Source organism: Paraburkholderia sp. 22099, assembly GCF_052045835.1.
In the GTDB taxonomy this organism is placed as follows: Bacteria; Pseudomonadota; Gammaproteobacteria; order Burkholderiales; family Burkholderiaceae; genus Paraburkholderia; species Paraburkholderia terricola.
In genome coordinates this window covers 1-41,463 of record NZ_JBQEPU010000048.1, presented here as the reverse complement: position 1 = coordinate 41,463, position 41,463 = coordinate 1, and the positions used below count along the sequence as shown (strand labels likewise).

At 64.9% G+C, this 41,463-nt stretch carries 34 protein-coding genes; 6 read left to right on the top strand and 28 right to left on the bottom strand.

Features of this window, described 5'->3' with window-relative positions; translation table 11 throughout:
* Window positions 1-48 precede the first annotated feature (48 nt).
* Window positions 49-360, bottom strand: coding sequence for a hypothetical protein (locus tag ACTJLC_RS29870; RefSeq protein WP_440846095.1), 312 nt, complete (start codon window positions 358-360; stop codon window positions 49-51).
* A gap of 19 nt (window positions 361-379) precedes the next feature.
* On the opposite strand from ACTJLC_RS29870, the gene dinB reads away from it, so the two are divergent.
* A complete protein-coding gene (dinB, locus tag ACTJLC_RS29865; RefSeq protein WP_083081123.1) occupies window positions 380-1,546 on the top strand; it encodes a DNA polymerase IV in 1,167 nt (388 codons plus the stop codon).
* On the opposite strand, the gene ACTJLC_RS29860 is transcribed toward dinB, so the two are convergent.
* The 6 genes from ACTJLC_RS29860 to ACTJLC_RS29835 all read right to left on the bottom strand — a co-directional run bounded on the left by ACTJLC_RS29860 (window position 1,513) and on the right by ACTJLC_RS29835 (window position 10,418).
* Window positions 1,513-2,967, bottom strand: a complete 1,455-nt coding sequence (locus ACTJLC_RS29860) for a heavy metal sensor histidine kinase (protein ID WP_310318474.1) — start codon at window positions 2,965-2,967, stop codon at window positions 1,513-1,515. The two genes, dinB and ACTJLC_RS29860, sit on opposite strands and share 34 nt — an antisense overlap.
* Window positions 2,964-3,650 carry a heavy metal response regulator transcription factor gene (locus tag ACTJLC_RS29855; RefSeq protein ID WP_310117985.1) on the bottom strand — a complete coding sequence of 229 codons (687 nt, stop codon included), beginning with the start codon at window positions 3,648-3,650 and terminating at the stop codon, window positions 2,964-2,966. Before ACTJLC_RS29855 ends, ACTJLC_RS29860 begins: the two co-directional genes overlap by 4 nt.
* 79 nt (window positions 3,651-3,729) lie before the next feature.
* Entirely contained in the window at window positions 3,730-5,268 is a 1,539-nt protein-coding gene (locus tag ACTJLC_RS29850) for an efflux transporter outer membrane subunit (RefSeq protein ID WP_310318471.1), read from the bottom strand.
* Window positions 5,265-6,488 carry an efflux RND transporter periplasmic adaptor subunit gene (locus tag ACTJLC_RS29845; protein WP_310318467.1) on the bottom strand — a complete coding sequence of 408 codons (1,224 nt, stop codon included), beginning with the start codon at window positions 6,486-6,488 and terminating at the stop codon, window positions 5,265-5,267. The genes ACTJLC_RS29850 and ACTJLC_RS29845 overlap by 4 nt, the downstream gene beginning before the upstream one ends.
* A 47-nt stretch (window positions 6,489-6,535) precedes the next feature.
* Complete coding sequence (locus tag ACTJLC_RS29840; protein ID WP_083081126.1) at window positions 6,536-9,757, bottom strand: efflux RND transporter permease subunit; 3,222 nt, start codon at window positions 9,755-9,757, stop codon at window positions 6,536-6,538.
* 226 nt (window positions 9,758-9,983) lie between these two features.
* Window positions 9,984-10,418 carry a VOC family protein gene (locus ACTJLC_RS29835; RefSeq protein WP_073427354.1) on the bottom strand — a complete coding sequence of 145 codons (435 nt, stop codon included), beginning with the start codon at window positions 10,416-10,418 and terminating at the stop codon, window positions 9,984-9,986.
* 110 nt (window positions 10,419-10,528) lie between these two features.
* On the opposite strand from ACTJLC_RS29835, the gene ACTJLC_RS29830 reads away from it, so the two are divergent.
* On the top strand, window positions 10,529-11,404 hold the full coding sequence (locus ACTJLC_RS29830; protein ID WP_310318461.1) for a LysR family transcriptional regulator: 876 nt from the start codon (window positions 10,529-10,531) through the stop codon (window positions 11,402-11,404).
* Between the two features lie 133 nt (window positions 11,405-11,537).
* Entirely contained in the window at window positions 11,538-12,185 is a 648-nt protein-coding gene (locus tag ACTJLC_RS29825) for a LysE family translocator (RefSeq protein ID WP_310318458.1), read from the top strand.
* Between the two features lie 75 nt (window positions 12,186-12,260).
* Here the strand turns inward: ACTJLC_RS29825 and ACTJLC_RS29820 are convergent, their stop codons facing one another.
* Window positions 12,261-13,973, bottom strand: a complete 1,713-nt coding sequence (locus ACTJLC_RS29820) for a SulP family inorganic anion transporter (RefSeq protein WP_440846089.1) — start codon at window positions 13,971-13,973, stop codon at window positions 12,261-12,263.
* A gap of 475 nt (window positions 13,974-14,448) precedes the next feature.
* Between ACTJLC_RS29820 and ACTJLC_RS29815 the strand changes: the two genes are divergently transcribed.
* The 3 genes from ACTJLC_RS29815 (at window position 14,449) to ACTJLC_RS29805 (ending at window position 17,102) form a co-directional block, all read left to right on the top strand.
* On the top strand, window positions 14,449-14,835 hold the full coding sequence (locus tag ACTJLC_RS29815; RefSeq protein ID WP_073427350.1) for a helix-turn-helix transcriptional regulator: 387 nt from the start codon (window positions 14,449-14,451) through the stop codon (window positions 14,833-14,835).
* Entirely contained in the window at window positions 14,822-16,078 is a 1,257-nt protein-coding gene (locus ACTJLC_RS29810; protein WP_310318453.1) for a type II toxin-antitoxin system HipA family toxin, read from the top strand. The genes ACTJLC_RS29815 and ACTJLC_RS29810 overlap by 14 nt, the downstream gene beginning before the upstream one ends.
* A gap of 166 nt (window positions 16,079-16,244) precedes the next feature.
* Window positions 16,245-17,102: a PA4780 family RIO1-like protein kinase gene (locus ACTJLC_RS29805; protein WP_073427348.1), complete on the top strand. Its 858-nt coding sequence runs from the start codon at window positions 16,245-16,247 to the stop codon at window positions 17,100-17,102.
* Window positions 17,103-17,167: 65 nt separating this feature from the next.
* On the opposite strand, the gene ACTJLC_RS29800 is transcribed toward ACTJLC_RS29805, so the two are convergent.
* From ACTJLC_RS29800 to ACTJLC_RS29705, 20 genes are all read right to left on the bottom strand, one after another.
* Window positions 17,168-18,229 carry a LacI family DNA-binding transcriptional regulator gene (locus tag ACTJLC_RS29800; protein WP_310318450.1) on the bottom strand — a complete coding sequence of 354 codons (1,062 nt, stop codon included), beginning with the start codon at window positions 18,227-18,229 and terminating at the stop codon, window positions 17,168-17,170.
* Between the two features lie 60 nt (window positions 18,230-18,289).
* Window positions 18,290-19,459, bottom strand: a complete 1,170-nt coding sequence (locus tag ACTJLC_RS29795) for an ABC transporter ATP-binding protein (protein WP_310118000.1) — start codon at window positions 19,457-19,459, stop codon at window positions 18,290-18,292.
* A 4-nt stretch (window positions 19,460-19,463) separates the two neighbouring features.
* Window positions 19,464-20,366: a carbohydrate ABC transporter permease gene (locus ACTJLC_RS29790; protein ID WP_310318447.1), complete on the bottom strand. Its 903-nt coding sequence runs from the start codon at window positions 20,364-20,366 to the stop codon at window positions 19,464-19,466.
* Entirely contained in the window at window positions 20,366-21,307 is a 942-nt protein-coding gene (locus ACTJLC_RS29785; protein ID WP_440846085.1) for a carbohydrate ABC transporter permease, read from the bottom strand. Before ACTJLC_RS29785 ends, ACTJLC_RS29790 begins: the two co-directional genes overlap by 1 nt.
* Before the next feature lie 9 nt (window positions 21,308-21,316).
* Entirely contained in the window at window positions 21,317-22,555 is a 1,239-nt protein-coding gene (locus tag ACTJLC_RS29780; protein WP_310118004.1) for an ABC transporter substrate-binding protein, read from the bottom strand.
* A gap of 74 nt (window positions 22,556-22,629) precedes the next feature.
* Window positions 22,630-24,045, bottom strand: a complete 1,416-nt coding sequence (locus ACTJLC_RS29775) for a GH1 family beta-glucosidase (RefSeq protein WP_310318445.1) — start codon at window positions 24,043-24,045, stop codon at window positions 22,630-22,632.
* A 233-nt stretch (window positions 24,046-24,278) separates the two neighbouring features.
* Window positions 24,279-25,493, bottom strand: a complete 1,215-nt coding sequence (locus tag ACTJLC_RS29770) for a DUF2252 domain-containing protein (protein ID WP_310318442.1) — start codon at window positions 25,491-25,493, stop codon at window positions 24,279-24,281.
* A gap of 225 nt (window positions 25,494-25,718) precedes the next feature.
* Window positions 25,719-26,684 (bottom strand): transcriptional regulator FtrA, encoded by a 966-nt coding sequence (ftrA, locus tag ACTJLC_RS29765; RefSeq protein ID WP_244745413.1) that lies wholly within the window; start codon window positions 26,682-26,684, stop codon window positions 25,719-25,721.
* Between the two features lie 116 nt (window positions 26,685-26,800).
* On the bottom strand, window positions 26,801-27,202 hold the full coding sequence (locus ACTJLC_RS29760) for a rhodanese-like domain-containing protein (RefSeq protein ID WP_310318438.1): 402 nt from the start codon (window positions 27,200-27,202) through the stop codon (window positions 26,801-26,803).
* Window positions 27,203-27,437: 235 nt separating this feature from the next.
* Entirely contained in the window at window positions 27,438-28,178 is a 741-nt protein-coding gene (locus ACTJLC_RS29755; RefSeq protein WP_073427340.1) for an SDR family NAD(P)-dependent oxidoreductase, read from the bottom strand.
* Window positions 28,179-28,213: 35 nt separating this feature from the next.
* Entirely contained in the window at window positions 28,214-30,304 is a 2,091-nt protein-coding gene (locus tag ACTJLC_RS29750; RefSeq protein WP_310318434.1) for a hypothetical protein, read from the bottom strand.
* A 102-nt stretch (window positions 30,305-30,406) separates the two neighbouring features.
* A complete protein-coding gene (locus ACTJLC_RS29745; RefSeq protein ID WP_440846080.1) occupies window positions 30,407-31,720 on the bottom strand; it encodes a hypothetical protein in 1,314 nt (437 codons plus the stop codon).
* A gap of 48 nt (window positions 31,721-31,768) precedes the next feature.
* On the bottom strand, window positions 31,769-33,547 hold the full coding sequence (locus ACTJLC_RS29740; protein ID WP_310318428.1) for a carbamoyltransferase family protein: 1,779 nt from the start codon (window positions 33,545-33,547) through the stop codon (window positions 31,769-31,771).
* Between the two features lie 51 nt (window positions 33,548-33,598).
* Window positions 33,599-35,005 (bottom strand): pyridoxal phosphate-dependent decarboxylase family protein, encoded by a 1,407-nt coding sequence (locus tag ACTJLC_RS29735; protein ID WP_083081165.1) that lies wholly within the window; start codon window positions 35,003-35,005, stop codon window positions 33,599-33,601.
* 49 nt (window positions 35,006-35,054) lie between these two features.
* Window positions 35,055-35,954, bottom strand: a complete 900-nt coding sequence (locus ACTJLC_RS29730; RefSeq protein ID WP_073427335.1) for an iron-containing redox enzyme family protein — start codon at window positions 35,952-35,954, stop codon at window positions 35,055-35,057.
* Window positions 35,955-36,012: 58 nt separating this feature from the next.
* On the bottom strand, window positions 36,013-37,299 hold the full coding sequence (locus ACTJLC_RS29725; protein ID WP_073427334.1) for an ATP-grasp domain-containing protein: 1,287 nt from the start codon (window positions 37,297-37,299) through the stop codon (window positions 36,013-36,015).
* An 11-nt stretch (window positions 37,300-37,310) separates the two neighbouring features.
* The gene (locus tag ACTJLC_RS29720; protein ID WP_154872593.1) at window positions 37,311-38,651 is read right to left on the bottom strand and encodes an ATP-grasp domain-containing protein; all 1,341 of its coding nucleotides are present in this window, start codon (window positions 38,649-38,651) and stop codon (window positions 37,311-37,313) included.
* Window positions 38,652-38,653: 2 nt separating this feature from the next.
* Complete coding sequence (locus ACTJLC_RS29715; RefSeq protein ID WP_310118025.1) at window positions 38,654-39,997, bottom strand: ATP-grasp domain-containing protein; 1,344 nt, start codon at window positions 39,995-39,997, stop codon at window positions 38,654-38,656.
* Window positions 39,998-40,018: 21 nt separating this feature from the next.
* The gene (locus ACTJLC_RS29710) at window positions 40,019-40,771 is read right to left on the bottom strand and encodes a hypothetical protein (protein ID WP_114164272.1); all 753 of its coding nucleotides are present in this window, start codon (window positions 40,769-40,771) and stop codon (window positions 40,019-40,021) included.
* Between the two features lie 62 nt (window positions 40,772-40,833).
* Window positions 40,834-41,115 carry a 2Fe-2S iron-sulfur cluster-binding protein gene (locus ACTJLC_RS29705; protein ID WP_310128229.1) on the bottom strand — a complete coding sequence of 94 codons (282 nt, stop codon included), beginning with the start codon at window positions 41,113-41,115 and terminating at the stop codon, window positions 40,834-40,836.
* Between the last annotated feature and the right edge of the window lie 348 nt (window positions 41,116-41,463).

Genomic DNA, 41,463 nt, shown 5'->3' with positions numbered 1-41,463 from the left:
CCGCGGATATCAGCGTGATTCACCGTCGACCTTACTGCTACGTCGCCCTCAGGAAATTCCTTTGCCTATGGAAAAACCGCAAACCTGGATATCGCGATTGACACGGAAAGTCATATCAGTCGGCATGGCAAGCCCTTGCGGCTTGCGTAAAACGGTCGCGGTGGCGGTGGCGGATCGCCCGCGCGGCACCTTGCCCAGGCGGAGCAAGGTACTATTACGGCTTGGCATCCGGCGCGCCGCGCGTTCATTGCGCGGCGCGTATCCAGACGCCCGACGCGGCGAGTCCACCTCACGGGCAGCACGGCAAGCGCATCGAATCAAACCGGGCCTGCCGCCCTTGCCGTCGTTTCTTGCCGTCATTCGTTTCCGCCATCCATCCATGAGTTCTGCAAGCCGCCGCATCGCGCACCTGGACATGGACGCGTTCTACGCGTCCGTCGAACTCCTGCGCTATCCCGAACTGCGCGGCAAGGCGGTGGTGATCGGCGGCGGCCGCAACGGCGCGCCGCAAACACTCGAGGACGGCAGCCGGCGCTTCGCGAAGCTGCGCGATTACGCGGGCCGCGGCGTCGTCACCACCTCCACTTATGAAGCCCGCGCGCTCGGCGTGTTCTCCGCGATGGGCATGATGAAGGCCGCCGTGCTCGCGCCCGACGCGGTTCTGCTGCCCACCGACTTCGACTCGTATCGGCACTACTCGCGCCTCTTCAAGTCGGCGGTCGCCACGTTTACCGATCGGATCGAGGACCGCGGCATCGACGAAATCTATATCGATCTGACCGAGGTGCCGGGCGAGCCGCGCGAGATCGCCGCGCGCATCAAGCAGGCGGTCAATCAGGCGACCGGCCTCACCTGCTCCATTTGCGTGGCGCCGAACAAGCTGCTCGCGAAAATCGGCTCGGAACTCGACAAGCCGGACGGCCTCACGATTCTCACGCCGGCGGACGTGCCGTTGCGCGTGTGGCCGTTGCCGGTGCGCAAGGTCAACGGCATCGGGCCGAAGGCGGCGGAAAAGCTGACGGCGCTCGGTCTCGCGACGGTCGGCGATCTGGCGGCGGCGGACGCGGGATTGTTGCAGGACCACTTCGGGCGCAGTTACTCCGCGTGGCTGATGCAGATCGCGCAAGGCCACGACGAGCGGCCGGTGGTGGTGGAATCGGAGCCCAAGTCGATCAGCCGCGAAACGACCTTCGAGCGCGATCTGCATCCGCGTCATGACCGGCCGGCGCTCTCCAGTTCGTTTACCGGCCTGTGCGTGCGGGTCGCGGAAGACCTCGTGCGCAAGGGCTACGTGGGCCGAACGATCGGCATCAAGCTGCGCTACGACGACTTCCGCACGGTCACGCGCGATCTGACGCTGGACGAGCCGACCGCCGACGCCGCCGAGATACGCCGCGCGGCCACCGAATGTCTGCGGCGCGTGGCGTTGAACCGCAAGCTGCGGCTCCTGGGCGTGCGCGTGAGCGCGTTGACGCCGGCCAACGCGCAACCGGTCAGGCAGCGCCGTCCGGTTCAGGCCGACTTGCCCTTTACCAGCGACGAATAAGCGGCCGCCTCGGCAGGCACGCCGGCATTCGCGCGCGCCGCCGGCGGCTCCGTTTCCCTGCGCGCGGCGGCGACCGAGAACGCGAACGTATTGACGCCCTCCGCGCTGTGCGCCGACACGGTGCCGCGATGCATCTCCGCAATCGCCTTCACGATCGCAAGACCGAGCCCGTGGTTTTCGCGGCTGTTGGTACGCGAGACTTCCGCGCGATAGAAGCGGTCGAACAGATGCTCCAGCACGGCCGGCTCGATCGGCTCGCCGGGGTTCGCCACCGCCACGCGCACGTGGTCCTCTTCACGCGCGATCGTCACGCTGATCGCATCGCCCGGCGCGCAGTGCTGGATCGCGTTCATCAACAGATTCGCGCAGGCGCGGCCGAACAGCGAGCGGTTCACGCGCGCCATCGCGTCGCCGTGCAATTGCGCATGCACGCGCGCCTCTTCGAGCGGAATCTCCAGGAACTCCAGCGTATGCGCGACTTCCGCGGCGAGCGACACTTCCACGAGACCCGTCGCGCGCTCGCCCTGATCGGCGCGGGCGAGAAACAGCATGTCGTTGATGATCGCGCGCATGCGCTCGTATTCCTCCAGATTCGATTGCAGCGTATGGCGCAGATCTTCCACGGAACGATTGCGCGTCAACGCCACTTCGGTCTGGCCGATCAGGATCGTGACCGGCGTGCGCAGTTCATGGGCTACGTCCGCGTTGAACGATTCGAGGCGCCCATAGGCGCCGTCGAGGCGTTCCAGCGCGCCGTTGAACGAGTTGGCGAGATCGCTCAGTTCGAGCGGCAGCGACGCGGTGTTCAGCCGCTGCGAGCGGTTGTTCGGGCTCACGGCGGACGCGTCCCGCGTCAGACGCCTGAGCGGCGCGAGGCCGAGCCGCGTCACCGAGTAACTGAGCAGCAGCACGGCGAGACTGCCCAGCGCCGACAGCGCCGCGAGCGCCGCGCCGAAGGCGCGCATCGTGCGGTCGTTGGGAGAACAACTGGCGGCCACCTGCAATTGCACGGGCGGACGCGCGGCATTGGCCGGAATCGCCAGCGTGGCGATGAGCATGTCGTCGCCGCCGCCGGCGGGCGACACGCGCGCGTAGCCCTCGGGCCAGCTTTTCACCACCGTGCCCGCGACCGGCGTGCCGTAGTGGAAATACGGATCGGCGCTCGACACCGCATACATCGTGCTGCGATCGTGCGGCATCATGTTGGTGAGCTTTTCACGGGTCATGCGCCACTTTTCCGGCGTCACCGCGTGGTACACCATGAGGCGCGCGACCTGGGCGCGGTCGTCGAGCGACTCGCGCAGGTGGTGTTCGAGCTGCGTGCGCAACACCAGAAACAGGCCCGTGCCGACCAGCGTGAACACCGAGAGCGCGACGAGCGCGAACATCAGCGCGAGGCGGCGGGCGATCGAACGGTTCATGACGGCTCCGCCTCTTCGCGCACTTCGAGCACGTAGCCCATGCCCCGCACGGTGTGCAGCAGCTTCGACGGAAACGGTCCGTCGAGCTTGGCGCGTAAGCGTTTGATCGCGGTTTCGACCACGTTCGTATGGCTGTCGAAATTGACGTCCCACACGAGTTCGGTAATCGCCGTCTTGGAGAGAATGTCGCCTTGGCGGCGGGCCAGCACGCTGAGCAGTTGAAACTCTTTCGCGGTCAGGTCGAGACGCACGCCGTCGCGGGTCGCGCGCCGGCCGATCAGATCGACGAACAGATCGCCGATGGCGATCATCGTCGACTCCTGCGAACGCGTGCGGCGCGCGAGCGCATGCAGCCGCTCGACCAGTTCGAGGAAGGAAAACGGTTTGGTGAGGTAGTCGTCGGCGCCTTCGCGCAGGCCGCGCACCCGGTCGTTCACGTGATCGCGCGCGGTAAGCATGATGACCGGCGTGGACTTGCGCATGCGCAGCGCCTTCAGCACGCTGAAACCGTCGCGCTTGGGCAGCATCACGTCGAGCACGATCACGTCGTACTCGAATTCGGTGGCCAGATGCATGCCTTCCTCGCCGTCCAGCGCGACGTCGACGACCCAGCCCTGCTCCGTCAAGCCGGAGCGCAGGTAGTCCACCACCTTGTGCTCGTCTTCAACGATCAGCAATTTCATGCGCGTCCCCTTGTGTCGGCATTATACGAAACGCTTTCGCCACGCTCTTGCGTGTCCTGCTGCATCATGGCCGGGCGGCTCATCGCGCGGGAGCCAGCGCCTGCTTCGAATCCGCTTGCTTCGAATCCTGTCGCGTCGCGTCCTTCGGCGATGACAGGCCCGCCACGTCCGCGCCGGCGTCCCAGCCGCCGCCCAGCGCCTTCACCAGCGACACCGCCAGCGTCATCTGCTGGCCGCGAATCTGCACGTCCTGGCGCTCGCTGTTGAGCAGCGATTGCTGCGCGGTGATCACGTCCAGATAGGCGACGAGGCCGCCCGAATAACGGTCGTTGGCGAGCGCCAGCAGATGCTGCGCGTCGGCCACCGCCGCGTGTGACTCCTTCGCCGCGCCGTCGAGCACCGAGAGTCCGGTGATGCCGTCCTGCACCTGCTGGAATGCGTTGAGCACGGTCTGCCGGTAGGTCGCCTGGGTGGCCTTGTAGCCTTCGCTCGCAAACTGAACGTTGGCCGCGCGCCGGCCGCCGTCGAACAGCACCTGGCCGGCCGCCGCGCCGAGCGTCCACATCAGCGTGGGCGCGCTCAGCAGGCTCGCGAACTGCGTGCTTTCCCAGCCGATGCTGGGCGTGAGCGTCAAGCTCGGAAAAAACGCCGCCTTGGCGACGCCGATCTGCGCATTCGCCGCCGCCATCGCACGCTCGGCGGACGCCACGTCGGGACGGCGTTGCAGGACGTCGCTGGGCACGCCGAGCGCGATCGCCGGCAGCTTCGCGTCGAGCGCCCTGGGTGCGATCGAGAATTGCGGCGCGGGCACGCCGACCAGCGCGGCGATCGCATGCTCGAACTGCGCGCGCTGGTTCAGCAGCAGTTGCGCCTGCACGCGGGTCGAATCGAGCAGCGACTTCTGCTGCAACACGTCGAGGCCCGACACCGCGCCCAGATCGTGCTGCGATGTCACGTAATCGAGCGCCTTCTGCTGGAGCGTCACCGACTGATTCAGCACGTCGATCTCGGCGTCGAGCTCGCGCAGCGAGAAATAGCTGGTGGCGAGGTCGGTGGTGAGCACGAGGCGCGCGTTGGCGAGGTCGTCCGCCGATTGCTGCGCGGACGCCGCCGCGCCTTCCACTTGCCGCCGTATCCGGCCGAACAGATCGGTGTCGTAGTTGATCGACGAACCGAGTTGCAGATTGTTCTGCACCGTCGACATCGTCGGCGTGGCGTAATTGGTCTGTGGACGGCTGCGCGAAATCCTGAAACGCGACGCCGATGCATTCAAATCCACTTCGGGCGTCTGCTGCGCGCGGGTAGTCGCGAGCGTCGCCTTGGCCTGCTCGTAGTGCGCGCTGGCGGCGGCGAGCGTCTGATTCTGCGCGAGCGCCTGGGTTTCCAGCGTGTCGAGCGTGGTATCGCCGAACGTCTGCCACCAGTCCGGCGAAATCGGCGCGTGCGAGGGCACCCCCACGCGCCAGTACGAATCGGTTTGCCAGGCGGGCGGCACGTCGGCTTGCGGCCGCTGATAGTCCGGCCCGACCGTGCAGGCGGCGAGCAACGCGGCGCTGGCGGTGACGGCGAGCGCCGTTAGGGTGCGCCAGCAAATGTGGCAAACGAACGCCCGCCTCACGACGCCCCCTCGCCGTCCTTGCCCGGCTGCGCGATCTGCACGTGATCGCCGTCGGCGATCGAATCGCTCGGGTTGATGATGACCTTGTCGCCCGCCTCGATCCCGCTTTCGATTTCCAACGACTGCCCGAGGTCGCGCGCGATCACGATCTTGCGCAACTGCACGTTGCCTTTCGCGTCCACCACCGCAAGCCGCGGACCTTCCGCGCGAAACAGCAGCGTGTTGCCCGGCACCATCAATTGCGCATGCGCGACGGTCGGCACGGCGACCTGCACATACGCGCCGGGGCGCAGCGTGTCGTCGGGATTGGGCAGCGTCACTTCCACCTGTAGCGAGCGGGTGGGCACGTCGATCGCGCCGGACATGTGCGTGATCGTGCCGTGAAACTGCTGGCCCGGCAGTTCCGCCTGCGTGACCACCACGTTCTGTCCGATCGAAACGTTTTGCGCATACGCCTGCGGCAATTGCACATACACGCGCAGCGGGTCCGACTGCGCGAGCGCGAAGAGCGCGCGGCTCGTGCCGCTACCGGCGTCGATCAGATCGCCGACGTCGACGTTGCGCTGCGTGACCACGCCCGCGAACGGCGCGACGATGCGCTTGAACGATTCGAGCTGGCGCAAGCGCTGCACGTTCGCATCCGCGGCGGCGAGGTTGGCGAGACCTTGCGTGTAGGTGCTTTGCCGTTCGTCGAGTTCCTGTTGCGAGACCGCATCGCGTTGACGCAATTGCTGCCAGCGTTCCAGCGAGCTTTTGGCGAGGCCGAGGCTCGCGCTGGTTTGCTGGCGCTGCGCCAATGCCTGCGCGAGTTCCTGATCGATTTCGGGCGTGTCCAGATCGGCGAGCAATTGCCCCTGCTTCACGCGCGCGCCGATATCGACGTACCAGTGCAGCAGATAACCGGTGGCGCGCGCGTAGATCGGCGATTCGACGCTGCCGCGCAAGGTGCCCGGCAACAAGGTGTGGCCGCCGCCGTCGGCCCGCGTCGGGCTTACTACGTGCACGTACTGCACCGCGTTCTGCTTCGTCGTTTCGGCGATCGAGCGGCTTTCCATTACGTTTGCGATCACGGTGCGCAGCGCGCCCACGGCGAGCAGCGCCAGCAAGATCCACAGCGTGATTTTGGCGCGCTTCCATTCGCGATGGCGCGGCGGCAACGCGTGGCCGTCTTCGGTCTCGCGCGCGGGAATCGCCAGCGATGCATGAGTTTTTTCGGTCATTTGAGTCAGCTATCTGGTTCAGCCGTCGTTAAGCCTGTCGTTAAACGCTACGCGTGCTTGCCGGCGCCGCCGTGCTCCGGCGCGGGGCCGTCGTCGTTGCCGTTATCTTCGTGGCCCGCGCCGTCGTTACGATGGCGCCGCGCGAGGCGCGTATGAATGCCCGCGAACACCAGCGGCACGAAAAACAGCGTGGACACCGTGGCGAACAGCAAGCCGCCGATCACCGAACGGCCGAGCGGCGCATTCTGCTCGGCGCCTTCGCCCAGACCGAGCGCCATCGGAATCATGCCGATGATCATCGCGAACGCGGTCATCAGCACCGGCCTGATCCGGCTTGCACCGGCTTCAAGCGCGGCGGTGAGCGGCGGTGCGCCGGCCGAGAGCCGCTGGCGCGCGAACGACACCATCAGAATGCTGTTGGCGGTGGCGACGCCCATCGTCATGATCGCGCCGGTCAGCGCGGGCACGCTCAAATGGGTGCCCGTGAGAAACAGCATCCACACGATGCCCGCCAGCGCCGCGGGCAACGCGCTGACGATGATCAGCGGATCGACCCACGACTGGAAATTCACCACGATCAGCAGATACACCAGCACGATCGCCATCGCCACGCCGAGCCCGAGACCGAGGAACGAACTGCGCATGGTCTGCACCTGGCCGCGCACCGTAATCTGACTGCCGCGCGGCAGTTGCGCGCGCGCGTCGTTCACGAGCTTGTCGACCTGATCCGCGACGCTGCCGAGATCGCGCTTGTCCACGCTCACGTACAGGTCGATCACCGGCCTGATGTTGTAGTGCGAGACGATCGCGAACTGGTTCTGCGGCGAGACCCGCACCAGATTGCCGAGCAGTTGCGTCGGACCGGTAGCCGAGCCGGACACCGGCGTGCGCAACAACTCGTCGATGGACGAGATCCGATACTGCGGCGTTTGCACCGCGACGTTGTACTCGACACCGTTGCTGTTGTTGTACCAGAACCCCGGCGAAGTCTGCGAACTGCCCGACAGCGAAATGAGCACGTTCTGCGCGACGTTGGCCGCGCTCAGATTGAGCTGCTGCAAGCGGGTGCGATCCATTTGCAGATTGAGCGCCGGTGCGTCGAGTTTCTGCTGAATGTGCGTGTCGACGGTGCCGGGAATCATGCGCACCTGTTTCAGCAGCTTGCGCGCGACCTCGAAGTTGCCCTGCTGGTCCGCGCCGGCAATCTGCACGTCCACCGCGGCGGGCAGGCCGAAGTTGAGAATCTGCGTGACGATGTCGGCGGGTTGAAAGAAGAACTCGACGCCCGGAAAACGCTGCGGCAGGATCGCGCGCAATCGCTCGATGTAGGTTTGCGTCGGCTCGTGGCCTGCCTTCAAAGCCACCTGAATCTCGCCGTCGAGCGTGCCGATCGTGCCCGCGTTGCTGTACGAGAGATTGATGCCGCTATACGGCAAGCCGAGGTTGTCGAGGATCGTGCCGAGTTGTTTCGCCGGCACGACTTCGCGGATCACCTTTTCGACTTCGTCCGCGAGGCGCGCGGTTTCCTCGATGCGCGTGCCAGTCGGCGCGCGCATGTGCAGGCGGATGTTGCCCGCGTCGACGCTCGGAAAAAAGTCTTCGCCGAGCACGAAAACGAGGCTCATCGAGAGCACGCAGAAACCGAGGAACAGGCTGCCGAAGCGCGCGCGGCGCACCAGCAGGCTGCTGAGAATCACGATGTAGGCGGCCCGCATGCGCTCGAAGCCGCGATCGAAGCGATGATGGAGACGCATGAACAGATTCGGCGCGGCGCCGGCGCCGGGCTTGTGCGCGTGGCCCATCAGCAGCAACGCCAGCGTCGGCACCAGCGTGCGCGACAGAACGTAAGAGGCGAGCATCGCGAACACCACGGCTTCGGCAAGCGGCACGAACAGGTAACGCGCCACGCCGGTCAGGAAGAACATCGGCACGAACACGATGCAGATGCACAGCGTCGAGACGAGCGCGGGAATCGCGATTTCGCCGGCGCCTTCGAGAATCGCATCGTGCAGATTCGTGCCCATATGCAGATGCCGTTCGATGTTTTCGATCGTCACCGTGGCGTCGTCGACGAGAATCCCGACCGCCAGCGCGAGGCCGCCGAGCGTCATGATGTTGATGGTTTCCCCGAGCGCGTGCAGCGCGATCAGCGAGGACAGAATCGACAGCGGAATCGAGATCGCGATGATGCAGGTGCTGCGCCAGTTGCCGAGAAACAGCAGGATCATCGCGGCGGTGAGCGCCGCGGCCACCAGCGCCTCGTGCATCACGCCCTGCACCGCCGCCTTCACGAAGATCGACTGATCGAACAGGGCGGTGATGTTCAGGTCGGGCGGCAGCGCCGCGCGCGCGGCCGGCAGCAAGCGATGCAGCGTATCGACGATCGACAGCGTCGACGCGTTGCCGTTCTTCAGCACCGAGATCAGCACGCCGCGGCGGCCGTCCTGCCGCACGACATTGGTTTGCGGCGAAAAACCGTCGCGCACGTGCGCGACTTCACGCAGATAGGTCGTCGCGCCATTCACCGTGCGCACCGGAATGTCGTTGAGACCGTCCAGCGTGGCCGGCGAGCCGTTCATGTTGATCGTGTATTCCTTCGGCCCGATCTTCGCCGTGCCGGTCGGCAGAATCAGGTTTTGCGCGTTGAACGCGCTCACCACGTCGGAGGGCGTCAACCCCTTGGCGAGCAACGCGCGCGTGTCGAGATCGACTGAAATCAGACGCGACTTGCCGCCGTAGGGATACGGCACGGCCGCGCCCGGAATCGTCACGAGCTGCGGGCGCAGGAAATTCAGTGCGGTGTCGTTGAGCGCCTGCTCGGACAGCTTCGGGCTCGACAAGCCGAGTTGAATCACCGGAATGCTGGAGGCGGAGTAGCTGATCACCAGCGGCGGCGTCGCGCCCGGCGGCATCTGCTTGAGTTGCGCCTGCTCGACGGCCACGGTCTGCGCGATCGCGGTCTGGATGTTCGCGTTCGGCTGCAAAAACACCTTCAGGATCGTGATGCCCGCGAGCGATTGCGATTCGATGTGTTCGATGTCGTTGACCGTGGTGGTCAAGCTGCGCTCGTTGACCGACGCGATCCGATGGGCCATGTCTTCCGCCGACAAGCCGTTGTAAGTCCAGATGATGCTGACCACCGGAATGTTGATTTCCGGCAGCACGTCGACCGGCGTGGTGAACAGCACGAACGGCGTCGCCAGCACGATCATGATGGCCATCACGATGAACGTGTACGGCCGCTTAAGCGCAACGTTGACGATCCACATGAAACGCGCCTGGGGGATACCTGGTGAGGGATGGAGGGAGAGATCAGCGCTTATGCTAGATCGGTCGCACCAACGCCTGCATGGCGCCAAAATGGCCGGAATGTCAGCAAGGTAAACGTAAGGCTAGACGTGCAGACGTATGCCGCTTCGAAGCAACAAAAAAACCGGCCGACCATCGCGGTCGACCGGCTTTCCATTTCCAGCACGCGGGGCTTCGATCGCCGGCTTACTTCGCAAACAGCGACGACATATCCGCGAACGCCTTGAACTCCAGCGCATTGCCCGAGGGATCGAGGAAGAACATCGTCGCCTGTTCGCCGACTTCGCCCTTGAAGCGCACATGCGGCTCGATGATGAAGTCGATGCCGGCTTGTTGCAGCTTGTCGGCCGCGGCCTGCCATTGCTGCATCGACAGCACCGCGCCGAAGTGACGGACCGGCACCGCATCGCCGTCGACCTTGCTGGTGTGACGGTGGCCGATTTCGTCCGGCGCGAGGTGCGCGACGATCTGGTGGCCGTAGAAGTTGAAGTCGACCCACGCTTCGGAACTGCGCCCTTCGGGGCAACCCAGCAATTCGCCGTAAAACGCGCGCGCGGCGGCGAGGCTATGGACAGGAAACGCCAGATGAAACGGCGGCAAAACGGTTTCGGCAACGCTCATGAGGTAAAAACTCGCTGACTGGAAAATGGGAGCCAGTTTAACCATGACTAAAAATGGTGAAAAACGATATATATTTGACCTGACCACCACAAAAATCGATTGATCGACCGATGCTCAGCGAACTCAAAACCTTTATCGCCGTCAGCCAGTACGGCACGTTTTCCGCCGCGGGCGCGCGCATCGGCCTCACGCAGTCGGCGGTGAGCGCGCAGATGCAGCGGCTCGAAGCGGAGCTCGGCTTCGCGCTGTTCGACCGCACCGGCCGCTCCGCGACGCTCAACGATGCCGGCCGCGAAACCCTCGCGCTCGCGGAGGAAATGATGACGCTCTACGCGCGGCTCTCCGAACGCGGCGCGGTCGCGGCGGAAAGCGGCATGCTGCGGGTAGGCGCGATCGCGTCCGCGCAAGTGTCGTTTCTCGCCGACGCCCTCGCCCGCTTTCGCGTCGACCGGCCCGGCTGGCGAATTCGCGTCGTGCCCGGCGTGTCGCTGGGTTTGTTGGGCCAGGTGGATTCCGGCGAACTGGATCTCGCCGTCATCATCAAACCGCCGTTCGCGCTGCCCTCGGAACTCGAATGGCGCACGCTCGTCACCGAGCCGTTCGTGCTGCTCGCGCCCAAGGCGCTGGCGCGCGGCAAGCGCTCCTGGCGCGAGCTGCTCAAAAGCGAGCCGTTCATCCGCTACGACCGCACGTCGTTCGGCGGCCGGCTGGTCGATCGGTTTCTGAGGCGCTCGCGCCTGAACGTGCACGACGTGATCGAACTGGATGAGTTGCAGGGCATCATGCAACTGGTGGCGCGCGGCATCGGCGTGGCGCTGATTCCGAATACGGCGGGGCTCGGCAAATGGCCCGCCAACGTCGTAGCGCTCGAACTCGGCGACGCGACGTTTCACCGTGAAATCGGTCTCGTGCAGCGGCCGCGGCATAGCCGGCAGGCGGTGGCGGAAGCGCTGGCCGATTGCATCGGCGCGGCCGCGGGTCACTAGCCGCACGGCGCACGCTCGATTGTGCTGTCGCGATGGCCGTCAACTGTATCTGTGAGCTTCGCATGGCGGCGTGCAGAATCGGCGCATGCGCCTTCATTCGCGCTTTTCGGCCCGCCGCCAAGGATCAAGCCCCATGACCGCCAGCACCTTCCTCACCGCCGACGTCCTGATCGCCTATAGCGCCTACTTCGTCGGCACGGCGAGTCCGGGGCCGAGCAATCTCGCGATCATGTCGCTGGCAATGAGCGCCGGCCGCAAATCCGCGCTGACCTTCGCACTCGGCGTCGTATCCGGCTCGTTCTTCTGGGCGCTGCTGGCTTCGCTGGGTTTGTCGGCGGTGCTCGCCACCTACTCGGAATGTCTCGTCGCGATCAAGATCGCGGGCGGGCTTTATCTGCTGTGGCTCGGGTTCAAGTCCGCGCGTTCGGCATTCAGCGCCGGCGCGTTGCCTGCGAATACCGTCCGGCAAGATGAACCGCTCGGGCGTCTGTATCTGCGCGGCCTGCTGTTGCATCTCACCAACCCGAAAGCGATCCTCGTCTGGCTGTCGATCGTTTCGCTGGCCATGGCGCCGGGCGGCGGCGCATCGCACGTTTCGCATACCGCGCCTGTGGTGCTCGGCTGCATGTGCATCGGCGTATCGGTGTTCAGCAGTTATGCCGTGCTGTTTTCCACCGCGTCCGCGCGGCGCGTCTATGTGGCGATCCGGCGCTGGCTCGACGGGTCGCTCGCGATCATGTTCGGCATTGCCGGCATCAAGTTGCTGACGTCGAAAAACTAGCCGCTATTCGGCAACCGCAAACGCTTGCTTGACGTCTTCCAATAGCGTTGGCGTGCGAGCAAAACCGCCGCGCCGCTACGAAGCATCTTTCACGTGCTTGTGCGGCTTCTCCACGCCCGCCGAGCGCAGCGCCTCATGCAGCGTGCCGAAAATACAGCCCGCGCCGACGATCGGCGTGATGCCATGCCGGTCCATATCCGAGCGCAAATAACGGTTCACGCGCGCGAAAATCACGCCGATGCCGCCGTGTTTCAAGCTCTCGCACAATTCGCCCACCGAGCGCGCCGCTGAATAATCGACATCGGTAATCGCGCTCGCGTCGATCACGAACCAGCGCACGGGGCTCGGCGCATCGGCGATCAGGCGGCGGGTATCGTCGACGAAAAAGTGATCGTTCGCGTAGAACAGATCGGCGCCGAAGCGATAGACGATCAACCCCGGCGCGGTCTCGATACCGGGCACGGCGGGCACCGGAACCCACACGCCGTCCTGGCCGGGAGCGAGGATCATGGTGTGCGGCCGGTAGCTGTGCCGCACGTGACGCAGCAGCGATAGCGCCACCGCCACGAGAATGCCGTGCTCGACGCCGATCAGCACCACGGCCGCCGCGGTGAACACGGCGAGCGCGAATTCGCCGGGACTTTCGCGGCGAATCGCAAACAGCGTCTTGAGATCGATCAGGCCGATGGCGATCGTCAACACGATGCTGGCGAGAATGCAGTGCGGCAGATACTGCAAAAAGCGGCTGAAAAACAGCAGCACGAGCACCACCACCGCCGCGAACACGAGTTGCGCGACCTGGCTGCGCGTGCCGGCGCGATCGGCCATGGCGGTCTGCGTCGGACTGCCGTTGACCACAAACGCGCCCGACAACGCCGCCGCCGCGTTGGCCGCGGCGATGCCCAGCAAGTCGGCATTGACATCCACGGGCTCGTGATACCGCTCGGCGAACACGCGGCTCGCGGCGGCGCTTTGCGCGACGATCATCACGAAGCAGGACGCCGCGACCGGCAAGAGATCGAGCATCTGCTGCCATGTGACCGACGGCATCGACAGCCCCGGCAGTCCGCCCGCCACCGGACCGAGCACGGCGATGCCGTGGGCGGCGAACCCGTAGACGTCGCTCGCCGCGATGCCCGCGACGACCGCGATCAACGGCACGGGCACGCGTGGCAGAAAGCGCTTGCACGCCAGAATGGACACGACCACCAGCAGCGAAATCGCCAGCGTCGGCCAATGGATTTGCGTCGACTCGCGCACCACCAGCGCGAGCTGATCGACGCTGCGCGCGGCATGCCCCGGCACGCCCGACATATCGCCCAGCATGGCGATGCCGACCTGCACGCCGACGCCGGCGAGAAAGCCGACCAGCACCGTGCGCGACAGGAAATCGGCGAGAAAGCCCAGTTTGAAAATGCGCGCGACGAACAGCAAGGCGGCGGTCAGCAACGCGACCATCGCGGCGAGCGACGCATATTCCGCGCTCGAAGCCGGCGCCATCGTGGAGAGCCGGCTCGCGAAAATGGTGGCGGTGGCCGAATCGGCGGCCACGACGAGATGCCGCGATGCGCCGAAAAACGCAAACGCCACAAGCGGCAGAAAGACGGTGTAAAGACCCGCGACGGCCGGCATGCCGGCGATGCGCGCGTAGCCGAGCACTTGCGGAATATCCATCGACGCAAGCTGCACACCGGCCAGCGCGTCGCGGGCGGCGCCGGCGCGGCTCAACGGAAGCACACCTTTCAACACGCCGACGCGGGCGTTGAGATACCCCAGAAAATCTCGCATGCGCGATGCTGCCCCGTACTTAGGTTATCGCGCATCGTGCCGTGACTCGGCACTTAAAGGCAAGGTCCGGGTAGCGTCGGACTTCGCGGGTTCAACGCCTGAGCTGCCCCGTCAGCGGATCCACATGCCGCGCGAACCCGAACAGCGCGGCGATACAGATTGGACAGGCGATGATAAACACGGTCAACATCTCACACCCCGTAGCAGTAACGTTTTGTTACCGGCAAGTCTAGGCGATCGGCCAGCAAATTAAAGGGAGGAAAACGCAATGCAGTGTTGCCGGTTATTACGCCAGTAAGGAATCTTGGGGGCGGCACTTGCCGTGGCCCGGCGTCCAATATTCCTGACGAAGAGGCGGTTTTGGTCTGAAATATCGGACGTCGTCGCTTCTCTACTTATAGACCCGACCGCTCTCGTAGACGCTGGATGTCCGATATTTTTGACAGAATACGAGTGTTTGCCTAATATATCGGACATGCCTCGCACCTTTCCGCGCCCCTTTCCGTCAGTCGAAAGGCAAATCCATTCGCTCGGCGAACGGCTCAAGCTCGCACGTCTGCGGCGTGAACTCCCAACGGCACTGTTCGCCGAACGGCTGGGCATCTCACGCGATACGCTGAACCGCCTTGAGAAAGGCGATCCGAATATCGCGCTCGGCACCTATATGAGAGCGCTTCGCGTGTTGGGCCTCGACAAGGACATGGATGCCGTCGCCCGCGACGACGAACTTGGTCGCAAGCTCCAGGATCTCAAGCTGCCGGGTCAGCGAAAGCCGCGCCCCAAAGCGCCCGGCGCCGTCCAGATCAAGGCGGAGCGTCCAGCAACCCCAAAAACTTCCAAGAAGTCCGATGGTCAGCAATAAGCCCCGTGACACGTACCATGTGTTTCTCGACACGGCCGAACTGGGCAACCTTCAACACGTCGGCACGTTGTATCGCCAGGCTGCGCACAGCGATTTGCCCGTATCGTTTGCTTATACGAAGAACTGGGTAGAGAGCCGCCATGCGTTCATGCTCGATCCGCGTCTCGAGTTGTGGACCGACGAGCAATACCCGCCCGCCAAGTCCGCGGCATTCGGCGTTTTCATGGACTCAGCGCCGGATCGTTGGGGCCGTGTCCTCATGGAGCGCCGCGAGGCTGGCGCAGCCGATCGCGAAAACCGGCCAATGCGTAATCTGCGGGAGATCGATTTCCTGCTTGGCGTGCACGATCTGACACGCGTCGGTGCGCTGCGCTTCCAGGACATGGACGGCAATTTTCTCGACAACAGCGCCAATGCCGCTCCACCCGTCACCGATCTTGCGACCCTGGCCTATGTCAGCCTGCGTATCGAAGAAGCCGGTGTCGAAAAACTGCCGGAATACGATCAATGGCTTGCGATGCTGATCGCCCCTGGCACATCGCTCGGCGGCGCTCGTCCCAAGGCCAACTTCAGCAGTCTCGGCGACGCTCTCTGGATCGCGAAATTCCCCGCGAAAGACGATCGCTACGACATCGGCGCGTGGGAGTACATCGTTCATCGCCTGGCAAGGAAAGCGGGTATCGAGGTGCCTGCATCCGAACTCAAGTATGTCGGCGCACGTTATGGCACCTTCTGCGTCGAACGGTTCGATCGCAGCGCGGGCAGCCGGCGCATGTACGCATCCGCCATGACCTTGCTTGAACGTCGGGACGGGGATTCGGATGCAAGCTATCTGGACATCGCCGAGTATCTTGCGAGCAACGGCGCGCAAAGCCATATCGACGAAGATCTTGCTCAGCTTTTCAAAAGAGTGGCCTTCAATGTCATTGCAGGAAATCGCGACGATCATCCACGCAATCACGGCTTCATCCGCGAAGCGTCGGGCTGGCGGCTGTCGCCAGCGTTCGATATGAATCCAAACCCGGCCAAGCGCGAACATGCACTTACGCTGGACGGCATGAGCGCATTGCCGGATCTCGAAACAGTGATCGAGACCGCCGGGTTTTATCGGCTGGATCACGCGCAAGCGAGCCGCGTGATAGAGGAGGTAAAAGACGCCGTCAGCACGTGGCGGCAAGAAGCCGCCGCCCTCGATCTGTCCCGCCCCGAGATACAGCGGATGGAGAACGTGTTTCAGGTTTGACGGGCTATCGCGGTGACCGGGCGCACAGCGGCGCGCAGCATTAAAGGCAAGCCCAGCAGACTCCCTTATAATCCGGCATGACCCGAACCCCGCTCCTCCCGCCGCCCACGCGCGCCCACCCAGCCGCCACACGGCGCCGCGCCGCCCACCGCTTCACGGTGGCCGCATGAAAACCCCTAAACGCCTGCTGCCGCTCGTCGAAGAGGGCCTGATCGACGAGGTCATTTCGCAATTGATGAGCGGCAAGGAAGCCACCGTCTACGTGGTGCGCAGTGGCGACTCCACGCGCTGCGCGAAGGTCTATAAAGACGCCAAACAGCGCAGTTTCCGCCAGGCCGCGTCCTATCGCGAAGGCCGCAAGGTCAAGAACAGCCGTCAGCAGCGCGCGATGGAAAAAGGCAGTCGCTACGGCCGCGAAGTGCAGGAACAAGCCTGGCAGAACGCCGAAGTGGATGCGCTGTTCCAGCTCGCCAATGCCGGCGTGCGCGTGCCGCAGCCGTTCATCTGCACCGACGGCGTATTGCTGATGGAACTCGTGACCGACGCCGACGGCAACGTCGCGCCGCGTCTGAACGACGTCGACATGACCGAGGAACGCGCGCTCGAATTGCACGCGCTGCTGCTCGATCAGGTGGTGCGCATGCTGTGCGCCGGCGTGATTCACGGCGACCTGTCCGAATACAACATCCTGCTTGCCGCAGACGGCCCGGTGATCATCGACCTGCCGCAAGCCGTGGATGCCGCCGGCAATCTCGAAGCGCCGGCCATGCTGGAGCGCGACGTGAACAACCTCGCCACCTATTTCGGCCGCTTTGCGCCGGCGTTGCTCGACGCCAGCTACGGCAAGGAAATCTGGGCGCTGTTCGAAGCCGGCGCGCTGCATGTCGACGCGAAGCTGACCGGCCGCGTTGAACTGGACACCACGCCGATCGATCTCGAAGCCGTGCTGCAAGAGCTCGAAGATACGCGGCTCGACGAAGAAGCGCGCCTGCGCTACGAACAGTCGCTGCGTAGCGGCACATGAGCCGTTCGCGCGGCGGCATGTGAACGCATGCCTGAATGCCACATCGGCGCCGCGCCGAATCGAGGCTACGACGCGTTACCGCGGCTAGTCACCTCGCCGGAGCCGGAAGAACCCATAACGCCCGGCGCCGGCCCCACCGATTCGCGCATCGTCACGCTCACCGGAAACTCGCGGAATATCTCCCACGTGGTTCGGTAGCATTGATTGACGAGCCAGCGCACCGCGTTCTGGGTCAATTCCGCCGTCGGAATCCGCACCGAGGTGAGTCCCGGCGCGGCGTAGGCCGCCGAGTAATCGTCGTCATAGCCGATCACCGACACTTCGTCCGGCACCGAAATGCCGACCTGATGAAAGCGCGCGAGCACGCTCACCGCCATCGTGTCGTTCGCGCAGAACAGGCCGGTGAAACGCCGCTTCGAATCGAGCAGCCTGATGGCCGCGGCGTAGCCGCCTTCCGGCGAGAAGTCCGATTCGATCAGCGTGACGTCGTCGCGCGCGATGCCCGCCCGCGCCAGTTCGGCGAAGAAGCCTTCGAGCCGGATCATGTTGTCCGACGCGGTGAAAGGCCCCGAAATCACCGCGATGTCCCGATGCCCGTGATCGAGCAGCGTGCGCGCCGCCAGTTCGCCGCCGCGCCGGTGGTCGGCGCAGAACGACGCCTCCGGCAATTGATCGAACGCGCGGTTCAGGAACACCATCTTCGGATGCATCCGGTGCAGCATGATCAGGTCCTCGTCGTGCAGATCGTGGCTGATCACCACCACGCCGTCGCAATCGCGGCCAATCAGAAAACGCACCGCCTCGATGGCCTGTTCGCGCGGCGACACGTCTCCGCAGCCGGTCGCCACCACCACGTGACGGTGCACCGCGCGCAGTTCGGTATCCGTCTGCTTGAGGATCGTGCCGTAGTAGGAGCCGAAGAACGTCGGCACGAAAATGCCGATCATGCCGAGCGATTGCGCCGCCATCGCGCGGCCGATCGACGACGGACGGAAGTTCAGCGCTTCGATCGCCGCCTGCACGCGCGCGGCGGCGTCGGCCGAGACGGGCCCTTTGCCGGAAATGGCGCGCGAGGCGGTCGACATGCCCACGCCGGCCAGTGCCGCGACATCCTTGAGTGTTGCCACGCGGTTCTCCGTCGAGCGAGGTGGTTTTCGATGTGGCGTTCAGCGCGCCGCGCGCCGGCGCTACAGGCGGGTGCCGTCCGCTTCGTCGAACAGCGAAACATGCGCGCCGTCGAATGAAAACGCCGCGGTGTCGCCGACCGCAACCGGCGTTTTGGTCTGGTCGATCGACGCAATCTGCGCTCCATGATAGTCGAGCCAAATCACGCGGTGGTTGCCCATCGGCTCCACGAGCGAAACTTTTGCGCGCTCGCTCGCGGCCTCGCCCATCCGCACCCGCACGTCCTCGGCGCGCACGCCGAGCACGCACGGCAGCGAATCCGCCGGCGCACTTTTGAACGGATACGCCGACACGTCGAGCCGCAAATGCGCGGAGCGGAAATGCGGCGCGCCGTCGCGCGACTCCAGCGTGCCCTTGAGCAGGTTCATCGCCGGCGATCCCAGGAAGGTCGCGACGAACAGATTGTCGGGCCGCGCGTAGACTTCGGCCGGCGTGCCGAACTGCTGGATCACGCCGCCGCGCATCACCGCCATGCGCGTGGCGAGCGTCATCGCTTCGACCTGATCGTGGGTCACGTAGATCATCGTCGCGCCGAGGCGCTGATGCAGTTGCTTGAGTTCGCGGCGCAGTTCGGTGCGCAGCTTGGCGTCGAGATTCGACAGCGGCTCGTCGAACAGGAATACGTCGGCCTCACGCACGATCGCCCGGCCGATCGCCACGCGCTGCCGCTGCCCGCCCGAGAGCTGCGCGGGTTTGCGCTTGAGCAGCGGCCCGAGTTGCAGCATCTCGGAAGCGCGCGCCACGCGCCGCGCGATTTCCGCTTTCGGCGTGCCGTTGATGCGCAACGCGAACGACAGGTTGCGCTCGACGCTCATGGTCGGATACAACGCGTACGACTGAAACACCAGCGCGATGCGGCGGTCTTTCGGATCGGCCCACGTCATGTCCTCGCCGGCGATCTCGATGCTGCCGTCCGTCACGTCGATCAAGCCGGCAATGCTGTGCAACAAGGTGGACTTGCCGCAGCCCGACGGTCCGAGCAGCACGACGAACTCGCCCGCGCGCACGTCGAGGTCGAGATTCTCGATCACGGTATTCGCGCCCAACCGGATCGTCAGATTGCGCACCGCCACGTTGGCCGGATGCGTCAGGCCCGCCGCGTCCGCGACCTCAGGGGCGTTCGCCACGCCCGCCGCCTCGGCCACCGCCGTCATATTTGCCAGGTTCGTCATCGCCTTATCCCTTGACCGCGCCGGACGCAATGCCGCGCACGAACCAGCGGCCTGAAATGAAGTAGACCGCGAGCGGCACCATCGAAGTCAGAATCGTCGCCGCCATGTTCACGTTATAGAGCCGCTCGCCGGTCGTCGTGTTGATGATGTTGTTCAGTTGGACGGTCATCGGCAGGTTTTTCGTGCCGGCGAATACCAGCCCGAGAATGAAGTCGTTCCAGATGCCGGTCACCTGCATGATGATCGCGACGACGATGATCGGCGTGGACATGGGCAGCATCAGTTGCACGAAGATGCGCCAGAAACCGCCGCCGTCCACGCGCGCCGCCTTGAACAGCTCCTGCGGAATCGACGCGTAGTAGTTGCGAAACAGCAGCGTCATCACCGGCATGCCGAAGATCGTGTGAATCACGACGATGCCCGGCAGCGAACTGAACAGATGCACGCTCGCCAGCACGCGCACGAGCGGATACACCATCACCTGCACCGGAATGAACGCGCCCATCAGCAGCACGCCGAACAGCAGGCCCGCGCCGCGCGGCCGCCAGAACGACAGCGCATAGCCGTTCACCGCGCCGATCGCGATCGAGAGCACCGTGCTCGGCACGACGATACGCACCGAGTTCCAGAAGCCGACCTGAATGCCGTTGCAATCGAGGCCCGTGCACGCGGTTTGCCATGCGGCGCCCCATGCGTCGAGCGTGAAATGCGCGGGGAGAGCCAGAAGATTGCCGAGACGGATCTCGCTCATCGGTTTGACCGACGTGACGAGCATCACGTAAAGCGGCAGCAGAAAGAACAAGGCGGCCGTCAAGAGAAACGCGTAGACGCCGAGACGCGCCGGTGTGAAGATCGACCGGCGGCGACGCTGCGGGCCGCCCTTCAGCGTGGAGCCGAGCGCGTTCATCACCCCTCCTTGCGCAACGCCGCCCGGCTGCGGGCATAGAAGAACGGCGCGAGAATCGCCAGCACCGTCGTCAGCAATACGATCGAGGCCGCGGATGCCAGGCCGATATTGGCGCGGCCGAACAGGTAGTCCATGATGAACTTCGCCGGCACTTCGCTCGCCGTGCCGGGGCCGCCTTGCGTCATCGCGACCACCGCGTCATAAAGCTTCACGACCATCACGAACAGCAGCACGAAAGCAGTGGAGATCGAAGGGCCGAGCATCGGCACGACGATGCTTGCATAAACGCGCCAACGCGGAATGCCGTCGATGCGCGCGGCTTTCCACAGTTCGTCGTCGATGCCGCGCAAGCCCGCGAGCAACAAGGCCATCACGAGACCCGACGCCTGCCACACGGTGGCGATGACGATCGTATAGATCACCCGATCCTGATCGACGATCCAGTCGAAGCGCGCATGCGCGAAGCCGAGCGTGTGCAACACGGCCTGCGCGCCTAGCTGTGGATTGAGAATCCATTGCCAGACGAGGCCCGTCGCCACGAACGACATCGCATACGGATACAGAAACACCGTGCGCAACGCGCCCTCGCCGACTACCCGCTGATCGATGAAAATCGCCAGCAGCAAACCGATCACCATGCACGCGACGATGAAGCACGCGCCGTAGATCACGATGTTTTGCAGCGACAGCAGCCAGCGGTCGTTGTTGAAGAGCCGCGCGTATTGCGTGAAGCCCGCGAAGTCGCCGGATGGAAAGGTGCGCGAATTGCTGAGCGACACGCGCGCGGTCCAGATCATCGTGCCGAGATAGACGAACACGACGGTCGCCACCATCGGCAGCAACGCAAGCCACGCCGCGATCGGCCAACGCTTTTTCAGCGGTTTCGTGCGCGGCTTGGCCCGATGCTTCGACCCGGCGGTTTGCAGCTTGAGCGCGTGCATCGCGAGCACCTAACTCTTCAACGCATTGGCAAACGCTTTTTGTGCATCGTCGACCGACTGGTTCTTGTTCCAGAAGTTCGTGACGACGTCGATCAACGCGCCCTGCATGTCGGGCGACAGCAGCATCTCGGGATTCGGCAACTGACGCGACTTATCCTTCATGATCGCCATGCCCTCCTTCGCGCAGATGTCGAGACTGCTCGCGTCCGCGTCGGGACGAATCGGAATGGAGCCTTTCCTCGCGCTGAATGCGACTTGCGCGGACGGCGAGGTCATGACCGTCGCGAGCAGGTTCTGCGCCTTGATCGCGCTGGCGTTGTCCGTTTTCGGGAACACGAAGACGTCGCCCGCGACCAGATACGGCGAATGCGGACCGAAGCCGGGGAAGCAGCCGAAGTCTTTTCCGGCGCTCTGCTTCGCAGCCGAGAATTCGCCCTTGGCCCAGTCGCCCATGATCTGCACGCCCGCCTTGCCGGAAATCACGAGCGCGGTCGCATCGTTCCAGTTGCGCCCCGGCGAACCTGGATCGACGAAATCATGCAGGCGCTTGAAGGAAGCGAGCACCTTCCTGAACGCATCGGACTTCACCGCGTTCATGTCGTGATCGCGGTACACCTTCAGATAGAGATCGGGACCGCCCACGTCGGCCAGCACCGCGTCGAAAGTGATTTTTTCCTGCCACGGCTGGCCGCCGAAGGCGAGCGGGATCACGCCCGCGGCTTTCAGCTTGCCCAGATTGGCGATGAATTCATCGAAGCTCTTCGGCTCGGCGGTAATGCCGGCCTTCTGGAACACCGGCTTCGAATAGAAGAACCACGCGGGCATGTGAATGTCGACGGGCGCCGCATAGTAATGGCCCTTCACCTTGATGCTGTCGATGATCGACTGCGGAAACACGCCGTTCCAGTTCTCTTTCGCGGCGACGTCGTCGACATTGTTCAGCAGGCCCTGATCGATCAGGTCGTGAAACTGCTTCGACGTGTTGAACTGCGCGGCCGTGGGCGGATCGCCGCCGACGATCCGGTTGATCGCGGTGGAGCGCGCCTGGTCGGCGCCGGCCACCGCGTTGTCGACCCATTGGCCGCCGGCCTTGTTGTACGCATCGGCGAACTGGCGGATCGCGGCGGACTCGCCGCCCGAGGTCCACCAGTGAATCACGTTGGCTTTCAGGGGCTCCGCGTGCGCGGCCACGCCATATAACGCCAGCGCCGCCACTACATTCGCCACGGCCATTTTTCTGCTGTTCATTCCGTCTTCTCCTGGCTCGACGCCCTGTTTCGGGTCGACATGCGGACCGGCTTCATCCGCTTTATAGACGCGCTTTATAGACCCGCGTTGTTGACGTGCGCTCGCTCCTTCAGGAACCTGGACACCAGCTCGGCGCTGCGTTTAACGGTGCGTTTCTGCGTGGCGTAATCGACGTGCACGATCCCGAAGCGCCGCTCGTATCCGAACGCCCATTCGAAGTTGTCCATCAGCGACCACAGAAAATAGCCGCGAATGTCCACGCCGGCCTTGATCGCTTCATCGACCGCGGCGAGATGGCGCTTGAGGAACGAGACGCGCTGCGCGTCATCGACGCGGCCGTCGATCACCTTGTCGTCCGAGGCCATGCCGTTTTCGGTGATGTAGATCGGCGGCAGATTCCGATACGTGCGCCTGAAACCGGTCAGCAGATCGCGCAAGCCGTCGGGATACACCTCCCAGCCCATCTGCGTGCGCTCGACGCCTTCGAGCGGCACCTCCTTGAACCCATGCGCGCCGTCACTCGCGACATTGGTGCGGAAGTAATAGTTGATGCCGAGAAAATCCAGCGGCGCGGCGATGGTCCGCATGTCGCCGTCGAGCACCAGCGGCTCGGTGCCCGGCCACAACTCGAACAGGCCTTGCGGATACGCGCCCTTGAGCAGCGGATCGAGAATCCAGGCGTTGTGCTGCACTTCGAACAGATGCGCGGCGCGTTGATCGGCGGCGCGCTCGCTATTGGCCGTGCCTCGTCCGATGTTCGCGACAATGCCCTTTTGCGAGGCCGGATCGTTGGCGCGCAGCACAGGTATCGCAAGACCGTGCGCAAGCAGCAGATGATGCATCGCCTGAGTCGCGAAGCGCGTGTTCGCGAGACCCGGCGCGTGATGGCCGTTGCCGTAGCCGAGATAGGCCGAGCACCACGGCTCGTTGAGCGTTGCCCACGCGTCGACCGTGCCGGCGAGTTCGCGGCTCATCAGGTCGGCGTAATCGGCGAAACGGTAGGCGGTATCGCGATTGAGCCAGCCGCCGCGATCTTCGAGATGCTGCGGCAAGTCCCAGTGATACAGCGTGACGAAGGTCTTGATGCCCTTCTCTTTCAAGCGCCCGAGCAGGCGTTTGTAGAAGTCGAGTCCCTTGCGGTTCGGCGCGCCTGCCGCGTCCATCACGCGCGGCCAGGCAATCGAGAGCCGATAAGCTTCGAGGCCCAGACTCGCCAGCAGGTCGACATCCGCTTCCCAGCGATGATAGTGATCGCAGGCCACGGCGCCGGTGTCGCCCGCGAGCACCTTGCCGGGCGTGGCCGAAAACGTGTCCCAGATGGATGGCAAGCGGCCGTCCTCGTTCACCGCGCCCTCGATCTGATACGACGCGGTGGCGGCGCCGAGCAGAAAATTCTTGCGCCATAGCGACGAGTCCGCGGGCGGCGTAAAGGGATCGGCGAGAGATTGAGGGGAGCGTGCGTCGGATACAGCGAATGCGTCGTTATCCACGGATCCTCCTGATAGGAGTGGAAGCGCTTCCACAAGGACCAGCGAACGATAGCAGCGGCGGATTCCACGCAGCAATCAGGGTTTGTCTGGAGCGATGCTGGCATGCGCGGCGCCGGGATGCGCCGTGCATTGCGAGAGGCCTGAACGACGCGCGAATGCGCGAGCGGAACGTGATTCGCCGCCCAGTCGAAAGGCCGCGCGCCGCGTCAGGCGAACAGCGTTGCTGATGAAGTTCAGGCCTTTACCGGCAAGTCGAACGCGCCGCGATCGTAGGCTTCGCTATACGTTTTCCAGTCGGCGGCCACCTGCGCCGCGCATTGTGTCGCAAGTTCGATCAGCGGCACTTGCCAGTCCCGGCGATTGCCGAAGGCGATCAGGTCATCGGCGATCGACGACTTCTGCCGGCCGCCGCTGCGCAGATGCGCCCACGCGCTCAGTTCGGCCATGCTGTTGATCACCGCCTCCAGCCTGGACAACTTGCCGTCCCAGTCGCTCAAGGCAACGCGGTCCTCGGACGGTTGCAGGCTGCGCAACACATACGATCGCTGATTGAAGTCCACCGCATGCAGGAACGCCTGCGAAACCGCCTGATTGCGCCGCTGAATGTCCACGACGCGTTCCGCCTCGCTCTGCCACTTCGGCTGCGGCGTGCCCACGTGCGGCGCCACCGAGGAAGGCAGCGCCTCCTTCAGATCGATCAGATAGTTGCCGTCCGGCGAGCCCTTGCCCTCGACGAGAATCACGTAGCGATCCACGCCGAGGCTTCCCGTACCCGCGATTCGCCGCGCCACGTCGAGAATGCGATAGAAGTCGGGATTGGCCTCACTCGCCGCGAACCGGTTCATGAACCCGGTGACGGCGGCGCGCCGCTCGTCGCTCACCGGCAGCGCTTTCTTGCCGTCCACTTTCAGCATGCGGGCTTTGCTTTTGAGCGTGGTGCGCCGGTCCAGATGCGCGATGCGCGTGCGGCTTGCCAGCCCGTCGAACAGATCGCGCACCATGCCGACCGCGGTTTCGGTTTCGATCCAGCGCGCTTTGCCGAAGGCGAGCGCCGCGCCGTAAGCATCCACCGCGGTGTGGCAAAGCGCGAGCGCCTGCGCGCGGCTCAGCTTGAGCGCGCTTGCGCCGACCAGCACGCTCGTCAACAGTCGCACCAGTTCGTAAGAACACGGCGCCAGGCAGGCTTCGTCGAAATCGTTGTTGTCGAAATAGATCAGGCGGTTGTCGGCCTTGTAACTGCCGAAATTTTCCAGATGCATGTCGCCGCAAATCCAAACCGGCGGCGCGTCGTCGAGCACCTTGTCGCGCGGCAGGCGTTCGTAAAACAGATGACAGGTGCCACGCAGAAACACGAACGGCGAGCCGCGCATGGCTTTGTATTTCATCGCGAGTCGTTCGGGGTCGCGGCCGGCATTGAAGGCGGAGATGATCTGCGCGACATCTGGCATAAGTTGTTTCCCCAAAAAAAGGCGGCGTGTCGGCGCTCAGGGACCGGTCGTCCGATAGTAACGCCCGTGCGCTCACGTTGAAGCCGAAACCGCAAGCCTCACGGGATCATGCGCGAGCGTGTCGAGCGTTTCGGGCGCGCTGAGCCGCGATTCGAGCAGGCGCTTGTCGTCGTGTTTATAAAACGGCGGCGCGCGCCTGCCGCCCGCGTTTGCGCCGATGCGTTTCTACGCCGGCTCCTGCACGCCGAACTTCTTGCGATATGCGCCGGGGCTCGTCAGCGCGATGCGCCGAAAATGCCGCCGCAGCGATTCCTCGGAGCCGAAGCCGGCGAGTTCGGCCACACGCGACATCGCCAACGGGGCCGGCGCTTCGAGCAGTTCGCGGGCCATCGCCACGCGCTCGCGCAGCAGCCATTCGTACGGCGCCATGCCGGTGGCGTCGCGAAACTGCCGTTGCAATGTGCGTGGGCTCATCGCGGCCCGTTCTGCCAGCGAGCGCAGTGTATGCGGCAAGGCGGGATGACTGCGCACCCAGTCCATCAGTTTGGCGAGACGTCCGCTTTCGTCTTGCGGCATCGGCCGCGGCACGAACTGCGCCTGGCCGCCCTCGCGATGCGGCGGCACCACGAGCCGCTGCGCGACCCGGTTCGCCACCGCGCTGCCGTGATCGCGCCGCACCAGATGCAGCAGCATGTCGAGTCCGGCCGCCGATCCCGCCGACGTGATGATTTGCCCTTCGTCGACATAGAGCGCGTCCGGCTGCACACGCAGTTGCGGATAGCGCTGCTGCAATCGTTCAGCGTAGAGCCAGTGCGTGGTGACGGTCTTGCCATCGAGCACGCCCGCCGCCGCCAGCACGAACACGCCGGAGCAGATCGAGCAAAGACGCGCGCCGCGTCGATACGCGGCGCGAATCTTCTTGAGGAGCGGTTCGGGCGGCACTTCGTCCGCATCGCGCCAGCCCGGAATGACGATCGTGTCGGCGCGATCCAGCAACCTGAGCGTGTACGGCGCGGCGATGGTGATGCCGCCCGCCGCGCGAATCGGGCCGGGTTCGCTCGCGCATGCCGCGAAGCGATACCAGTCGACGCCGAGTTCGGGGCGCTCGAGCGCGAACAACTCGGTCACGCAGCCGAATTCGAATGTGCAAAGCCGGTCGTAAGCCAGCGCGACGACGAGATGATTGTGCATGACGCGATGTTACCGAAGATCGGCGATTACGCCAGTTATCCAGCGCACCGGATGGAGACACCGCTGTTTCCCGCTCACGATAAAAGACCCGTGGTAATAAGCCGCGCACGACGTAATCAGGTTCCCTTGACAGCAAAACCCTCGTCGAGCCAGCCTGTCATGCCGCCGATCATGATCTTGACCGGGCGGCCGAGCTGGGCGAGCCGGATTGCGGCGCGCGTTGCTCCATTGCAGTGAGGGCCCGCGCAATAGGTGACGAAAAGCGTATCGGGCGGATACCCGGCGAGCTTCGACGCCACGATCTTGCCGTGCGGCAGATTCACTGCGCCTGGCACATGTCCGCGCGAGAAATGCGCGGGACTGCGCACGTCGAGCAGCACGAAATCGACCGAGCGCGGGTCATCGCTGCCGAGTGCCGCGTGGACGTCGGCGCAATCGGTTTCGAATGTCAGCGACGCGCTGAAATGGGCGAGCGCCGCGGCGCTATCGGCAAAGGGAATGGATGAGACAGCGGACATATCAGGCTCCTCGTGCGTGGATCGTTGCAACGCATTGTCGCGTTCCCCTGCACGATCGACCAGTGGCGCAATTGACAGATTCCAGTAACATCGCGCCACGCTGCCATGACCGGTTTTTCGGCAACACGCTCAGAAGCCCTTCTTCCGAATCCGCGCCCGAATGTTGCCCGGTGCAATCTCGAGTTCGCCGCCGTCCTTGCGCAGCCAGGCTCGCGTCTCCCCATGCTCCCGCTGCTCACCACTTCTCCGCGAACGGTCGAATCGTATAGTCGAAGGACCATGCGGACGGATGCTGATGCGCGATATGAAACACCTCGTCCGCAATGGCGTCGGGATGCGCGAAATATTCGTCGCGCGAAAAGGCCCAGTCCGGCGGCGGCTCACCCCATGCGGGCCGCACGCGCCCGTCTTCGCCGAGCCACGCGGCGTCGATTACCGCGTCGATCATCAGGTAACCGACATGCACCCGCTTCGGTCCGAGTTCGCGTGCGAGCGCTTCGGCGAGCACGCGCTGCGCGGCCTTGCTGGGCGCGAACAGCGCGTAGTTCGGCTTGCCGCGCAGCGCCGCCGTATTGCCCGTCACGACGATCGCGCCGCCGCCCGCCAGGACCATGTCCGGCGCGCACGCGCGCGCCAGATGCAGCAGCGCGGTCGTATTCACGCGAAAGTTGCGCTCGAGCGCAGCCGGGTCGCCGTCGAGAAACGTGGCGAACGTTTCCGAGACCGCATTGTGCACAACGACCGACGGCTTGCCGAGCGTCTCGCGCACCGCCTCGAGCGTGCGCGCCAGCGCGTCGAGATCCGCCACATCGCAGACGAAGGCCGCGCTGTGCGCAATCTCGTGCTCGAGGCGCCGCAGCCGCTCGCCATTGCGCGCCAGCATCGCGATGCGATAGCCGGCACGGGCAAACCGGCGCGCGATCGACGCGCCGGTTGCCGCTCCCACGCCCGTGATCAGGCATACCGGTTCGCTCATGCCGTCCTCCGTCTGCCGGTTGGGCGTCGCTCGGGTCATGCGGCGAGCGCGACTGTCAAAGCGTGAATCTGGCCGAACTGCGTGCGGATGTCGACCTTCTGCCGGGACTCGAAATCGCCGCGCAGCCGTGCCCGAATGTCCTCGCGCAGCACGTTCGGCCACGCGATGGTCAACTGGTTGACGCCATCGATCACGATCTCGGCCGGCACCGCCACGCGCAGCGAGAGCCATTCGTCGTTGAGCAACGCGTCGCCCACGCGCCGGCCATTGAGTTCGACAGCGATCGTGCCCGCATCCCGCGCGCCCGGAATGCGCGCGGTCAGTTCTATGGACAGATCGCGCGGCGCGTTGCATGAAAACGCATACGCGCTCGTGAGCCCGTAGACGGCGGAGTACGCGCGGCGATACCAGCGGTTGCGGTCGGTGAGTTCGGCCCAATGCGACTCCAGCAGATCGATCCGCGCGACCTCGCCGAGCGAGAGGTCGGGGTCGACCGACTGCGCCGCGAACTCGGGAAACACCGACGCGATCGCGCCCAGCAGCGCCTGCTCCTTGATGATCCCGCGTGCGAGCGGGCTGTAACCGACCAGACAGACTTCGGCGATGTCGTTCTTCACGAGCTGGTCGAACGCGGGCAACAGGACGGGCGGCGTCTTGTGCCGGTACGCCTCGTGGACAAGCGCCACGCCGGTGGTCGCGATCGACGGGTCGTATTGCTTCGCGCGCTCGAGGTGATACTTGCAGATCTCGTCGTCCTGGCCCCAGTGCGCGTTGTGAATGCCGGCGAGCAGGTGCGCCCAGGCCTCATGCTGCGGCGCGGGCTTCGAGGCCGCGTCGACGAGATCGTCGAGGCGCGCGTCCTTGCCGAACAGCGCCGGCAGCAGTTTCTGGGCGACCGCCGCCATCGCGACACGCATGCCTTCCGACGTGTGATGGCAGAAGTCGAGATACAGACGGCGGCCCGGAATTTCGTGCTCGTAGCGATCGCCGAATATCTGCGGCAGATCGACGACCGTCGCGCCGAACGACGGCGCGCGGCGCCGTATCGCCTCGGCCACGTTCACGAAGATGCCGGGAACGACGCGCGTATCGTCGATGATGTCCCGGCTTTCGCGCAGCGTGCGGTAGATCTCCTGATTGCGCTTGTGAAGACCGCGCTGCGCGCGCGCCAGCAAGTCGAGGCTCGCCGACGAGGTGCCGCCGTCGAGCCCGCGCGCGATCAGGATGGCCGCCTCGGCGCCCGCGAAATCGCCGTGCGCGAGCTTGTCCGTCGCGTCCTGCCAGGCGGCAACCCAGGCGCGCGTGTCGTCGGGCGACATGAGCGGCACGTCGAGCGCGCCGGCGGGCGTGCTGCTCCAATCCGCCACGTTGATTTCGGGAATCACGAACGTCACCGGCACATTCAGTGGCGCAAGCGAGGACGTCAGTTGTTCGACCACCTGGCCCGCGAAACGCTCGAGGCTTTCGAGCTGCCGGTCCAGCAGCTTCGAGAAACCGAGATTTTCCTCGATCAGTTCGCCGTCGGCGACGAACGATTCCGTCGACGTGTTGGCGAGCGCACCCACGCGCCAGTTGTTGCCGGCAAACACCACGACCGCGTCCGGCTCCAGCAGATGCACCGAAGCCGCGATACGCGAGAGCCACCACGGATCGCAATTGCTCTGCGCGAGATCGACGACCTCAACCGCCTCGGCGCCAGCCGTGATCTGTTCGCGCAGCACCTTGGCCGGGCTGTACACGGGGTCGAAAAAGAAGCCGCGCGCAACCGACTCGCCCAGCAGCACGATGCGTTTTTTCGCACCCTTTCTGCCGATGCGCTCCACGTCCGCGCAAAAGCGCCACAGGTCGATGTGCTTGCGAGCGCGAACGAACTCGCCGGTGCCCTCTTCCTCCTCCCAGATGCTGACCGAGCGCGTGCGACGCGCCTCGCCCGGTTCCTGCCCTCTGAGACTCGCAAAATCTTCCGCGAGCGCCGCGAACGGACCGGACCAGTGATCCTGGCCGTGCGTGTCCGCGCGCTGTGTGCTTTCGCTCAGCAATTGCAGCACCGACAGCGCCGCGTTGTCCTGCTTGAGCAACGCGGCAAACCGGTCGCTCAATTCCTGCCGCGTGGCATGGATTGACATTTGGAGATGCTCCTCAAGTGTGTGAGAACAGGTGAACTCGCCTACGTTTCTTCTACGTCGACAACCGTGCGAACCGTCGATAAACCAGCGAAGCGGACGCGCTCACGCGCACGCCGCGAGAACCGGCGCGCGTACCGGACTTGCGCGCGCCTCGTCATGCCTGCGTCGCCCGTCAACCAGCGTGGCTGCCGGCGCGCGGCTCGCGAGCAGCGAGAGAAAAGTCGCGCTGCCGCCGCGCTCGTCCGCGCCGTCGCGCTCGAACAGACACAGGTCCGCGCGCATGCCCGGCGCGAGCGTGCCCACGTCGGGCAGACCGAGCGCGGCGGCGGCATGGCGCGTCAGCGCGTCCGCGTAGTAGTCGGGCTGCCCCGCGCCCGCGTTCGGCGCCAGCCGCCCGCTCGCGCCGTTGGTGCCGTTGGTGCCGTTGGTGCCGTTGGTGCCGTTGGTGCCGTTCGTGCCGTTCGTGCCGTTCGTGCCGTTCGTGCCGTTGATGCCGTTGATGCCGTTAGTGCCGTTGATGCCGTTGATGCCGTTGATGCCGTTGATGCCGTTGATGCCGTTGATGCCGTTGATGCCGTTGATGCCGTTGATGCCGTTGGTGCCGTTGATGCCGTTCGTGCCGTTGATGCCGTTCGTGCCCGCGAACAGCGCGGCGCGGCGCTGCGTGAACAGCGGCGCATGCTGACGCCAGCGGCGGCCCAGGTGCTCGGCGTCCGGCTCGCCCAGCGCGACCGCGCAGAGCGTGCGCGCGAACGCCTGCGCCTCGCGTGCGTCGATGCGCGCCGCGCCGAACACCGTGACGTGCGGCTCTTGCGGCAGCAAATACGAAATCAGCGCGCTCTCCGAGCAGTAGAAGCGGCTGCGAAATTCGCGTGCTTCGTCGGCATCGGCACAGAGCGCGATGCCGATGCGCGTGCCGATCGCGCGGGCGAATTTCGCCGCCTCCATGAGCTCCGTCGCCGACAGCAGGCTGGCGCTCGCGAGCACCGGCAGCACCTTGACCGGATGAGCGCCGCCGCCGTCGAAGCGGCCGCACCCCGACGCGCCCGACCATTCGAGCAGGCTGTTGACCTCTTCGAGTTGCCTGCCGTCGAACTTCAATAGCGCGACTGCGCGTGGCCCGCCGGCGCGCGCGGGCGGCACATCACGCAAGCGCGCGCACTGCCAGCCCATCGTCGTCACGAACGGCGGCGGCGCGGCGCCGGCTGCCGCCATGCCGACCACGCCCGGCGTACACAGATAACGTTCGCCATCGAGCCCCTCGGCGAGCGACGACGCGCCGGCCGGCAAGACCGCCCGGATGCGCGCTCCCGCAATTTCGATGTCGCGGCGTACGAACCGGTGCGTCGTGCTGTCGAAGCACTGCGTTTGCCGAATGGCCCAAGGGCAATCGCCTGGCGGGATCTGAATGGACATGGTGGCCGCTGAAGTGACAGGAGCGCGACGCGCGGGCGAGCCGCCCGCTCACAGGAACGTGTAGACGTTGACCGACTCCGGCGCGACGCGCTTTTTCGCGGCGCGCGCGGTGAAGATTTCCTTCAGCTTGTTCCAGGTCTCGAGTTTGAAGCCGCGATCGACGATGTAATCGCCGATCACGAGTGCGTCGATATCCGACACGACAAAGCACCACACGGCATCCACCGGATCGAGCACGATCGCGTCGCCGCGCATGTTGAACGAGGTGTTCAGCAGGATCGGGCAGCCGGACAGGCGGTCGAACTCGGCGAGCAGCGCGTGAAAGCGCGGATTGCTCTGTTCGCTGACGGTCTGCACGCGCGCGGAGCCGTCGACATGCGTGATGGCGGGCAGCGAAAGCGGCGAAATGACCTGACACGTTTCGAGCATGAACGGCGACGGATGATCGAGCTCGAAATGTTCGGCGGCCTTGTCTTCGAGCACGGCAGGGGCGAACGGACGGAACGCCTCGCGCATCTTCACGAGCGCGTTGATGCGGTCGCGCATTTCCGGCCGGCGCGGGTCCGCGATGATCGAGCGCGAACCGAGCGCGCGCGGTCCGAACTCCATGCGTCCCTGGAACCAGCCGATCACCTTGCCGTCGGCGAGGCGCTGCGCGGTTTGCGCGATCAGTTCCTCGGGCCGCTCCGTGCAGTCGACGATCGAGGTATCCGGGAAAATCGCGCGGACGGTCTGACGGATCTCGGCATTCGAATAGGCGGGGCCGAGATACACGTGCGGCAGCGCCTTCAACTCGGGACGGCGCCCGGTGAGCCGTGCATGCGCGACGGCCGCGGCGCCCAGCGAGCCGCCGGCGTCGCTCGCGGCCGGTTGCACGAAAAGCCTGGCGAACGGACCTTCGCGCTGAATCCGGCCGTTCGCGACGCAATTGAGCGCGACGCCGCCCGCCATGCACAGATTCTCGACGGGCACCGCGTCGTGCAGATAGCGCGCCTTCTCGAGCAGAATGTCTTCGAGCGTGCGCTGCAGGCTCGCGGCGAGATCCTTGTGGAACACGCCGAGCTCCGATTCCGCCTCGCGCGGCGCGGCGCCGAACAGCTCCGGCAAGCGCTCGGAATACATGCGCTCGCCATTGAGGAAATCGAAGTACTCCATGTTGAGCCGGTACTGGCCGCGCTCGTTCACGTCGAGCAGACGCCGCATCTGTTCGACATAGAGCGGCCGGCCGTAGGGCGCGAGTCCCATCACCTTGTATTCGGCGTCGTTCACATCGAAGCCGAGGTAGGCCGTGATCGTGCTGTAGAGCAGGCCCAGCGAGTCCGGGAACGACACTTCCTCGAACAGTTCGATGTGCGCGTCGGCGCCGCGGCCGTAGGTGGTGGTCGCCCATTCGCCGACGCCGTCGACGGTCAGCAGCGCCGCGTCGGCGAAACCGGAGTAGAAGAATGCGCTGGCCGCGTGCGACAGATGGTGATCGACATATTCGATCCGGCCGTTGAAGCCGAGGCTCTGGCGAATGTCGCGTTCGGGACGGGCGGGATCGATCCTGAAGCGGCGCTTCGGGTTCTGCAGCAGATCCAGCACGTTGGTCGCGATCTGGCGCGAGGCCTTCTTGTACGGGTCCTCGTAATAGGCGATGCAATCGACGTCGTCGATCGTCGCGTTCGCTTCTCGCAGGCAATAACGGAACGCGCCCGTGGGAATGCTGCTGTCGTGCTTCACCTTCGAAAAACGCTCTTCCTCGGCGGCGGCGATCAGCTTGCCGTCCTTGATGATGCAGCACGCAGCGTCGTGGTAATGCGCGGACACGCCAACAATTATGCTCATGGAGTCACCAGTTTTGGTTGGAATGGAAAGTCGGTCAATCGCGGCGCGGCATTAGCGCCCGGATGCCTCGACGGCATCGAGCGCCTTGCACAGCGAGTCGAAGATGCGCGCAACGTCGGCCTCGCCCGTCCGCCAGTTGGTGAACGCGACGCGTAGTCCCCACGTGCCGGCGTAGACCGTGCTCGTGATGAACACCTCGCCCAGATCGCGCACCGCGCGCACATAGGCGTTGATGCGCGCTTCGTCCGCGTTCGCGGCAAGCGTGAAGCAAACGACGTTCAGCCGCGTCGGCGCCAGCAGGCGAAAACCGCGCCGCCCTTCGAGACGCGCACCGAGAGACTGCGCGAGCGCGATGTTGCGCGCGACGATCTCCGCGTGCCCCGCGCGGCCATACGCGGCGAGCGAGAACCACGTCGCGAGCGCGCGCAAGCGCCGCGAATTCTCGGGCGTGAGATGAACGAAGTCGGGGTTGTCGGTGGGAATGCCGAGATAGGCGGCGCTGTTCTGGAACACGCGCACCTGCAGGTCGCGGCGCCGCGTGAACTGCACCGCGGCGTCGTAAGGCACGTTCAGCCACTTGTGCAGGTCGATGCAGATCGAGTCCGCCGCATCGAGCCCCGCGACCAGCGGCGCATACGCCGGCGCGAGCGCGGCGAAGGCGCCGAACGCCGCGTCGACGTGGAGCCAGAACGGATAGCGCGCCTTGAGCGCGTGGATCGCCTGCAGATCGTCGAAATCCACCGTGTTGACGGTTCCCGCGCTCGCCACCACGATGACGGGCACGCCCTCGGACTCGGCCAGCGCCGCTTCGAGCGCAACGAGGTCGATCGCTTCGCGGCCCGCGAGCGTCGGCACCTTGCGCACCGCCTGCCGGCCGATGCCCAGCACGGAGAGCGCCTTGTACACGCTCGAATGCGGCGTCGCGGCCAGCACGCGCACCGCGCCGAGCGCGCCCACGCCTTGCTCGGAAACGTTCACGCCGTTGCGCTCGCCGAGCCATTCGCGGCCGAGCGCGAGACCCACCAGATTCGACATCGTCGCGCCCGTGACGAACACGCCCTGCTGCGCCTCGCTCAGACCGAACAGCTCGCGCAACCGCGCAATGGTTTCGCGCTCGAGATCCGGTGCGGCGCTGTCGATGCCGGCGGTCGGATTCTGATCGTAGACGCCGGTGAGCCAGTCGCCCGCGAGCGAGGCCGGTGTGGCGCCGCCCGTCACGAAGCCGAGGTAGCGCGGGCCGGCGCTGCCGGAAAAGCCCGCGCTCCAGCGCGCGACGAATTCTTCCAGCGCGCCCGCCAATCCGGCGCCTTCCTCGGGCAAGGCGCGCAACGTGGCGGGCGGCGGCGCGAGCGCGGCCGGGCGGTCGTCGAGAGAGGCGAGCGCCGCCACGGCATGGCGGCGCGTGCGCTCCAGCAGCGCGTCGAAGTTGGCGAGGTCGGAAGCAAGTGTCGAGTGCATGGAGAGATCGTCGAGGTTGACTGGAAGAAATGCGTGGCGTTCGATCGGGTCAGTGCAGCCGGCGATCCATCACGTCGCGCGCGCCTGCGTAATATTCCTTCTCGATCTGGTAGCGGATCAGGCAGCCTTCGCAGAGATCGCGGATCACGCGTGGGTTGTTGCGCGCGAGCGGCAGCAGCACGCGCTCGACCAGTTGCTTGCCGTGATTGGCGTCCACCGGCACGTGCAGCTCGTGGTAGTAACGGAATTCCCTCGGCACATCGTGACGATGCATGCCGCGCAGCATGCGCGTGAAGCGGTACGGCACGGTCTGCTCGAGCAGCGTCAGCGCTCCGAGCAGGCGCCCCACGTGCTGGCGGCGCAACGCATACAGCAGCAGCAGGTTGCCGTTCTTGAGCGCCGCGACCGGCATTTCCGCCTCCAGGTCGAGCTCGCCCAGTTGGGCGCGAAAGAACGGCGACGCCCGCATGAACGTGCGCGTGTGCATTTCGTCGAGCTTGCCAAGGCCCATTTCGTCCCAGTAGTTCTCGGCGAGCGCGAGCTTCATGTCGCCGTCCATGCCGAGTTGCGAGAGCGCGATGATGTCGTCGAAGCGGCCGTCCACCTGCGCTTCGAGGCTCACGAAAAGCGACAACTGCGGCAGCGATGCTTCTTCCGCGAGGAAGTCGAAGAACGGCGCGACTTCCTTGCGATGCGTGTTGCGCAGCGTGACGTACCACTCCTCGAACTGCTCCGCGTTCGCGGGCACGTCGTCGAGCACGATGCGCGCGGCCTCGTAGTCGCTCCAGGCAGTTTCCAAACCGAGGATGCGGGCGTAGTCGGCGGCGAGCGGCACGGTCTCGGGCGCGCTCGGCGGCGCGAGTTCGCGCAGATAGAACGCGTTCAGTTCCATCTGGCCAGCCAGGGAATTCGGATCGGGCGTCACGGGCAATTGCTGTTGCGTGGTCACAGTCGTTTCTCCATTGTGTCGATCGTGGGATGCGCGGACGCCGCGAGGCGCCGCGCGCTCATTGCAGTACGGCGGGTACGGCGTGCGGCCAGGCGCAAACGGGCGGCGCCGGTTCACGCATCTGGGTGGCCGCGGCGAACAGGGCGTCGATCCAGTCGCGCGTACCCTGCCAACTGCCGTACGCCACGATCCCGGCGAGCGGCGCCTCGTTCGCCGAGTAGGTGACTCGCCGCGGCAGCGCGGCGCCCGCGGGCAACTCGAGCCAGCGCACGAGCGCCGGGTCGCCGCGAAACCTCGCGATGCCCCCGATATCCTCGTACGTGGTCCCCGCAAGCGTGTGGCCGGGAAATACGAACCAGCCGTGCCAGCGCGCCTGGGTCCGCGGCTGCGTCGGCGGCAGCGCGCGCGAAGGCTTGCCCTCGAGCAGAATGCGCAGTTCCTCCGACGGCAGATGGACGCCCGTCGCGTATTCGAAAGTCGCCACGACGTCGGCGCCCCCTACCCGATTGCCGACTTCGAGGAACACGAGTTCGTCGCCGTCCTCGATGGCCTCCAGATGAAAGCTGCCCTGGCGGATGCCGACCGCCGCGAGCGCGGCCACGACCCAGTCGCGAATCCGTGCCGACACGGGAAAGTGATACGAGCCGAGCGGCTGTCCTTTCGCATAGCCGAGGCAGGTGCCGATGTAACGGCTCGCCGTGAGCGTGAGCACCTCGCGATTGGCGACGAGTCCGTCGAAATGCACGATGTCGCCGTCGACGAATTCCTCGACTTCGTAGCCATCGATCGCCGGCTCCGGCGCGTCGAGACGCGCCACGCCGCAGCGGCGCGCGGAGATCGCGGCGGCAGCGGCCGCCGGCGTCTCGAAGATAACGACGTCTTCGCTCGATGCGCCGCTCAACGGCTTGAGCACGGTGCGCGCGCGCCAGGGTGTGCCGGCCGGCTCATGCAGAAACCCGGCTAAGCCGATGAAGCGCGGCACGCGCAGACCCGCCGCGCGCACGGCCTCCTTCATCACCACCTTGTCGCGTACCAGACGCACCTGTTCGAGCGTCGCACCGGGTATGCCGAGCCATTCGCGCAACCGCGCGGCGTCGACCAGGTCGTATTCCGACAGCGCGATCACGCGATCGACCGGACGCGCCGTGCGCGTGATCCACGCGTGCGCCGCCTCAAACGGACCGAGTTCAACGGGACGCTCGACGCGTTCGCAACGCAGATCGGCGGGCAGCGTCGCGAGCAGATCGGCGACGCCGAGGTAAGTCACGTCGTGCTGTTCGTGATCGATGCCGCGCGCGTATTCGATACGCGGATAGGGCACGCGATGCAGGACAAGAATCTTCATGATCTCTCCGTTCACGCGATGGCGAGCGACGCGGCTGCGTTCGCCGGCTCGAAGATGTGGCACGCCTCGGCGAGCACCGACAACCAGACCGCGCGTACCGTGGCGACCACGCTGCGCATGTCGTGCACGTCGCTTTCCAGCGCGAAGCAGGCCTGTGCGGCGAAGTCCGCGTTATCGCGCGGCAGGGCGGGAATGAAGCGCGCGGTTTCGGAGAGCCAGCCGAACTCGACGCGCCGCAGCGCGTCCGTGCCCAGCAGCGCGGCGGCGCGAGCGAGTGCGCGGTCGAAAAGTTCGGCGCCTTCGTCGGCGTCGGGCGGGGTGAGCCGGCCGTCCGCGGGCACGCCGAGCATGACGGTCGCCGCCTGTCGGCCGGCGCTGACGAGCGCCGGCTCACGCACGACGCCGAAGGCCGCGTCGACCCACAGCGCGTAGAAGTCGATCTCATAGACTTCCCGCGCGATCGTCCAGATCTTCATGCCGGCGGGGCGGCGATTCGGTTCGACCACCGCGGCGCGCAAGCCCGTGTCGTCGAGCTTGATCTCGTTGTGAAAGGGACCGCGCAATTGGCCCACGAGCAGATTCGCGACCCGCCCCGCCCGCACGAGCGTCGCCTGTTCGGCGGCGGTGAGACGCGCGGGCAGAATTTGCGCGACCTCGACCGGATAGCGGCCTTGCGCGCTCACCTTCTCGGTGATGAAGTGCGTGGCGCCCACGCCGTCGAACGAAAACTCACGCGCAAACGAAATGAACGATTCGCAGATCGCGCCGCGCTCCAGGTACGGCGCGACTGCCGCGAACGCGGCGTCGAGGCTGTCGCCCGGCGCCACGATCACGACGCCGCGATTGTTGCCCTCGCACGAAGGCTTGACCACGAAGCCGCCCTCGTGCGCGCTAGCGAAGCGGCCCAGGTCGTCGACGTCGTGCACTTCGACGCAATCGGGCACCAGCATGCCTTGCGCTTCGAGCAGATCGCGCACGCGCGCCTCGCACACCCGGTAATCGCGTTTGCTGTACGCGTTGGCGGCGAGCGCCGCCGAATCGACGACCAGGCCGAGCCGTTCGAGAAGCGCCGCACCGCTTTGCACCGCGTTGTCGGAGAACACCATGCCGGCGCGCAGGCGTTCGCGCCACGACTTCAGATAGTAGAGCGCCTCGTCGACGAAATTCGGTGCGAGCGGATCGAGGTCGATCAGGTATTCGCACAGCAGCGAGTCCCGCTCGGTCGGATTCGCGCGGATCAGCGCGATCTCCGCGCCATACCGCTGGCGTGCGTAAGACGCGATGTGCGCGACATCGGCCACGCGGGTCAGGTTGTAGTCGACGATCAGCAGCAGCGGTCGGTTAGCGTTCACGATCAGGTCTCCAATGCAGGCGTTGTCGTTCTGTAGTGCACGTCGAGCGCGGTGACGGAGGCCGCGAGCAGGTCGGGAAGCGCCGCGTCACGCTCGGCGCGCGTCATGCGCCAAAGCAGTTGACCGAGGAACGCTTCGCGTGGCGTGGCCGGCACGACGTCGCCGGGCTTGAGCAGGATTTGCGCGATCAACGGGCGGCGGCCGTCGGTGCGTGTCTCGATGCGTTCGATCTCGCCGGGCGTCGCGAAGTAGACGCGAAAGAACGTGGCGAGCTCGCTCGGCGGCGTGCCGTCGGCGGTGTAGGCGAGGCGTTGCAGGCGTTCGGCAAACGCACGGTGCTGCGTACCGCCGCTTTGCTCCAGCAGCAGGTCCAGCCAGAGTTCGAGCATGCCGGCTTCCTCGTTGAGCGCCTTCACGCTGTGCGAGATGAGGCTGCCGCCCACCCGGGGATTGATCTCGATGAGATCCCAGCGCGCGCCGTCAAAGCGCGCTTCGACATGAAAGCAGCCGCTGCCGAGTTCGAGTTGCTCGAATACGGCGCGCAGCCAGTCGAGGCCGCTCGCGAGATCGCCCGCGGCAAGCGATGCCGGCGGGCTCGTGCAACTGTCTTCGAGCACCGTGCCGTTGGCTTCGGTCAGTTCGCACTTTTCGTGGACGCCGAGCACGAACGGCTTGCCGTGCGAGACCAGCAGTTCGAAGCTGAATTCGGTGCCCGCGAGATAGCCTTCGGCGATGAACTCGACGTGCTCGCCGAGCGCCGAAGCGTAGACCGTGTCGGCCCGCGCATGCTCGCCGATCGCCTCGAGCGTGGCCCATGTGGTGTCGGGCGAGAGCCGGAACGCACCGTAGGACGCGATGCCTCGCACCGGCTTGATGAACCATGCCTGCGCGTCGCGCCGCAATTCATCGAGCACGGCTGGCGTCACGCGCCGCGCCGTGACCCGCGAAAGCCCGGCGTGATGGAGCGCGTTGCGCACGGCATGCTTGTCGCGCAGAAACTCGATCCGCTGCGCGGAAAGATCGCTCACGCCGAGCCGGCTGTTGGCCTCGGCCATGAGCGGACGGTAGCCTTCCCACACGCTGATGCAGGCAAGCACCGTTTGGCCCGCCGCGCGCAACGAGGCGACGGCGTCTTCGACGTCCTCCATCCGCAACACATGCGAATCGGTCGCGAAGACCGCCGCCGCATGATCGCGCAGTGTTTGCAGCCGCTGTTCCCCGTGCTCCGGCACGGGCCGCGAACTCAGCACGAACGGAAGCAGGCCGCGCGCCTTGATCGCCGCGATCAGGTCCTCCGCGAACGAAAAGCCGCAGTGACTCAGAATTAAAACGCCATCGGACGACATCGCCTCGTCTCCCCTGATTGGTCAGGCCGCCGCCTTGAGCGTCGGCAGAATTTTGTCTTCGTAGAGTTCCTTGAAGTAGAGCGCGAGGACGGTCTGGTGCTCGCGCAGGTAGCGCTTGAGCGAGTCGATGTCGTCATCGCTGCGCAGCAGATAGCGGATCGCCTGCCAGACTTCACCGGGATGATCGTCGTTGATGTCGGTATGCGAATGCGCAATCTGGCCCGTGATGTTCGTTTCGCCCACCGACTCCTTGAGCGCCTTGAGCTTGCGCGGCTCGAGCTTCACGTTGACGTACTCGACCAGATACGAATAGGCGATCACGCCGAGCGGGCCCTCGTGATCAAGCAGATACGAGAAGTAGCCGCTGAGCAGCTTGGTCGACAGATACGGTTCGGTCGCGAGAAACTGCTCGCGGGGGACACCGGCGCGTTCGAGGTCCTGAACGAACAGCTCGTCGTGCAACATCTCCTCGCGCTCGTAATTCGCCCAGATTTGCGCCGCCTCCGGGCTCTGCTTGGCGACTTCGGCGAGTGTTTTCGACTCGACCACCCGCAACAGGCGAATCCGCCAGGCGGTTTCGATCAGGTGACGCTGATAATAATCGGAGTCGATTTTCTTTCCTTCCAGATGGGCGGCATACGGCACGGTTTCATACCAGTTCTCGATCTGCCCGTCGATAATGGCATCGATTTGCTTACGCAGCTGGAGTGATCTTTCCGCATTAATGAACGGAATGCGATCTTTTAAGCCGACATTTTTAACGCGATTACTCATGGCTCATTCCTTGAAAGATGATAATGAAATAACTACGCAAAAAGAGGTGTTACGGGAATGGGTTAAACCTGTGAATCCGCGACTTTGATGATTACCGCTCCGCTGACACGGCACTGACATGCCAATCTGAATATCTCGCCCGGATAACCTAGAGATTCGAGGAAAGTCTTTTCGTCCTTGCCTTTATTGCCGAGATGATTCAGACCTTCCTGCACTTCAATGACACACGCGCCGCACACGCCGGCTTTACAGCCGAACGGAATAGATTCCTGGCCGTACAACTCGAATTCGAGTTCGGTCAACGGACTCCCCGCCGGCAATGCGACTTCAATGCCCTGAGGCATGAGCTTCACGATGCACATGGCCACCCCGATCTAGTTTGAGCGACAGCAAAACGTTTTATTCAGTTTTAGTAACTACGTGCTGGCAACGATCTTCTCCAGGACAACGGTTCACAATATAGATGTTGAGGTTTCAACTTGCAACTATTTTAATCGACGTTCCTGCAAATACCTTTTTATCGAAAACCAGACTTCGATAGCTCCGTTTTTTCGGCTTCTGGTATGTAACTACTTCATAGCGCGGAAATAATATTGAAGCAGCGAATCCGGTGCAATGGCGCCTTTATGCATGCGCGAATACCTGGCTACCCGGCCAGTGCAAAACGAGCGCACGCCAAAAACTCTCACTGG

Bases quoted from the DNA above. Each gene is read 5' to 3' on its own strand.
- ACTJLC_RS29815 (WP_073427350.1), top strand. From the start codon at position 14,449: ATGCCTCGCACCTTTCCGCGCCCCTTTCCGTCAGTCGAAAGGCAAATC.
- ACTJLC_RS29745 (WP_440846080.1), bottom strand. From the start codon at position 31,720: ATGTCCATTCAGATCCCGCCAGGCGATTGCCCTTGGGCCATTCGGCAA.
- ACTJLC_RS29750 (WP_310318434.1), bottom strand. From the start codon at position 30,304: ATGTCAATCCATGCCACGCGGCAGGAATTGAGCGACCGGTTTGCCGCG.
- ACTJLC_RS29795 (WP_310118000.1), bottom strand. From the start codon at position 19,459: ATGACGAACCTGGCAAATATGACGGCGGTGGCCGAGGCGGCGGGCGTG.
- ACTJLC_RS29805 (WP_073427348.1), top strand. From the start codon at position 16,245: ATGAAAACCCCTAAACGCCTGCTGCCGCTCGTCGAAGAGGGCCTGATC.
- ACTJLC_RS29790 (WP_310318447.1), bottom strand. From the start codon at position 20,366: ATGAACGCGCTCGGCTCCACGCTGAAGGGCGGCCCGCAGCGTCGCCGC.
- ACTJLC_RS29760 (WP_310318438.1), bottom strand. From the start codon at position 27,202: ATGTCCGCTGTCTCATCCATTCCCTTTGCCGATAGCGCCGCGGCGCTC.
- ACTJLC_RS29825 (WP_310318458.1), top strand. From the start codon at position 11,538: ATGACCGCCAGCACCTTCCTCACCGCCGACGTCCTGATCGCCTATAGC.
- ACTJLC_RS29855 (WP_310117985.1), bottom strand. From the start codon at position 3,650: ATGAAATTGCTGATCGTTGAAGACGAGCACAAGGTGGTGGACTACCTG.
- ACTJLC_RS29735 (WP_083081165.1), bottom strand. From the start codon at position 35,005: ATGCACTCGACACTTGCTTCCGACCTCGCCAACTTCGACGCGCTGCTG.
- ACTJLC_RS29845 (WP_310318467.1), bottom strand. From the start codon at position 6,488: ATGACCGAAAAAACTCATGCATCGCTGGCGATTCCCGCGCGCGAGACC.
- ftrA (WP_244745413.1), bottom strand. From the start codon at position 26,684: ATGCACAATCATCTCGTCGTCGCGCTGGCTTACGACCGGCTTTGCACA.
- ACTJLC_RS29830 (WP_310318461.1), top strand. From the start codon at position 10,529: ATGCTCAGCGAACTCAAAACCTTTATCGCCGTCAGCCAGTACGGCACG.
- ACTJLC_RS29770 (WP_310318442.1), bottom strand. From the start codon at position 25,493: ATGCCAGATGTCGCGCAGATCATCTCCGCCTTCAATGCCGGCCGCGAC.
- ACTJLC_RS29740 (WP_310318428.1), bottom strand. From the start codon at position 33,547: ATGAGCATAATTGTTGGCGTGTCCGCGCATTACCACGACGCTGCGTGC.
- ACTJLC_RS29715 (WP_310118025.1), bottom strand. From the start codon at position 39,997: ATGTCGTCCGATGGCGTTTTAATTCTGAGTCACTGCGGCTTTTCGTTC.
- ACTJLC_RS29860 (WP_310318474.1), bottom strand. From the start codon at position 2,967: ATGAACCGTTCGATCGCCCGCCGCCTCGCGCTGATGTTCGCGCTCGTC.
- ACTJLC_RS29870 (WP_440846095.1), bottom strand. From the start codon at position 360: ATGACGGCAAGAAACGACGGCAAGGGCGGCAGGCCCGGTTTGATTCGA.
- ACTJLC_RS29710 (WP_114164272.1), bottom strand. From the start codon at position 40,771: ATGAGTAATCGCGTTAAAAATGTCGGCTTAAAAGATCGCATTCCGTTC.
- ACTJLC_RS29705 (WP_310128229.1), bottom strand. From the start codon at position 41,115: ATGCCTCAGGGCATTGAAGTCGCATTGCCGGCGGGGAGTCCGTTGACC.
- ACTJLC_RS29780 (WP_310118004.1), bottom strand. From the start codon at position 22,555: ATGAACAGCAGAAAAATGGCCGTGGCGAATGTAGTGGCGGCGCTGGCG.
- ACTJLC_RS29840 (WP_083081126.1), bottom strand. From the start codon at position 9,757: ATGTGGATCGTCAACGTTGCGCTTAAGCGGCCGTACACGTTCATCGTG.
- ACTJLC_RS29755 (WP_073427340.1), bottom strand. From the start codon at position 28,178: ATGAGCGAACCGGTATGCCTGATCACGGGCGTGGGAGCGGCAACCGGC.
- ACTJLC_RS29820 (WP_440846089.1), bottom strand. From the start codon at position 13,973: ATGCGAGATTTTCTGGGGTATCTCAACGCCCGCGTCGGCGTGTTGAAA.
- ACTJLC_RS29810 (WP_310318453.1), top strand. From the start codon at position 14,822: ATGGTCAGCAATAAGCCCCGTGACACGTACCATGTGTTTCTCGACACG.
- ACTJLC_RS29835 (WP_073427354.1), bottom strand. From the start codon at position 10,418: ATGAGCGTTGCCGAAACCGTTTTGCCGCCGTTTCATCTGGCGTTTCCT.
- dinB (WP_083081123.1), top strand. From the start codon at position 380: ATGAGTTCTGCAAGCCGCCGCATCGCGCACCTGGACATGGACGCGTTC.
- ACTJLC_RS29785 (WP_440846085.1), bottom strand. From the start codon at position 21,307: ATGCACGCGCTCAAGCTGCAAACCGCCGGGTCGAAGCATCGGGCCAAG.
- ACTJLC_RS29725 (WP_073427334.1), bottom strand. From the start codon at position 37,299: ATGAAGATTCTTGTCCTGCATCGCGTGCCCTATCCGCGTATCGAATAC.